The following is a 55,731-nucleotide window of genomic DNA, read 5'->3' as shown; positions in this document are numbered from 1 at the left end:
GTGCCGATGCCGGTGCAGTCCGGGCAGGCGCCGAAGGGCGAGTTGAAGGAGAAGGAGCGGGGCTCAAGCTCCTCGAAGGACAGGTCGTCGTACGGGCAGTAGAGGTGCTCCGAGTACATGCGCTCGCGCTCGGGGTCGTCCTCGGCGAGGTCCACGAAGTCGAGCACGACCATGCCGCCGGAGAGGCCGAGGGCGGTCTCCACGGAGTCGGTGAGCCTGCGCTTGGCGGAGTCCTTCACCGTGAGGCGGTCGACGACCACCTCGATGGTGTGCTTCTCCTGCTTCTTCAGCGTGGGCGGCTCGGAGAGCTGGATGGTCTCGCCGTCGACCCGCGCGCGGCTGTAGCCCTTGGTCTGCAGGTCGGCGAAGAGGTCGACGAACTCGCCCTTGCGCTCGCGCACCAGCGGCGACAGGACCTGGAAGCGGCTGCCCTCGGGCAGCTCCAGGACCTTGTCGACGATGGCCTGCGGCGACTGCCGGGAGATCGGGCGGCCGCACTCGGGACAGTGCGGCTTGCCGATGCGCGCGAAGAGCAGGCGCAGGTAGTCGTAGACCTCGGTGATGGTGCCGACCGTCGAGCGCGGGTTGCGCGAGGTCGACTTCTGGTCGATGGAGACCGCGGGCGAGAGACCCTCGATGAAGTCGACGTCGGGCTTGTCCATCTGACCGAGGAACTGCCGGGCGTACGAGGAGAGGGACTCCACGTACCGCCGCTGGCCCTCGGCGAAGATCGTGTCGAACGCGAGCGAGGACTTGCCCGACCCGGAGAGTCCGGTGAAGACGATGAGGGAGTCACGCGGGAGGTCGAGCGAGACGTTCTTGAGATTGTGCTCGCGCGCGCCACGGACGATGAGACGGTCGGCCACGCCGGTCCGCACCTTTCTTGAGAGAAGTGACAGGGGCAGAACCCCGTCGTTCACAGACTAGGGCGAGCCACTGACAACGCCGGGCTGCTTCCCTGGTTCCACGTACACAACAAACCCGGACCTTCAAGAATGCCCGATGCCGCTCTCGACCATATAGCACGTGTATTCGATTTACGGCCGCGTTCGGAGCCCTTCACCCGTCCGTGTGACGCGGCTATCGTCGACCGCATGATTGATCATGTGCGCGACCTGGCGTCTGTACGTGACGCGACCGACCGACTGCTCACCGCAGCGGCGAAACTGAACAACGATTCGATCGCCGAGCCGTCACGGCTGCCCGGCTGGAGCCGCGGCCACGTCCTGGCCCACCTCGCGCGGAACGCGGACGCGCTGGTGAACGTGCTCGCCGGGCGCCCGATGTACGTCAGCGCCGAGGCGCGGGACGGGGACATCGAGCGGGACGCTCCGCGCGGGCTCGCGGCGCAGCTGGACGACGTGCGGGAGAGCGCGGAGCGCTTCCAGGCGGAGGGCGCGAGGCCCGCCGACTGGTCCCGCACGGTGGAGCTCCGCAACGGCGTCACGGACACGGCGGCGCGGGTGCCCTTCCGGCGCTGGGTCGAGGTCGAGCTGCACCACGTCGACCTCGGCATCGGGTACGAGCTGGAGGACCTGCCGGCGGAGTTCGTGCAGCGGGAGATCTCGTTCCTGACGGCACGCTTCTCGGGGAACCCCGACGTCCCGCCCGTCCGGATCACGGACGGCACGCACGCGTGGAGCACAGGAAGGGAGGGCCGGCCCGAGGTCACCGTTTCCGGCCCCGCACCGGAGGTGGTCGGCTGGTTGGCCGGCCGCCGTGACGGCTCCGCGCTCACGGCCGAAGGCGGCCTCCTTCCCGCGCTGCCCCCGCTATAGGCTGGCGGACATGACGTACAGCGGAGCGGTGAAGGTCGGCGGGCCCGCGGATGTGCACGAGCTGCCGGACCTGATGATTTCGAAGGTCGCGGTCGGACCGATGGACAACAACGCCTACCTGCTGCGCTGCCGGGCCACCGGCGAGCAGCTCCTGATCGACGCGGCCAACGACGCCGAGACGCTGCTGACCCTGATCGGTGACGACGGCATCGCGTCCGTCGTCACCACGCACCAGCACGGCGACCACTGGCAGGCCCTTGAGGCCGTCGTGACGGCGACCGGCGCGCGCACCTACGCGGGCCGCGAGGACGCCTCGGGCATCCCCGTGCCGACGGACGTCCTGGTCGACGACGGCGACACCCTCACGGTCGGCCGCGTCACGCTGACCGCGCGCCACCTGGTGGGGCACACGCCGGGTTCGATCGCGCTCGTGTACGACGACCCGCACGGCCACGCGCACGTGTTCACCGGCGACTGCCTCTTCCCCGGCGGCGTCGGCAACACGTGGAAGGACCCGGAGGCCTTCGCGAGCCTCATCGACGACGTCGAGACGAAGATCTTCGGGACGTTGACGGACGAGACGTGGGTCTACCCCGGCCACGGCGGCGACACGACGCTCGGTGCCGAGCGGCCGCACCTTCCGGAGTGGCGCGCGCGAGGCTGGTAGTGGGCCAGGGGGTACGCGTTACGCCTGACCGGCGGCGACCAGCGCCGCCACCCGCTCCACCGCGAACGCGTACCCCTGCACGCCGCATCCGGCGATGACGCCGTCGGCCCGCTGCGAGACGTAGCTGTGGTGCCGGAACGCCTCGCGCTGGTGGATGTTGGAGATGTGCACCTCCAACACGGGCATTCCGTCACAGGTGTTGAGCGCGTCCAGGATGGCGACGGAGGTGTGCGAGTAGGCCGCGGGGTTGATGACGATGCCCGCGTGGTGCTCGCGCGCCTCGTGGATCCAGTCGACCAACTCGCCCTCGTGGTTGCTCTGTCGCAGATCCACGGTCCCCCCGTGCGCGGCCGCCGCCTCGGCGCACAGGGCCTCGACGTCGGCGAGGGTGTCGGTGCCGTAGATCTCGGGCTGGCGCCGGCCGAGGAGGTTCAGGTTCGGCCCGTTCAGAACCATGATCGGGGCGGTGGCAAGGCTGCGCGTCATAGGGGAGGTCTATCACGCCTCCCGCGCGGGCCGGTACGGGCCACCGACGTCGTCGCGGGCGTCGTGGGCGCCGCTGTCGTGGGCGCCGCTACGGATTGACCGCCAGTTCCAGGTAGGCGGCGAACAGCACCAGGTGGACGCCGCCCTGCAGTGGTGTGGCGCGGCCCGGTACGACCGTGAGGGTGCTGACGATCACCGTGAGGACCAGCAGCACCATGTGGGTCGCGCCGAGGCCGAGCACCAGCGGTCCTGAGAGCCACACGGAGGCGACCGCGACGGCCGGGATGGTCAGTCCGATGCTGGCCATCGCCGAGCCGAGGGCGAGGTTCAGGCTGGTCTGCACGCGGTCGCGGCGGGTCGCGCGCACCGCGGCGATGGTCTCGGGGAGCAGCACGAGGAGCGCAATGATCACGCCGACGACGGCGTGCGGCATGCCGGCGCTCTCCACCCCCGACTCGATCGTCGGGGAGACGCCCTTGGCGAGGCCGACCACCCCGACCAGGGCGAGGGCGAGCAGTCCGAGGCTGACCAGCGCCTGCCGCGCGGAGGGGCCTTCGGCGTGGCCGTCGGCGTCGATGACGTCTCCCTGCCGGGTGACGGGCAGGAAGTAGTCGCGGTGGCGCACGGTCTGGGTGGTCACGAACAGGCCGTACAGGATGAGGGCGGCGACCGCGGCGAAGGTGAGCTGGGCCGTGGAGAACTCCGGGCCGGGCTTGGATGTGGTGAACGTCGGCAGGACCAGGCAGAGCGTGGCCAGGGTGGCGACGGTCGCGAGGGCGGCGCCGGTGCCCTCGGAGTTGAAGACGGCGACGCGGTGGCGCAGCGCGCCCGCCAGGAGACAGAGCCCGACGATGCCGTTGCAGGTGATCATCACGGCGGCGAAGACGGTGTCCCGCGCCAGGGTGGAGCTCTTGTCGCCGCCATCGGCCATGAGGGTGACGATGAGCGCCACCTCGATGATCGTCACCGCGACCGCGAGGACGAGCGAGCCGAAGGGTTCGCCGACGCGGTGCGCGATCACCTCGGCGTGGTGGACGGCGGCGAGCACCGCCCCGGCGAGGATCAGCGTCACGACGGCGACGACCGCGCCCGGCAGGTCCCGCCCCCAGGTGAGCGCGAGGAGAACGATCGCGAGGACCGGCACCACGGCCGTCCACTGCATGCCGAGCGCCCGGAGCCGAGTGACCATGACTCGATGCTGCCCCGGGCGCCTGGGTGCCGCTACTCGGTGTCCCCCGCCCTGCGGCGGGCGGGGGACACCGGGCGTCAGGCCTCGATGCTGTCCTTGCGGCTGTCGTCCGCGGCCTCGGCGGCCGCCCGCTGCTCCTGCTTCTTGGAGGCGATGAGGCTGGTGATCGTGGTGATCACCAGGACACCGCAGATGACGCCGAGCGAGACCGGGATGGAGATCTCGGGGACGTGCACGCCGTTCTCGTGCAGGGCGTGCAGCACCAGCTTCACGCCGATGAAGCCGAGGATCACCGACAGGCCGTAGCTGAGGTGGACCAGCTTCCTGAGCAGTCCGCCGATGAGGAAGTACAGCTGGCGCAGGCCCATCAGGGCGAAGGCGTTGGCGGTGAAGACGATGTACGGGTCCTGGGTGAGGCCGAAGATCGCCGGGATGGAGTCCATGGCGAAGAGGACGTCGGTGGTGCCGATGGCGAGCATGACGACCATGAGGGGCGTCATGATCTTCTTGCCGTTCTTCCGGATGAAGAGCTTCGTGCCCTCGTACCGGTCGGAGACGCCGAACTTCTTCTCGATGGACTTCAGGAGGCGGTTCTCCTCGAACTCCTCTTCCTCCTCGTCGGAGCGCGCCTCCTGGATGAGCTTCCAGGCGGTGTAGATCAAGAACGCGCCGAAGATGTAGAAGACCCACGAGAAGTTGGCGATGACCGCGGCGCCGGCGGCGATGAAGATCGCGCGCAGGACCAGGGCGATCAGCACACCGAACAGCAGCACCCGCTGCTGGAGGTGGGAGGGCACCGAGAACTTCGCCATGATCAGGATGAAGACGAAGAGGTTGTCGACGGAGAGCGACTTCTCGGTGATGAAGCCCGCGAAGAACTCGCCGGACGCCTGGCTCTCACCGGCGACCAGCAGGCCGACGCCGAAGAGCGCCGCGAGGACGATCCAGACGACCGTCCATATTCCGGCTTCCTTGATCGACACGTCATGGGGCTTGCGCCCGATGAAGAAGTCGACCGCGATCAGGGCACACAGACCGAGAACGGTCGTCACCCACAGGGTCATTGAAACGTCCACTGCGCCTCCGGCGTCGTACGGCTACTGATCAGCGTCGTCGCTGCCGGAGGTCTCTTCCACCCGAGACGGTCACCGCCGTGAGTCGGGCCGACGCCCCGGGACCGATGGCGGTCCGTATTGACGGGTACGTCGCAGTCGGGAGTACTCCCCTCCGCTGGTAGAAGCGTACGCGAAACACCAAGGATTGGTAAAGGGCTTGGCAAACAAGAGCCAAAGGCCCTGCTCAGGGGCGTACAAAAGTCGCTTTGGCGTCAACGTCCGCCGGTGCGTCGGGCCGTGGCGACCCGGTCGAGGATCCGGTGCAGGACCTCGCTGCCCGGCGGGACGACCGGCGGGTCGTACGTCCACGCGTGACCGACCCAGGGGTCGGCGAGGTGATCGTCGGGCACCGGCGTCAGCCGCAGCAGCGCGCGCCACAGGGGGTCGAGCAGCGGCCCGTACTCCGCGGCGTCCTCGCGGTCGGCGACCATCATCAGGTGGACACCGACGGCCGGGCCCTCGTCCGCGAGGTAGCGCAGCTGGGTCACCGCGCGGTCGTCGAAACCGTGCGGGAAGTCGTTGACGATCAGGAGCTGCTCCGCGGTGTCCAGATCCGGGGGCAGCGCGTCGGCCGCGCCGCCGCGGACCGCCATCTGGACCAGGTCGACGCGCTGCGTCAGCCTGCCGAGCACGTCGGCGACGCCCGCCGCCCCGGCGGCCGGGGGCGCGGCGAGCACACCGGCCGTCACGAGCGGCGCGAGCGCGGAGGTGGCGCTGCCCGCCGCGTCGATGACGTGCACCTGGAACTCGTTCGCCGGGTAGGCCGCGAGCAGCCGTGCCGCGTGCAGGACCGCGCTGTCCATGGCGAGGCGGCGCAGCGTGGTGGCGTCGGTGGCGTGGTTGGTGAGCTCCCTGCCGCTGTCGATCCACAGGCCGCGTTCGAGCGGCAGCCGGACCAGCATCGGGATGCGCAGGCCGACGCGTTCCGGGAGGTGGAGGTCGCCGAGGCGCAGCGCCATGGGGATCTCCATCGGCGTGCGGTAGGCGTGCCACGCGGGGCTGCTCCACGCCGCGAACGCCGGGGGCAGCGCGGGCTCGACGACCTCGGCCTCGGCGACCAGCTGGTCGAGGTCACGGTCGAGGGCGGCCTTGGCCTGGCCGACCAGGTCGGCGTGTTTGGCGCGGGCGGTCTGACGCGCGGCGTCACCGGCACCGCCGATGCGGCTGCGCGGGTCGGACAGGACCTTGTCGAGCTCCTGTTCCCTGCGGGAGTCCGCGAAGTCGACGGCGCTGCGGTACGCGGCGGTGGTGCGGGCCAGGTCCTCGAACATGCCCCACACCTGGTTGTAGAGCCGCTCCTCCATGGACCAGCCGGTGGCGTCACCGGCGACGGGCCGTTCGGGCTGCCCGGGCGGGGCCGGGGGCGCGGTGGGCGGGGGCGTGGGCGGCGCGGCGGTGCGGCGGCTCGGGTGGGTGTAGTCGACGGGGGTGGCGGCGCTCGGTTGGTCGGCGGGCTGGGGCGGGGGTGGTGTGTCGCCGGCGTCCCCGGCGGGCCGGCCGGCGGGTCCCGGGTGCCCCGGGTGCCCTGGGTGCTGAGGGCGGGCTGCGGGGCGGTCCGGCCGGGATGTGGTCTGGGCCTGGGCTGGGGTCTGGGCCTGCGCCTGGGGCTGGGACCCGGTGCGTACGTGGGTGTCGTCGGCGGCACGCTGCGGCGGCGGGGCCACCGAGCGGGCCATGCCCCGCGCCACGGCGTCGTCGATCGAGGCCGCCAGCTCACGGGCCTCGGGCAGGCCCTGGTCGGTGAGCATCTCGGCGAGGCCGCCCGCGTATCCCTGGCCGACGGCACGGACCTTCCAGGCGCCCTGGCGGCGGTAGAGCTCCAAGGCGACGACGGCGGACTCGGTGTCCAGATCGGTGAGGGTGTAACCGGCGACCTCGGTGCCGTCGAGGGCGGTGACCGCGACGAAGGGGGCGGCGAGGGCACGGAAACTCACCGGGCCCCCGACGCCGACCGGCAGGGCGAGCAGGACGCTGACCCGGTGGACGGTGTCCGGCAGGGCGTCGAGATCCACGGCGAGGCGGTGGTCGGCCGCCGCCTGCCGGGAGACCTCCAGGCCCGGCAGGGTGGGCGAGCCGGGGTGGGCGACCCACTCCACGCCGCGTACCCGGCCCCGGTCGTCGCCGAGCGTGGCGCCCGCGACGATCGGCTTGCCCGCGGACACGCGGATCTCCAGGCGGGTTTCGGGAAGCGGGTGGTTCTGCCCCCGCACCAGCTCAGCCGTCATCGCGTTCGTTCCCCCTCGGAGGGCTCCCGTCGAGCCCCCGTACTTCGCTCGTGCCTCGTACTTCGCTCGCGCCCGGCACCTCACTCGGCCGTCGCCGGCAGGCGCGGTGCGGGCGCGCGCTCACAGGTGCGTGATCACAGGGTGCGCACTCACAGGTGCGGCAGGATCGACGGCATCAGGTCCTGGAAGGTGCGGCCGTTGGCCGGGTTGCCGATGGCCGTCATCTGCCAGCCGGCGCCCGCGCGGTGGACCTTCGCCATGATCTGCGCGGTGTACTGCCCGCCGCCGTCCAGCGTGTAGCGGGCCAGCTCCTGGCCGTTGGTCTCGTCGACGAGGCGGCAGAACGCGTTCTGCACCTCCTGGAAGGTCTGGCCGGTGAAGGAGTTCACCGTGAAGACGATCTGGTCGATGTGGACGGGAACGCGCTGGAGGTCGACGAGGATCGCCTCGTCGTCCCCGCCCTGGCCGACGCCGCCCACGAGGTTGTCGCCGGTGTGCCGCACCGAGCCGTCGTCGCTGACCAGGTGGCGGAAGAACACGACGTCGACCGGCTGCTTGTCGGCGAACAGCACCGCCGACGCGTCCAGGTCGATCTCGCGCGTCCGCGTGCCGAACAGTCCCCGGCGCGGGGCGGCCTGCCACCCCAGTCCCATGCGCACCGCGGTCAGGGCGCCCCCGTCGTCCTTCTGCAGGCTGATGGCCTGACCCTTGGTCATGTTGACCGTCACGCGCTGTCCCCTCTCGAACTGCCTGGGCAACCGCCTCTTGCGGTTGCCCAGCACCCTATGCACTGCCACCTGCGGCGCAGCACTCCGGGCGGCACTTTGTGGCGGTCTTGCAACAGACCGTCCGGTCGGCCGTTTCACCTGTCCCCCGGGCCCCGTCCCACCCCTCCCGGGGGTAACAGGGGGTGCCGCTAGGCCTGGCCCGCCTCCCTCATCTGACGGAGCTCCTTCTTCATCTCGGACACCTCGTCGCGCAGCCGGGCGGCGATCTCGAACTGCAGGTCGGCGGCGGCCGCGCGCATCCGCTCGGTCATCTCCTCGATCTGCTCGGCCAGCTCGGCCGCGGGACGGTCGGTCGGGACCGTCTCCGCGCCCTTCTTGCCCTTCGCCTTGGTCTTGCCCTTGGCGGGCGCGGCCGCGGTGCCGGCCGCCTTGCCCGCGTCGCCGCCGAGCGAGGGCACGGGGGCCTTGGCGCCCTTGCCCGCCTTCGGCTTGCGGAAGTCGGTGCCGAGGAGCTGCTCGGTGTCGACCTCCTCGCGCGCGATCGCCGACACGATGTCGTTGATCTTCTTGCGGAGGGGCTGCGGGTCGATGCCCCTCTCCTTGTTGTAGGCGATCTGCTTCTCGCGGCGACGGTTGGTCTCGTCGATGGCCTTCTCCATCGCCGGGGTGACCTTGTCCGCGTACATGTGGACCTGGCCGGAGACGTTGCGCGCCGCGCGGCCGATGGTCTGGATCAGGGAGGTGCCCGAGCGGAGGAAGCCCTCCTTGTCGGCGTCGAGGATCGCCACCAGGGAGACCTCGGGCAGGTCGAGGCCCTCGCGCAGGAGGTTGATGCCGACCAGTACGTCGTACTCACCGGCGCGCAGCTCGCGCAGGAGCTCGACGCGGCGCAGGGTGTCGACGTCGCTGTGGAGGTAGCGGACCTGGATGCCCAGTTCGAGGAAGTAGTCGGTGAGGTCCTCGGCCATCTTCTTGGTGAGCGTGGTGACCAGGACGCGCTCGTCCTTCTCGGTGCGCGTACGGATCTCGTGCACCAGGTCGTCGATCTGGCCCTCGGTGGGCTTCACGACGACCTCGGGGTCGACGAGGCCGGTGGGGCGGATGATCTGCTCGACGAAGCCGTCGCCGCGCGACAGCTCGTACTTCCCCGGGGTCGCCGAGAGGTAGACCGTCTGTCCGATGCGGCCGAGGAACTCCTCCCACTTCAGCGGGCGGTTGTCCAGGGCGGAGGGCAGCCGGAAGCCGTGGTCGACGAGGGTGCGCTTGCGGGAGGCGTCGCCCTCGTACATCGCGCCGATCTGGGGAACCGTCACGTGCGACTCGTCGAGGACCAGGAGGAAGTCCTCCGGGAAGTAGTCGATGAGGGTGTGCGGGGCGGTGCCGGGCTCGCGGTCGTCGAAGTGCATCGAGTAGTTCTCGACGCCGGAGCAGGAGCCGATCTGGCGGAGCATCTCCAGGTCGTACGTGGTGCGCATGCGCAGCCGCTGGGCCTCCAGCATCTTGCCCTGCTTCTCCAGCTCGGGAAGGCGCTCGGCGAGCTCCTTCTCGATGCCGTTGATCGCCTTCTCCATGCGCTCCGGGCCCGCCACGTAGTGCGAGGCCGGGAAGATGTACAGGTGGTCGTCGTCGCTGATGACCTCGCCGGTGAGCGGGTGGAGGGTGGAGAGCGCCTCGATCTCGTCACCGAACATCTCGATGCGGACGGCCAGCTCCTCGTAGACCGGGAAGATCTCGATGGTGTCGCCGCGGACCCGGAAGGTGCCTCGGCTGAACGCCAGGTCGTTGCGCGTGTACTGGATGTCGACGAAGCGGCGCAGCAGCTGGTCGCGGTCGATCTCCTCGCCGACCTTGAGCGGGACCATCCGGTCCACGTACTCCTGGGGGGTGCCGAGGCCGTAGATGCAGGAGACCGAGGCGACCACGATCACGTCGCGGCGGGTCAGCAGCGAGTTGGTCGCCGAGTGGCGCAGGCGCTCGACCTCCTCGTTGATCGAGGAGTCCTTCTCGATGTAGGTGTCCGACTGCGGGACGTACGCCTCGGGCTGGTAGTAGTCGTAGTACGAGACGAAGTACTCCACCGCGTTGTTCGGCAGCAGCTCGCGGAACTCGTTCGCCAGCTGGGCGGCCAGCGTTTTGTTCGGCGCCATCACCAGGGTGGGGCGCTGGAGCTTCTCGATCATCCACGCGGTGGTGGCCGACTTGCCGGTGCCGGTCGCGCCGAGGAGGACGACGTCCTTCTCGCCTGCGCGGATGCGTCGGTCCAGCTCGGCGATGGCCGCCGGCTGGTCACCGCTGGGCTGGTACGGGCTGACGACCTCGAAGGGTGCCACCGTGCGTTCGATCTTGGATACGGGCCGCATGGAATCAACCGTACGACCCCCCACTGACAACCGGGGTGGATCGGCCGCTCAGCGGCCTCGCGCGGCGGGTCCCGCGGCGCTCACCAGTTCTGCGGGGTGCGGGAGCCGGGCCGGGTGCGGGGGCGGGTCCTGACCCTGCTGCGGCGGGCCGGCGGCACGTGGCGGTCGCCCGAGCGCGGGACGGGGTAGGACTGGCGGGTGCGGGCGCCGCTCGCGGGGTTCCTGACGTCCGCCTGGCCGCCCATGACCATCAGCGGGTCGAACATCACGATCACGCCCGCCAGGAGCAGGAAGGCGAGCGGCCCGATCATCATGGGCGCGAGGATCTCGGCGGGCGAGTCACCGGGCGGCGCGGCGTCCGAGCCGTGCAGGTGGACGCTGAGCCCCGCCATCCCCATGTAGTGCATGCCGCTCACGGCCAGGCCCATGACGAGGCTCGCGCCCAGGCTCCAGGCGAAGCCCCTGACCTGTCCGGCCGCCCAGAGCGCGGCGGTCGCGGCGGCCATGGCGATCACCACGGACGCGGCGACGGTCAGGGTGTTGTACTCCAGCGTCCCGCGCAGACGCATACCGGCCATTCCCAGGTAGTGCATCGAGGCGACTCCGAGGCCCGTGATGGTGCCACCGGTGAAGAGGGCGGTGCCTGTGGCGCCGCGGTAGCCGACGATGAAGATGCCGATGCCGACCATGAGGATGGCGACGGCGAGGCTCGCGAAGGTGAGGGGCTTGTCGTAGTGGATCGGGGCCTCCTCGACGGTGAAGCCCATCATCGCCACGAAGTGCATGGTCCAGATGCCGGATCCGATGGCGCCCGAGCCGAGCGCCAGCCAGCCGGGCCGCCAGGAGTGGGCGACGAGCAGCGATCTGGTCGTGCAGCGCAGGCCGAGCGCTCCTCCCAGGCAGGCCATGACGTAGGCCACCACCGGTGTGACGACTCCGTAGCTGAACCCGTCGACCGTGCCCTGCATGCGCGGTAGCCCTTCCGCCTGTCGTGCCCAAATGCCTGTTGTGCCCGTTGTGCCTGTTGTGCCCAAATGCCATGAAAGCGTTCCATGCGCCCCCTGCCTGCGGCCATCTGAAAGGCCGTCGGCTGAGGCTGAGAGTAAAGCTCACGCCGGAACGCACGAACGATTTTCCGGCAAAGAATCGCGTTCCCCACGCGCGGGGTCCTCGACTTTGACGACTCCGTTCAACCTGTGGCCATCCTGCACCTGTCTCGCGTTGGCCGCCGACTGTCACTCTCGACCGGTCCGCGATCTCACGACGCGAGGAGTACCCGTGTACGCACGCGCTGCCGTCACCGCCGCCGCCCTGCTCGGAGCCGGTGTGCTCACCCTGCCCACCGCCTCCGCCGCCACGCAGGCCCCCTCGGCACCGAGCGCCCCCAAGCACCACCGCCCTGTCGTCGTCGCCCACCGCGGCGCCTCCGCCTACGCGCCCGAGAACACCCTCGCGGCGATAGACAAGGCCCGCGCCATGGGGTTCCGCTGGGTGGAGAACGACGTCCAGCGGACCAAGGACGGCGAGCTGGTGATCGTGCACGACGACACCCTGAAGCGGACGACGAACGTCGAGGAGGTCTTCCCCGACCGGGCGCCGTGGAACGTCAAGGACTTCACCGCGGCGGAGATCGCCCGGCTCGACGCGGGCAGCTGGTTCAGCCCGAAGTACGCGGGGCAGCGGGTGCCGACCCTGAAGCAGTACATGCGGCGGGTGTCGCACAACCACCAGAGCCTGGTGTTCGAGTTCAAGAAGCCCGAGCTGTACCCCGGCATCGAGCAGCAGGGCCTGCGGGTGCTGCGCAAGGAGGGCTGGCTCGACCGCGACCACGTCAAGAACAAGCTGGTCGTCCAGAGCTTCAGCGCGGACAGCGTGCGGAAGGTGCACGCGCTGCGGCCCGATGTGAAGACCGGCTTCCTCGGCACGCCCGCCGTCGCCGAACTGCCGCGGTATGCCAAGTTCGCCGACCAGATCAACGCGTCGCACACGACCGTCTCGGCCGGCTACGTCTCGGCACTGCACGCCGTGAAGGGCCCGCACCACAAGCCGCTGGAGATCTTCACCTGGACCGTCAACGACGCCGCGAGCACGGTGCGCGCGGCGGGCTTCGGCGTGGACGGCATCATCACCAACACCCCGGACGTGGTCCGCAAGGCGCTCCGCGACGGCTGACGGGCCGCGTGGTCGGGCGACGCCTCGTCGGCAGTGCCGGACCGCGTTGTCAGTGGCCGGTCGTACGGTGGTCGGCATGAACGCCACTGCGCAGGACCCGCGGGCGGCCGTGTGGGCCGTCGTCGACAGCGACATCGGTCCCCTGCTGCTCGCCGCGACCGGCGAGGGGCTGGTCACCGTGGTCTTCCACGCCACCGACGCGGTGCGCGACAAGGCTCTGGAGCGGCTCGGTTCCCGCCTGGGCACCGAGCCGGTCCACGCGCCGGACTCGCCGCTGCTCGCCGAGCCGGTGCGCCAGCTCACGGAGTACTTCGCGGGCCGGCGGCGCGACTTCGAGCTGCCGCTCGACTGGTCCCTGATATCCGGCTTCAACCGCCAGGTGCTGCGCGAGCTCGCCTCCGGCGTGCCGTACGGCACCGTGGTGGGCTACGGCGACCTGGCCCGCCGCGTCGGCCAGCCCGGCGCGGCCCAGGCTGTCGGCGTCGCGATGGGCGCCAACCCCCTGCCCGTGGTGGTGGCCTGTCACCGTGTGGTGGAGCGCGACGGCGGCATCGGCGGCTTCGGCGGCGGCCTGGAGACGAAGCGGCAGCTGCTGGCCCTGGAGGGGGTCCTGCCGCAGCCACTGTTCTGAGGCGCGCCGCTGTACTGAGTCACGCCGTTGTACCGAGTCGCGCCGCTGCTCTGAGTCACACGGCTGCTCCGGGCTGTCCTGCCTGCGGTCTCGGGGACCGCTCGCGGCGACCGTGTTCCGCGCGCGGGGGCGCACTGGCACACTGCGTCAGTGACTTCGACCGTCGACGCCCCTGACATACCCACGCCGGAGGCGCTGCCCGCGCTGCGTCGCCGCACGAACGCGGTGTTGATCGCCGGCCAGATACTGGGCGGACTCGGTGTGCCGATCGGCATCGCCCTGGCGCCGATGCTGGCGACCGACGTGAGCGGCACGGAGGCGCTGTCGGGCCTCGCGCCGACCGCGTCCGTGGCGGGCACGGCCCTGCTCTCGCTGCCGCTCGCCGCGCTGATGAACGCGCGCGGGCGGCGCGCCGGGCTCGTCCTCGCGTACGTGATCGGCGCGGTGGGCGCGGGGCTCGTGGTGCTTGCCTCGGTGGTGGGGAGCTTCGCCCTGCTGCTGCTCGGCATGGCGGCCTTCGGGGCGGGGTCGCTGGCCACGCTGCAGGCGCGGTTCGCTGCGGCCGACCTCGTCGAGCCCGACCGGCGCGGCCGGGCGATCTCGCACGTCATCTGGGCCACCACGATCGGCTCCGTCCTCGGCCCGAACATCGCCGCGCCCGCGAGCCGGGTCTTCACCGGCACCTCCATCCCCGAGGAGGCGGGCCCCTTCCTCTTCGCCGCGGGGATCTTCGCGCTCGCCGCGCTGGTGGTGGCGGTGCTGTTGCGGCCCGACCCGCTGCTGACCGCCCGCGCGCTGGCCCCGCAGGACAGCGGGACCGCGCAGAGCCGCTCGCTGAAGGCCGGGATCGCCGCGGTCGCGGCGTCGCCGATGGCCCGGCTCGCCCTGGTGACGGTGGCCGCTTCGCACACGGTGATGGTCTCGATCATGGTGATGACCCCGGTCGACCTGGGGCACCACGGCGCGAGTCTGCAACTGGTCGGCCTGGTCATCAGCGGTCACATCGCGGGCATGTACGCGTTCTCGCCGGTGATGGGGTGGCTCGCCGACCGGTTCGGCCGGCTCTCCGTGATCGGCCTCGCGGTGGGGCTGCTCGGCTGCGCGGCGCTGCTGGCCGGCACGGCGGGGGCCAGCCACGGGCAGACGGCCGCCGGGCTCTTCGTCCTTGGTCTCGGCTGGTCCGCCGGTCTGGTGTCGGGCTCGGCGCTGCTCACCGACTCGGTGCCGGCGCCCGCGCGGGCCGCCGTGCAGGGCCTGTCGGACCTGACCATGAACGCGGCGGCGGGCATCGGCGGCGCCGCCGCGGGCCTGATCGTGGCGCGGGCGAGCTACGGCTGGCTCAACCTCGTCGGCGTCTGCGTCCTGCTGCCGATGGCCGCGCTCGCGGTCCGCAGGGCCCTCAAGACGACCTGACGGCACGGCTGCCGGCGGGTGGTGCCGTACGGCGGGCCGGTCGCCCGGTCAGGGGAGCGTGATGTGGTACGCCTTGCGCAGCGTCTCGTGGACGGTCCAGGTGGTGCGGTCGCCCTCGCGCAGCACCGCGGCGTCGCCCGGGCCGACCTCCAGGGTGTCGCCGCCCTCGACGGCGACGGTGGCGCGCCCGCTGACCACCACGAACAGCTCGTTGGCCTCGGTGTCGGTGACCACGCCCGGGGTGATCTGCCAGATGCCGCGCAGCTGCTTGCCGTCGGCGGACTCCCAGAGCACCTTGCCGGTCACCACCGGGTCACCGGAGACGATCTGCTCCGGATCGAGCGGTTCGACCTCAAGGTCAACGTCCGGAATGTGCACGGCAAAAGACGGCGCGGTCTGATCATTCGTGGTCATGGCCGGTCACCCTAGCCGGGGCTCCGCAGCGGACCGGCCGCGGGGGTTTGGCGGGGCATGCGGCTCGCCAGGGATGAGAGGGAGACCGAGCACGACTGAGTGACGGCCCGTTCGTCAGCCCGACCGACAGCTCGACCGACCGACTGGAGGCAGGCCCATGCTGGTGGTGTCCGACGAGGTGAGGACGGCGGTCGCGGAGCTGCGACCCGTGGTGGCCCTGGAGTCGACGATCATCGCGCACGGCCTTCCCCGCCCGCGCAATCTCCGGGTGGCTCAGGAGCTCGAAGCGGTCGTACGGGAGGAGGACGCCGTCCCCGCCACCGTCGCGGTCCTCGACGGCGTCCCCCATGTCGGCCTCGACAAGGACCAGTTGGACCGGGTCGCGAACGAGGACGGCATCCGCAAGCTGGGCCACCGCGATCTGCCGCTCGCCGTCGCGACGGGCGCGAGTGGGGCGACGACGGTCTCGGCGACGGCGCTGCTCGCGGCCCGTGCGGGTGTCCGGGTGTTCGCCACGGGCGGGCTCGGCGGTGTGCACCGGCAGTGGACGCAGACGCAGGACGAGTCGGCGGACCTGGGGCTGCTCGCCCGTACCAGGATCACGGTCGTGTGCGCGGGCGTGAAGTCGATCCTGGACGTGGCGGCGACGCTGGAGCGGCTCGAGACGCTGGGCGTCGCGGTGGCCGGCTTCGGGACCGACCGCTTTCCGGGCTTCTATCTCGCCGACTCCGGCCACCCGGTGGAGTGGACGCTGCGGACGCCCGCGGAGGCGGCGGAGGTGATGCGGGCACAGGACGCGCTCGGCGGCCCGGACGCGGCGCTGATCGTGGCCAACCCGGTCCCCCAGGAGCAGCAGCTTGATCCCGTCCTGCACGCGCGCGTGCTCGACGAGGCGTTGCGGGAGTGCGAGGAGCGGGGCATCACGGGGCAGGCGATCACGCCGTTCCTGCTGGAGCAGTTGGTGCGGCGCACCGGGGGCGCGTCCCTGGAGGCCAACCTCGCCGCGGTCCGCGGCAACGCGCGCCTCGCGGGGCGGATCGCGGCCGCGTGGGCGGGGCGGTGACGGCGGCGCGGCAACGGGCGGTGACCGCGGCGCGGGACGGGGCGCTGCTCGTCGTCGGGGACGTCGTCACGGACATCGTGGCCCGGCACCGTACGGCGCTCGCGCCCGGTACCGACACGGCCGCCGCCATCCGTACGGTGCCGGGCGGCGCGGGCGCCAACGTGGCGTGCTGGGCGGCGCACGGGGGCGGGGCGGCCTGGCCGGGCGCCGCGGAGGTGCGGCTCCTCGGCCGGGTCGGCGCCGACGACGCGGCGTGGCACGAGGCCGCGCTCACGCGCGCGGGGGTACGTCCCCGCCTCGTCGTGGACGCCGAGGCGCCGACGGGGACGGTGATCTGCCTGGTGGACGGCGGCGCCGGAGCGGAGCGGACGTTCCTCACGGACAGCGGTGCGGCGCTGCGCCTCTCCCCCGCCGACTGGTCGCCCGAGCTGCTCGACGGCGTGGCCCTGCTGCACCTGTCCGGCTACCTGTTCTTCGCGGAGCCGAGCCGGGCGGCGGCCCGCGCGGCGCTGGCGTCGGCCCGCGCGCGTGGGGTGCCGGTCAGCGTGGACCCCGCGTCGACGGGGTTCCTCGCGGAGACGGGTGCGGAGCGGTTCCTCTCCGCGGTGGACGGAGCGGCGACGCTGCTGCCGAGCCGGGGTGAGGCGGAGCTGCTGTCCGGCCTGTCCGACCCGGCCGACGCGGCGTCGAAGCTGAGTCACCGCTTCCCCTCGGTCGTGGTCAAGCTGGGCGCGGAGGGTGCGCTGGTGGCGCGGGGCGGCGAGGTGCTCGGCCGGGCCCCCGCGGAGCCCGCGCGGGTGCGCGACTCGACGGGGGCGGGCGACGCGTTCACCGGGGCGTTCCTCGCGGCACGCCTGACCGGCGCGGGGCTCCGCGAGGCGGCGGTGGCGGGGTGCGGGGCGGGCGCACACGCGGTGACCCGCATCGGCGGCAGGCCACCGGCCCCCTGAAACCCCGACCACCCCACGCCCACCCGCCCCGCCTGACCCGGTGGCCCCTGCCGATCCGGCGGACCCTCCCGGCCCGGCGACCCCAGCCAACCCAGTGGAGCCGCCCGACCCGGTGGACCCTGCCGGCCCGGTGGACCCAGCCAACCCGGCCGCCCCGGCCAACCCGGTAGACCCGATGGCCCTGCCCGACCCAGTGGCCCCAGCCGCCCCGGCCACCCCGCCGCCCCGCCCGACCTGACCGCCCGTGCGGCCCCGGCCCGCACTCGCTACCCCGCTACCCCTTCCTCCCCCACGTCGAGATCAGCGGTGGCGCCGACAGGTCCACCGTGCCGGTCGCGAGGTTCGTCACGTGTTGGTCGATCTCCTCCGGTGTGGCGAGCCCCGCCGCGGTCAGGTCCGGGCGGAGTTCTTGGAGCGTCGCCGCCTCCAGCGCCACGCACGCCGGCGAGGAGAGCGGGAAGTACACGTCGGACTCCACCCGGCGCAGGCCCGCCTCGCGCAGCAGCCTGGGCACGCCGCGCCCGTACGCGATGTCCGCGCCGCGCCGCGCGAGCAGGGTGCGCGTCTGGTGCCGCAGCCGGTTCGCCAACTCCTCGGCGGGGCCCTGCTCGTCGGGGCAGGCCAGTGTCTGGAGCGCCAGGTCGGGCTCCTCGATCAGCAGTCTGCCGCCGGGCCGCAGCGCCCTGAGCATCGACGTCAGGGCGCGCTCGCGGTCGGACACGTCGGCCAGGACGAGCCGCGCGTGCACCAGGTCGAAGCCGCCGCCGGGCGGCTCGTCGGCGGCGACGTCGTGGATCCGTACCTCCAGCGGCGAGCGCGCCGCCCGGGTCTGCCAGGACGTGTCGACGTCGGTCGCCAGGACCCGGCCCGTGGGCCCGACCCGCCGGGCGAGCCAGGTGATGACGGACGTGCCGCCCGCCCCGACCTCCCAGCACCGCCAGCCGGGGCCGATGCCGAGACGCTCGATGTGCCCGAACGTCGTGGGGTCGAAGAGGACGGCGAAGGCGTCGGAGCGCGACCGTGCCGTGGACTGCCGGGAGTCGGAGAGCTGCCGGTGGTCGGAGAGCTGGCGGGGACCGGCGTACTGCCGGGGGTCGAGGAGATGACCGTCGATTTGCGTCATGTCGCGATCATCCCCGTTAGCCCGGCTCGCTCCCGGGAGGCAGAACCGGGCAATCCGGAACGGAATCCTCCGTTCCCCCAGGCCTTGGCGGCGGGCCGGAACGTCCTGGCAGACTGGCACGCCACGTCGTCACCCACGCAACGCCGTACCGCACGCAGTCGTTCACCGCGAGGAGCCCACATGTCGATGGCAGGCAATCTGCGCAAGGTCGGGAGCCTGCGCGCGGTCGGCGGCCTGCGCGCGGTCGGCGGCCTACGCGGGGTCGGCGGCCTACGCGGGGTCGACGGCCTCAAGAAGGTCGCGCGGCTGGCCCGGCGCGGCAGCCGGGTCGACCTGAGCCACCCGGCCCGCTCCCCGCTGGGCTCGTCGGTGGTCAACTGCGTGACGTACCGGGCGGGGGTGCGGCAGGAGCCGGCCCGTGATCTGGTCGAGGCGGTGGAGGGGGTCCGCAGGAGCCGCGACGGCTTCGTCTGGCTGGGGCTGCACGAGCCCACGGAGGAGGAGTTCGCCGACATCGCCGGCCTCTTCGGTCTGCATCCGCTCGCCGTGGAGGACGCGGTCCACGCCCATCAGCGCCCGAAGGTGGAGCGGTACGACCAGTCGCTGTTCGCCGTCTTCAAGACCGTCTGCTACGTGGAACACACCGAACTGACCGCGACCAGCGAGGTGGTGGACACGGGCGAAATCATGGTCTTCGTCGGCCGGGAGTTCGTCATCACCGTCCGGCACGGCCGGCACGGCTCGCTCGGGCCGCTGCGCGAGGAGCTGGAGGCCACCCCGGAGCAGCTCGCCCAGGGTCCCGCCGCGGTGCTGCACGCCATCGCGGACCAGGTCGTCGACGACTACCTCGCGGCGACCGACGCCGTGCAGTCGGACATCGACCAGGTCGAGACGGACGTGTTCGCCCCGGACGGCGCGCGGGCCGACCCGGGCCGCATCTACCAGCTCAAGCGCGAACTGCTCGAACTGAAGCGGGCGGTGGTGCCGCTCGGCCGCCCGCTCCACGCCCTCGCCACCCAGCCGATGCGGCCCATCGCCCCGCAGATACAGGCGTACTTCCGGGACGTCGACGACCACCTGAAGCGGGCCACCGAACAGATCGCCGCCTTCGACGAGTTGCTGAACTCGATCCTCCAGGCGCATCTCGCGCAGGTCACCGTCGCGCAGAACGAGGACATGCGGAAGATCACCGCCTGGGCGGCGGTCGTCGCGGTGCCGACGATGGTCTGCGGCATGTACGGCATGAACTTCGACCACATGCCCGAACTGCACTGGCAGTACGGCTACGAGATCGTCATGACCCTGATCGGGGCGGCCTGTTTCGCGCTCTACCGCGGGTTCCGGCGCAACGGCTGGTTGTGAGCCCCCGGGGAGGGCCCCCAGCCACCGGTCGCGGCCAGGCCTCAGCCCTTCGCGTACACGCTCTCGACCCAGCTCGCGAGCTGGTCGTCGGTGAGGTGCGTGGCCAGGTCGGCCTCGCTGATCATGCCGACGAGCCGCTTGTTCTCGATCACCGGGAGCCGGCGGATCTGGTGGCCCTGCATCTCGCGCAGGACCTCGTCGACGTCGGCGTCCGCGGCGATCCAGCGCGGCGTGCCCCGGGCCATCTCGCCCGCGGTGATCCGGGCCGGGTCGTGCCCCATGGCCACACAGCCGACGACGATGTCGCGGTCGGTGAGGATGCCGCAGAGCCGTTCGTTCTCGTCGCTGATGGGCAGCGCGCCCACGTCGAGTTCGCGCATCAGCTGGGCGGCGCGGTCCAAGGTCTCGTGCTTCGGGATCCACTGGGCACCCCGGTGCATGATGTCTCCGGCGGTGGTCATCACTGCCTCCCGTGGCCGGGCGGTGTCCGGAGCGGCACGGAGGCGCCGCTGATGGTCCCGGCGCCCTTCATTCTCGCGGCGCCCGGGGCGGCACGCATCCGCAGTGATCGGTACGCGCCCGGTGTGCTCGGCACGTATGCGCACTCGGCACGTATCCGCCCTCGGGACGTATCCGGTGCCGGTGGCCGCCCGGATGCCGGTGGCCGCCCGGATCAGCCGCTCCACGCCGGGTGACGCGGGTCGTCCGCCCGTACCACCACATCGGCCACGGCCGACGGATCCACCTCGTCCTCGTACCGTTCGAAGGCCGGCAGGGTCCACCGCTCGGCCTCCGGGGTGCGCCGTCGCAGGGCTCCCGGCGAAAGCCGCACGTGGACGGTCAGATCGAACGGGAACCAGTGGCCGAGCAGCAGCGGACCGTGCAGCAGCAGCGCCCCGCCGGACGGCAGCCGCGCGTACGGACTGCGGGTCGCGCGGTCGGCCACCGGGTCCCACAGGTCGGGCAGGATCCGCCCGGTGCCGCCGGGGTCGAGCGGGCCGATGACCTCGCGCCACAGCGCGCCCGTGTCGAACCACCCGCTGTAGTACGCCTCCACGTCCTGGTGCCCGTACTCAAACCGCAGCGACGCGGGCCGCAGGAACCCCTCCGTGGAGACCACGAGCGAGTCGCGCCCGCGCAGCCGCAGCGCGTCCGCCACAGCGCGCGCCAGGTCGCCGGTGCCGGCGGCCGGCGCGCCGTCGAACGCCACCCTCGGCCAGGCGCCGCCGTCGGCCGGCTTCAGGTCGAGCAGGCGGTCGGCGAGGGCGTCGGACAGTCGTTCCCACGTGATCGGTTCGAGTCGCACGGGCCCATGATGCCGGGTGGCGGGCGCGGCCGGAGACGGCGGCGTATGGGGGCGCGAGCGTCGCGTATGGCCGTGGCGGGACGGCGGGAATTGACTTGTGGTGACCCGGGGCCGCGCCGCATGATCGCTCCCCGGCCCGCCGCGCCGTAACCGTCTCCGCCCCACGACGGCCCAATCCGCCCCAGCCTCACGGGAGTTGCCATGATCGACGGTCCGTACTTCGTGCTCACCGTGCTCGGGGCGCTCGCCTGCGGTCTCGCCGCCGGGGTGTTCGTCGCTTTCTCGACGTTCGTGATGAAGGGGCTGGCCGCGCTGCCGCCGGCTCAGGGCATCGCCGCGATGAACCGGATCAACGTCGCGGCGTTCATGGCCGTCTTCCTGGGGGCGACGGGTCTCTGTGCGGTGCTCGCCGTGGTGACGTTCGTGCTCTGGCCCGACGAGGGCACGGTCGAGCTGCTGCTCGGCAGCGCGTTGTATCTCCTCGGCGCGTTCGGGGTGACCGTGGTGGCGAACATCCCGCGCAACGACGCCCTCGCGAAGGTGGACGCACAGAGCGCGGAGGGCGCGGCGTACTGGCGTTCGTACGTCCGTGAGTGGACCGCGTGGAACCACGTCCGCGGGGCCGCCGCGCTCGCCGCGACGGCGTGCTTCATCCTCGGCCTGACCTGAGGGCCTGCGTCTGATCCCTCTGCGCCCCGGCGCCCGGTACGCACCCTCGCCGCCCGCACCGCGCAGCACGTGCCGAGTGCCGTGACCCGTCGTACGGTGGCAGAAAGCCCGCGCGGACGGTACGACGGCACCGCCCGCGCACGGCCGCAAGGGAGACGGCGCATGGCCGACCCCAAGGGCTTCCTCACCACCCCCCGCGAGGAACGGCCGCGCCGCCCCGTCGAGGAGCGGGTCCGGGACTGGGACGAGGTGTACGTCCCCGGCGCGCTGCTGCCGATCGTCGAGCGGCAGGCGGACCGCTGCATGGACTGCGGCGTCCCCTTCTGTCACCAGGCGTGCCCGCTCGGCAATCTGATCCCGGAGTGGAACGACCTGGTCTCGCGCGCCGACTGGCACGCGGCGGCGGACCGGCTGCACGCCACGAACAACTTCCCCGAGTTCACCGGTCGGCTCTGCCCCGCGCCGTGCGAGGCGGGCTGCGTCCTCGCGATCAACCAGCCCGCGGTGACCATCAAGAACGTCGAAGTGGCGATCGCCGACCGCATCTGGGCCGACGGTCTCGCCCCGCCCCGGGCCCCGGAACGCCACTCCGGCAGGACCGTCGCCGTCGTGGGGTCGGGGCCCGCGGGGCTCGCCGCCGCGCAGCAGTTGACGCGGGCCGGACACACCGTCGCCGTGTACGAGCGGGACGACCTGCCCGGCGGGCTGCTGCGGTACGGGATCCCCGCTTTCAAGATGGAGAAGCACCATCTGGAGCGCAGAATCGGGCAGTTGACCGCGGAGGGAGTGCGCTTTCGGACGTCGACGGAGGTGGGCCGGGACGTGGCCGCCGCCGAGCTGCGGAGCCGGCACGACGCGGTGGTGCTCGCCGTGGGCGCGACGGCGTGGCGGGAGTTGGACGCGCCGGGTCGCGAACTGGACGGCATAGAGCAGGCCATGGCGTATCTGCCGCTCGCCAACCGCGTGTGCCAGGGGGACCTGGGTGCCTCGCCGCTGAGCGCCGCGGGCCGGCACGTCGCCATCGTGGGCGGGGGTGACACCGGGGCCGACTGTCTGGGCACGGCGGTACGGGAAGGGGCCGCGTCCGTCACGCAGTTGGACATCTACGCACGCCCCGGCGAGGCGCGCGACGAGCGTGCGGAGCCCTGGCCGACGTACCCGAAGATCTACCGGCTCTCCGCGGCACACGAGGAGGCCGGCCGGCTGCGGACGGCGCCCGTCGCGGACGCCGACGCGCGGTTGTTCGCCGCGTCCACGCTCCGGTTCAGCGGTGACGCGGCGGGGCGGGTGCGGGCCCTGCACCTGACGGAGGTCGACGCGGACCGGCGCCCGGTGCCGGGCACGGAACGGGTGCTTCCGGTCGACCTGGTCCTGCTCGCGCTCGGCTTCTCCGGGCCCGACCGCACGGCGGGCGGGCTGCTCGAACAGCTGGGCGCGGAGCTGGACGGGCGCGGGGTGCTCGCCCGCGACGCGCACTTCGCGACCAACGTCCCCGGCGTCTTCGCGGCGGGCGACGCGGCACGCGGCGCCTCGCTCGTCGTCTGGGCCATCGCGGAGGGCCGCGCGGTCGCGGCGGCGGTGGACCGCTGGCTGACGGGCAGCACGGAGCTGCCGAGTCCGATCACGCCGTACGACCGGCCGATGACGGTGTGATCCGCGCGCCGCCCGGCGACCGATGACGGTGCGAGCCGCGCGCCCCCGGCGGCCGACGGCGGTGAGAAGACCCGACGCCCCGCCCGCCTCAGCCGGTGCCGTCCGTACCGTCCGTGCCGTCCCGCACCGGATAGTCGATGACGTCCACACCGCCGGTGGCGTAGTTGGCGACATCGGCCGCCAGCCGTCGGCCTTGCGGCGAGGTCCGCGCCGCGGTCATGGCGGCGGCGTCGGCGAAGTCGCCCTCGAATACCGCGAAATACGGCGGCTCTCCCTCAGCAGCCGCCACATCGAAGCTGTAGCGCCACGCAAGCAGGCCGGGCCATTTCCTGACCAGGGGCAGGTGATGGGTCACGTAGTAATCGCGGAAGTGGTCGGGGTCATCGGGCTTGCGATACAGGACCAGCACCTTATGCATGACGCCCTCCTTCCAGAACAGGGGCGGCGGGGCGGGTGAGTGCGCGTGCGATGTCCGGGATCGCGATCGGTCGAATCGTCATATGCGCAGGCTAGGGCCCGACTTGGGGCCGGGGGAAAGACCAATTCGGGATAGCCTGAGAACGGATCGTTATCAATCGGCGGATCGGCGGATCGGCGGATCGGCAGGGAGGGCACATGGCACCGGATACGGTCAGCCTGCGGTACTTCCTGGTGTTGGCGCAGGAGTTGAACTTCACCCGCGCGGCCGCCCGCATCGGTATCGCGCAGCCCGCACTCAGTGCCCGGATTCGCCGACTGGAAAAGGAACTCGGCAACGCGCTCCTGGTGCGAGACACGCGGAGCGTCGTATTGACCTCGGCCGGCGCGGCTCTGGCGGAGTCCGCGCCGCCCGCGCTGGCGGCCCTTGACCGGGCATGGGACACCGCCCGGCGGGCGGGCGCCGGTGAGCTGGGCACGCTCCGCATCGGCTACAGCCTCAGCGCCGGGTCCGGGACGGTTCCGGCCCTGGTGGACGAGTTGCTGCGCGGCAGCCCCGGACTCGAGGTCGGCGCGGTGCCGATGGCGACGCCCGAGATCTCCCCCGCGGTCGCCGACGGCCGCATCGATGCCGGGATCACCCGCGGTGAACAGCCGGGCCGTGGCGTGCGGCGGTACCTGCTGCGGCGGGCGCGGATCGGCGTCCAGCTGGCGGAGCACCATCCGCTGGCCGCGCAGCCGGAGGTCGAGGTCGCCGCCGCGGCCGCGTATCCGTTGCGACTCCCCGACCGGGCGGCCAACCCCGTGATCCACGACCAGCTGGCCGCGTTGTTCCGCGAGGCCGGGCCAGATCTCCGCTTCCGCACGCCCACGGTCTCCTTCGACATGTCGCAGCGCGACCTGCGCGACGGGCTCACCCTCGCCCCGGCCGGCGAGGCCGCCGCCACCGCGCCGCCGCCCGGCATCACCTGGCGCCCGCTGCACGGCGCACCCGGCCTGACGATCCACCTGGTCCTTCCGCGCGAACAGTCGCCGCTGCACCACCGCGTCCGCGCCGTCGCCAAAACCCTGGCGCACGAGCTGAACTGGCTGACGAACTGACGGCCGTCTGACTGACGGGCCGGGCTGACGGGCAGACGGGCAGACGGGCAGACGGGCAGACGAGCTGACGGCCAGCAGGTCACCCCGGCCCGGCCGGCTCACCGCTTGCGCGCCACGCCCCCGTACCCCGGCGTCGGCCCCTCGTCCGACTCCGGGGTCCACTCGCCCAGCTCCGGCTTCCAGCGGTCGAGCACGGCGACGCCGGGCATCACCAGTTCGTACCCCGCGAAGAACCGTTCCACCTCCGCGTGCGAGCGCAGCGCCAGCGTCATGCCCCGCGCCTCGTACAGCTCCGCGGCCTGCCGGGCCGTCTGCGGGGTGAAGTCGGCCGTGCCGTGCGACAGCATCAGGTGGCTGCCGGGCGGCAGGGCCCGCATCAACCGGTCCACCAGGTCGTACGCGCCGTCCTCGTCCGCGATGAAGTGCAGCAGCGCGACGAGCGAGAGGGCGACGGGCCGCTCCATGTCCAGGACCCGCGCAGCCTCTTCGAGGATCTTCTCCGGCTCGCGGAAGTCCGCCTGGATGTACTCGGTGACGCCCTGCGGGGTCGAGCGCAGCAGCGCCTCGGCGTGCGCGAGGACGATGGGATCGTTGTCGCAGTAGACGACCCGCGTCGTCGGCGCGATCCCCTGGGCGATCTGGTGGAGGTTCGGCTCGGTCGGTATGCCGGTGCCGATGTCGAGGAACTGCCGTACGCCCTGGGAGGCCAGCCAGCGCGTGGCACGCTGCATGAACGCCCGGTTGGCGCGCGCCGTCGTCAGGACCCGCCCGTCCAGGGCCACGAGCCGGCGGCCCATCTCCTCGTCCACCGGGTAGTTGTCCTTGCCGCCGAGGAACCAGTCGTACATCCGGGCGGGGTGCGGCTTGCCGGTGTCGATGTACGACGAGGACGAGTCGGTCATACGAGCTCCAGACGTGCGCGGCGGACGGGCTCCGGACGTGGGCGGACGGCGGGGGTCACGACAGCAGGAAGTCCGCCTCACCCGACTTCGCGCCCTGGATGAACGCGGTGATCTCGCCGTGCGTGTAGATCAGCGCGGGGCCGTCGGGGTCGGCCGACTGCCGCACGGCGACCCGGCCGTCGGCCAGCTTCATGGCCTCCAGGCAGTTGCCGCCGTTGCCGCCGCTCCACGGCTTGTGCCAGCCCTCGGTGCCGAGGTCGCGGGCGGGCATGCCGTTGTAGATCCGGGATTCCGCGCGGGCCTCGCTGCGCGAGTCGTCGCGGGCCCCGGGAGAACGCGGACCGGCAGGGCGCGTTCCGGCTCGATGTCGGTCCATGTCTGTCACAGCTCCTTGCGGAGGTCCCGGAGGATCTCCTTCGTGCGTTGTGCGGTGGCGGCCTGCGCCGCCATGCGGTCCATGACCTCCAGGTGGGTGGCCACCTCTCGGCGCGCGTCCAGGTAGACGGCGCCGGTCAGGTACTCGCTGTAGACCATGTCGGGCAGCTCCGCCATGGCGAAGCGGAAGAGCACGAACGGTCCGTACGTGCCGGGGTGCGGGCCCGCCGCGAACGGCGCGACCTGCAGGGTGACATGGGGCAGTTCGGCGGCTTCGAGGAGCCGGTCGATCTGGTCCCGCATCACGTCGCCGTCGCCCACGGGCCTGCGCAGCGCGGTCTCGTCCATCACCACCCACAGCCGGGGCGCGTCCTCGCGGGTGAGCAGCGACTGGCGTTCCATGCGCAGCGCCACGTACCGCTCGATGTCCGCGGGCCGGGTCTGGCCGATGGCGCCGGAGCGCATCACGCCGCGCGCGTACTCCTCGGTCTGCAGGAGTCCGGGCACGAAGTGGGGTTCGTACGACCTGATCAGGCTGGCGGCGCCCTCCAGGCTGACGTACATGCTGAACCAGCCGGGCAGGATGTCGTGGAACCGCTGCCACCAGCCAGGTCTGTTCGCCTCCTCGGCGAGCGTCACGAAGGCCTCGGCCTCGTCGTCCGCGACGCCGTAGGACTTCAGGAGCAGCTGGAGATACGGGATCTTCAGCGCGACCTCGGCCGTCTCCATGCGGCGGACGGTGGCGGGGGCGACGCGCAGGATCTTCGCGGCCTCCTCGCGTTTCAGGCCCGCGCTCTCGCGCAGGTCCTGCAGGCGACGACCGAGAACGACCTGGCCGACGGTCGGCGCGGACCGCGGTTCGCTCACGTCTGCTACCTCCACCTGACTGGCGCGTTGCCTCAACTCGCACCGCACCGCGAGCCGTAGCGAGCAGTGTGCCATGCGCCGTCCCGGAGGAACACGCCACTGTGCACATTTCAGAGTGGCCCTTGCCAAGGTGTTCGGGGCGGGGCGATAGTGGAAAGCGTGACTCCGCCCGCGCCGTTACGAACCGAAGCCACCGAAGGCCGCCCCGGCGATCTCGCCCTGGCATGGCCCGAGGACGCCGAGGTCTGCGTCAGTTTCGCCCTCGCACCACGTCCCGGCTCCGTCGCCCAGGCCAGACGCCTGATGCGCACGCAGCTCGACGGGTGGGCGGTGCGCGACGACGACGCCTGCGACGCGGCGGCACTCGTTCTCTCCGAACTGGTCACCAACGCCGTGGTGCACACCGCGAGCAGGCGGATCATCTGCGAGCTCTGCGCAGATCCGGAGAAGCTGCGCATCGCCGTACGTGATGAAGGGTGCGGTTCAGGAACGCCGCGCCCGGTACACAGGGGGGCCGACGAGGAGCACGGGAGGGGATTGCTTCTCGTCGACGCGGTGAGCAGCGCGTGGGGCGTCCACGACGCGGGGCCCGGTATCGGGCTCACGGTGTGGGCGGAGTTGCCGAGAACGGCGCCGGTGTCGACGTCGGCGTGTGCGTAGAACAGATCGATCGAACGTGGCAGTGATGCGGGCGGGGGGCATGTGAGCGCGGGTACGGTGCGGCCGTTGGATCTGACCACCTTGGTCCGGCTGTCGCGGCAACGACAGCGCGCCGGGACACCGTCGGCGGCGTCGCCGCTCCCGCGGCTCGATCTGCCCGAGGGCATGACCGAGCCGCTCGGCTGCGACGCGGTGGCGGTCCCCGCCTCGTTCGGGCCCCGGGTGATGTCCCGGCTGCCCCGGGTGGGGTGTGTGTACGAGGACGGGGCGCGCTGGTGGTGGATCGTGCCCGCGGACTCCGATGTCGCCATGGAGTGGCCCGCGCCCGTCGACTATTCGGCCGGGGCGGTGGTGCGGGACGCCGAGTGCCGTCCGGTGCTCATCAATCGCCCGCCGGACGACGTCCCCTACACTCCGCCGATCCCGCTCTATCTGGCGCTGTGCCAGGAGACGGGGACGACGCCGGGGTGGTCCCGGGCGCTCAGCGCGTGAGCGCTCCGCCGGGTTGGGCGGTTCTTCTTGTGCGGGTGGGTGGGGGCTGGGCGCGCCGTTCCCCGCGCCCCTGAGGGGCCCTGACGGGCCCTCAGGAGCAGCTCTTCATGCCGCGGCCTGCCATGGTTCGGGGACCGTCACCAAGAAGGTGTCCGAGGCCAGGTCCATGACCACTTCCGCGTCCTGACCCTCCTGGCGGCGGGCCCGCGCGAACTCCTCCGCGGGCCACGACCCGCGCGGTCCGCCCGCGGGGAAACGCTCCAGCACCGTACGTCCGTTCGTCATCATCATCCCTGTCCCCCGTGTCGTTCTTCCTGTACGGATGAGAACGCACGGGGCGGCGCCAAGGACGCGCAACGTGACCGAACTGCAACGGAGTTGGGGCCGGTGACCGGTCGTCAGTCCTCGTACTCGTCGTGGTAGCGCACCCGCGCGCTGCCCGCCGGGACGCCGAGCGCCGAGGACCGACCCGCGGGCCTCTCCCACGCCTCCTGCCGGCCGAGCGCGGTGAGGTCGAGGAGGCTGGAGGTGGAGCCGAGGCCGTCGAGACCGCGGGCGAACGTCGCGTACGTGTGGAAGACGCGGTCGCCGTAGCGCAGGAAGCAGTTGACGGCGGGCACGTCGCGGGGCTCCTCGGCGAAGGAGGCGCCGAAGTCGTGATTGAAGTCGCCGCCGTTCGTCGAGTACCAGGGGACGGTCCAGCCCATGCGGGCCTTGAAGGTCAGCAGCTTGGTGAACGGGGCGCGCGAGACGGCGACGAAGTTGGTGGAGCGGGCCCGCAGATGCCCGAGGTGGCCGATCTGGTCGAGGAATCCGGAGCAGCTGCGGCATCCCGCGTCCCACTCTGGGGCGAACATGAAGTGGTAGACGATCAGTTGGTCCCGGTCGTCGAAGAGGTCGAGCAGGGTCGCCTTCCCGTCCGAGCCGTCGAAGTAGTACTCCTTGTCGACCTCGACCATCGGGAGCCCGCGCCGCTCGGCGTTGAGCGCGTCACGGGCGCGGGTGGCGGCCTTCTCCTTGGCGAGGAGCTCCTCACGCGCCGCGAGCCACTCCTCGCGCGTGACGATGTCCGGAAGTCCCATGGCGTGTCTCCTCCACCCTTCGGGCGCGTACGTCTGCGAAGGGGTGGACCTGCGGGGTTCGCGGAACTCATCGCTCGCGGGCGAAGAACTTTCGGAAATCTCGGTGGCGCCGCCCCTCACCCCTCGTACTCCTGGATCCGCTTGCCGTGGCCGCGGTCGACCAGGTCGGGGAGCAGGGCGTTCAACTCGGCCACGATTTCCGGCACATCGAGGGTCAGCAGTGCGCGGTCGCGCATCAGGACGCGGCCGGCCACGATCGTGGTGCGCACGTCGGCGGAGCGTGCGCTGTGCACGAGGGTGGCGGCGAGGTCGTGCACGGGCTGGGTGTGCGGTCCCGTCACGTCGACGAGGACGAGGTCGGCGCGCCGGCCCGGGGCGAGGGAGCCGATCTCGTCGCCGAGGCCGACGGCCCGCGCGCTCTGCAGGGTGGCGTGGTCCAGGGCCTGGCGGGCGGTGAGCCAGGTGGGGTCGCGCTCCACGTACTTCTGGACGAGTGCGGTGAGCGCCATCGACTCCCACACGTCGAGGGTGTTGTTGGAGGCCGCCCCGTCGGTGGCCAGGCCGACCGGGACGCCCGCCTCGCGCAGCGCCCGTACGGGAGTGGTGTCCCAGCCGAACTTCAGGTAGCCGCGGGGCGCCGAGGCGACGGCGGCGCGGCCGGCCGCGCGGCGCAGCACGGGCAGGTCGCGGGCGGTGTCGAGGCCGGTGGTGTGGGCGAGGAGGACGTCGACGTCGAAAAGCCCGGCGCGCTCCAGGAGCTCGATGGGGGTGCGGCCGTGCCGGGCCAGGCTGTTGGCGGTCTGCTCGCGGTTCTCGGCGGCGTGGATGTGGACGAGCAGGCCGTGGTCCCGGGCGAGTTCGGCGGTGGCGGCGAGGTCGCTCTCGTCGACGGTGTACGGGGCGTGCGGGGCGAGGCAGGTGGTGATGCGGCCGTCGGCGGCGCCGCGCTGCCGGAGCGCGAAGTCGAGGGAGGCGGCGCGGCCTTCGGGGCCCTGGGAGCTGAAGTAGGCCTGGCCGAGGACGGCGCGCAGACCGCTCTCCGCTGTGGCGGCGGCCACCTCGTCCATCGCGAAGTAGTGGTCGGCGAAGGTGGTGACGCCGCCGCGGATCATCTCCGCGCAGGCGAGCCGGGCGCCGAGTCCGACGATCCGTTCGGTGAGGTTGGACTCGACGGGCCAGATCCAGTCGTTGAACCAGGAGTGCGCCGGCAGGTCCTCGGCGAGGCCGCGCAGGGCCACCATCGGGGTGTGGGTGTGGCAGTTGACGAGGCCGGGGAGGGCGACGGTGCCACGCCCGTCGAGGTGTTCGGCGGCGTTCGCGGGCGGGTCGTCGGGGGCGCCCGCCGTGACCGAGGCGATGCGTCCCTCGCGTACGACGATCGTGGCGTCGTCGACGAAGACGATCTCCCCTCGCGCGTCGTGGGTCAGCGCCGTGCAGCCGGTGACGACCAGGTCGGCGGGGCCCGGGGTGCGGAGTCCGGCGGGGCCGGGTGCGGGAGGCGTCGTCATCTCTTCACGGTAGTGCGAGTGCGCATACCGGGGGGCTGTCGCGGAGCCGGTTTCGCGAGCAGGCTGCGCAGGGACGGCGCGCCCGTGGGCCGGGCACACGGAACGGGCTCGTGGACGGACGAAGGAGTCGGTCGTGATCATCGGCACGTGGAACCTGGAGAACCTCTACCGCCCCGGCGGGGCGTACGGCCCCAAGGACAAGACCGCCTACGAGGCGAAGCTGGCGTCGCTCGCGGCGACCGTCACCGCGCTCGGGCCGAGCGTCCTCGCCGTGCAGGAGGTCGGCGACCCGGCGGCCCTGGAGGACCTGGCGGGGCTGCTCGACGGCACCTGGCACGTCACGCTCTCCGGGCACCCGGACGACCGGGGCATCCGGGTCGGCTTCCTCACCAGCCTGCCCGTCTCCGTCATCGCCGACGAGGACGCCTTCCCGGAGCCGCTCCGTGCGGTGCAGGGCGACGACGCGGGGCGGACGTCGGGGCGGGCCGGGCGCGGCTTCCTCGCGGTGTCGGTGTCGACGCGGGCGTTCTTCTTCGACGCGGTCGCCTGCCACCTCAAGTCGAAGCTGCTGTCCTATCCGGGCGGCCGTTTCCAGCCGCGCGACGAGGGCGAGCGGGCCCGGTACGGCGCCTACGCCCTCTTCCGGCGCGCGGCCGAGGCCACCGCGCTGCGCGCGCTCGCCGACCGGCTGCTGCAAGGGGACGGCCGCGAACACCGGGTGGCGGTGCTCGGCGACCTGAACGACGAGGTCGGGGCGGCGACGACACAGATCCTGCTCGGCCCGCCGGGATCCGAGATCGGCACGCCCGGCTTCGACCGCCCCGACAAGGGTGACGCGGCCCGGCTGTGGGACGTGGCCCCGCTGATCCCGGCCGACCGGCGCTTCTCCCGCATCCACGCGGGGCGCCGCGAACTCATCGACCATGTGCTGGTCAGCCGCGGCCTCCTGGACCAGGTGCGGTCGGCGGGCACGGGGGCGCCGGGCGCCGCGGCGGCCGCGCTGCCGTCGGTGGCGGACGGCGATCCGGCGGTACGCAGGGACGCGGCGGGGTCGGACCACGCGCCGGTGTGGGTCCGGCTTCAGCCCTGACGTCCACTCCTGTTGAGGCTCCGGCCCTGACGTCCCCTCCCCGTGATGCGACGCGGCGGGGGCGCCTCAGCCGCGCGGAAGGACGGTCGCGAGGACGCCGGGCAGCGGGTACCAGTCGGCGGAGACGATGCTGGCCTGCTTCCCCGCGAGCAGCGCCACACGCTCCTTGGCCTGCGCCTCGGTCGGCCGCGTGCCGTCGATGGCGGGGGCGACGTTGTGGGCGTCGGTCATGACGACGAGGTAGCGGCGGTCCGCGTACCAGCGGGTGTCGATGGAGCCGCCCGCGTACGCGGAGGCGTCCCCGTCGAACACCACGAACCACGGCCGGATCGACGCGTCCGCGTACCGCCCGCGCGGATCGCCCGCCTCCGCGCCGAGCACGGCGGGGAACGCCGCGGCCTCACCGAGGCGGCCCGCGGCGGCGAGGTCGCGCAGATGGGTGGCGTACTCGCGGTCCGTCCAGAGGGTGTCGGCGGGGTTGCCCTGCTCGACGGTGCCGGGTATCAGCTCGACCAGGAACTTCCCGGCGAGTGCGGAGCGGGTGGGCCAGCCCTTGTCCTGTACGGCGTCGTCGAGTCCCGCGTGTCCGGCGGCGAGTTGTCCGGGGCGATAGACGGCGTCGCCGAGCACGCCGGTCAGGAGCGCGTCGAGGTCGGCGGGCCCGCGCTTGTTCCGGCCCTGGAACCCGTCCTTCATCTCCACCTTCAGGAGGATCGGGCGATGCCCGGGGTGGGCGTCGTGCCAGCTGCGCATGTCCTTCAGGCATCCCGCGAGGCTCTGGTTGCGCGCCTTGGTGCGCAGTTCGGCGGGGTTCTGGGCGTTCTCGCAGTTGTTGTCGTTGCCGAGGGGGTTGCTGTGCGAGACGCGCCATCCGCTGCCGAACACGTTGGTCCACACGTCGAGTTCGAGCATCGAGGCGCCCGAGTCGAGGGCGTCGGCGAAGTAGGGGTACTTGGCCTTCTCGTAGGCGTTGTGGACGCCGACGCCGGTCGTGGCGGAGTACGGGGAGTCCGGTGACGCGGCTGCCCCTGCTGCCCCGGCTGCCTCTGCCGCCCCGGCTGCCCCTGCCGCTCCGGTCGCGAATCCGCCGAGCACCCCCCAGCCCACGAGAGCCCCCACCAGCAGACCGCCCACGCCTCTGCGCACCATCACGCCCACCGCCCTCTCACACCGTGCCGTCGCCAAGTCCCGGGCAACGTACGGGAATCGGGTGACGCGGCGGAAGACGGCGTCTTACGAGAGCGGGGTGGAGCCCGTCGCCCTCCGGGGCCCGGGGGCGGTTCGTGCGCGCGCCGGGCCACACCCGGGCCGTGCGTCGGAGCGGAGGCCGCGCCCTAAGCTTCCCTGCGGCACCGGCCTGCACCGGCCCGCACCAACCCGAACCGACCCCCAGGAGTCCGCCCGTGTTCGACCTCGCTCCGGAACATCCGTACCCCGACAGCCTCGACCCCGACGCGACGCCCGCACCGCACGCCCTCCTGACCCCGGTGCTCTGGCTCCTCGGCACGTGGCACGGCCGGGGCCACGGCGAATACCCCTCACTTCCCGCGGACTTCGACTACGCCCAGGAAGTCACCTTCAGCCACGACGGCCGCCCCTTCCTCCGGTACGAGGCGCGGGCGTGGATCCTCGACGCCGAGGGCGCCCCGCTGCGTCCCGCCGCCCGGGAGAGCGGCTGGTGGCGGCTGCAGCCGGAGGGACGCGTGGAGGCGCTGATCACCCAGCCCACCGGCATCGCGGAGCTCGCGGTCGGCCGGGCGTCCGACGGCACGGTCGACCTCGCCGCCGGTGACGTGGCGCTCACGCCCACCGCGAAGGAGGTCACCGCCACCCGTCGCCGCTACGTGCCGGGCGACGACGGCACCCTCACGTTCACACACGACATGGCGGCGGTCGGCCGGCCGTTGCAGCACCATCTCTCGGCACGGCTGCACCGCGTGGGGCGGACGGCGTCCGGCGCGTAAGACGATGAGCACGACGGTCAGTACGGCACTTGGCACGGCCCCCGGCACGACAACAGCCAGCACGAAGATCGGCACGAAGACAGACACGGAGATCAGAACCGAGGCGGAGGGCGCCGGCCAGGAGGCGGACGGTGGTGGCTGGCCCGACCTCCCCGGCGACACGGCCCTGACCATCCGCGTCCCCGAGGCGAACCCGCTGGTGACGGCGGGCTTCCCGGCCCATGTGACGGTGCTCTACCCGTTCCTGAACGAGTCCCGCCTCACCGCGTCGACCGACGCCGAGCTGCGGGCGCTCTTCGCCGCCCACGCCCCCTTCACCCTCACCTTCGGCGCCTTCCGCCGCTACCCGGGTGTCCTCTACCTCCCGCCGGCCCCGGACACCCCGGTACGCGCCCTCACCCGGTCCGTCACCGCCCGCTGGCCCGAAGCGGTCCCCTACCGAGGCATCTTCGACCCGCCCCTCGCGCCCCACCTCACCCTCGCGAACCACGAGGGCCCGGACACGTACGAGGCGGCCTACGACGCGCTGGAGGCGAGGTTCGCCTCCGCCCTCCCGCTGACCGCCGAGGTGATGACGGTCGACCTGATCGCGACGGACGGCCCGGGCCGGGGTTGGCGGGACGTGGCGTCGTACCGCCTGGGCGGATGAGGGGCTGAGAACTGAGGGAGATGAGGGCCTGAGAGCCGAGAGGCCGGACGTACGCGTGTCCGCCGCCGTCTGCCGGCGTTAGGGATCTACGGCCGCCCGGACCAGCGCGCCGACGACCCGACGGCTGGGCGCGGCCGGCCTCTCCGCTCCATCTCCCCTCCGACTCTCCTCCGAAAGGGAACGCCCCATGGCCCTCACCCTCCCCCGGATCTCCCGCACCCGGCTGACCGTGGCCGTCGCCGTCACCGCCGTACTGGCCGTCGGCGCGCCCGCCGCGTACGCCACGCTGGACGGCGAGGGCGCCGCGACGACGGCCGCCCGCGGCAAGCCCTTCACCGAGACGCGGCTGTTCTTCGGCACCGAACGGCCCGACGGCGGACCCGCGGTGACCGACAAGCAGTTCCTGCGCTTCATCGACCAGCAGGTCACGCCCGACTTCCCCGACGGTCTCACCGTGCAGGACGGTCGGGGGCAGTGGCGCGACTCGAACGGGAAGATCGAGCGCGAGCGTTCGTACGAGTTGATCCTGCTCTATCCGACGGCCCAGGACCGCAGGCGGGACGCGCAGATCGAGGAGATCCGCGGCGACTACGAGAAGGCGTTCAAGCAGGACTCGGTGGCGCGGCTCGACGAGCGGACGCGCGTCGACTTCTGAGCGACGGACGGCCGGCGGACGGCCGACGGGCGGCGGACGGCCCAGGCGCGGCGCCGGGGCGCGGCACATCCGCGGACGTCAACGGTTCTCGATGACGCTCATGCTCCCGGTCTGGATCACGGTGCCGTGGTGCACCCCGCCGTAGATCTTGTTGTGCACGGAGCCGCGCCCCTCGTCCGGGTCACCGTCGACGTCCAACCCGGCGAGCAGCGAACGGAGTTCGTCGGCGGCCGCCGGATCCGCCGCGAGCCTGCGCCGCAGCCGCGACCGCCACTCCGTCCGCACGTCGCCCGCCGTCTCCTCGTCGCCGGCCCGGCGCGCGGCAACGACCTCGGCGCGGGCCTCATCCAGCTCGCCGACCAGATGACTCGCGTCGGGGCCCGCGCCGCTCCCGCTCCCGTCGGCGCCGTCGCGCGCGAAGAACCGGGCGACCCGGTCGCGCGCCTGCGTCCACCCGTCGGTCACCATCTGCTGCACGAGCGCCGTCGCACCCGCCGCCGCGAGCGCCGCCAACTCAGCATCCACGAGAGCCCCTTACCGCACGTCGCCGCGCACACCCACGCCACGTCCCTGGCCCTCACGGTAACGCGGCCGCCGGCAAATTCGCTGGCGCTCCACGGACGGCGGCTGCACGCTGATGCCTTATGAACTCCCGGCACGCCACCCCCGACACGACCGTCACCGCCTCGGCGCCCACGACTCCCGCCCCCGTCCCCCGCCACCAGATCCGCGCCCTGCACACAGACACGACGGTCACCGTCTACCAGGCGTACGCCCCCGAGCTCGGCGTCCCCGCGGCCCGCACCGGCCGCTTCCCCGCCGCCTGGAAGCGGGAGCGCATGACATGGATCAAGCCGTCCTTCCTCTGGATGATGTACCGCTGCGGCTGGGCCACGAAGGACGGTCAGCAGACGGTCCTGGCCGTGGAGATCTCCCGTGACGGCTTCGACTGGGCGCTGCGCAACGCCTGCCTCTCCCACTACGTCCCCGGCCTCCACGAGGACCAGGCCGCCTGGAAGCGCGCCCTGCGCCACTCCCCCGCCCGCGTCCAGTGGGACCCCGAACGCGACCTCCACCTGAACGCCCTCCCCCACCGCTCCCTCCAACTGGGCCTGTCCGGCGAGGCGTCACGCCGCTACGCGGACGAGTGGACGGTCTCGATCACCGACGTCACCGACCGGGCCCGGGAGATCCACGCCCTGGTCAGGGACGGAAACGACCTGGAGGCGGCCGCCCGACTGCTCCCCGCGGAACGCCCCTACCCGACCGACACCGACCGGCTGAGCCACCTGTACGCGTGACGCGTCGACCCGGCAGGTGGGCCGCTACGCCTCCGTCATCCCCGTCAGCGCCCCCACCGGGTCCGCGTCCGCCTCGCCCTCGGGCCACCAGTCGGTGCCGCCCGGCTCGCTCTCGTACGGGTACCAGCGGCCGTCCTTGCCGTAGCGGAGCTGCAGCGTGCCGTCCTCGTCCGTGAGGCGGTTGCGGTGGATCGTCATGCGCGGGAGGTCCGCCGCAACCAGGGCGCCGCGGGCCCGGTCGAAGGGGCCCGCCGGAGGGTCCCAGGGGGATTTGAGGACCGTCAGACCGTCCTCGCCGCCCTGGCGCCAGGCCGCCGCCGCCCGGGCGAGCTCCGCGGCGGTGCTCCCCACCGACCTGGCCAGCTCGGCGAACTGGCGGCTGAAGGTGCGGCGGCCGGTGAGTCCCGGGTGCGAGGCGGCGAGGCGGACCGCGTCGTGCCAGGGGGACGTGACGGTGAAAGGGTCCGCACCCGCGGTGAGGAAGGCGTGAGCGCGCGCCGCCGCGTCCGTCACCAGGAACTCCAGCGCCGTCGGGTCCGGGGCGCCGGGGACGGAGGGGAGGACCGGAGGCTCGCCAGGGTGGGGTGGCGGCGGGAGCGGGGCCGGCAGCGGCGAGCGGTACTCCGTCGCCAGGGCCTCGCGGGCCGGGACGCCGGGCAGGGTGGGCGGGGCCGGAGCCGGGTCCGGGACGTCGGGCGGTGCGTCGGACCGCGTGTCGGGCGGTGTGTCGGGCGGGGCTGCCGCGTCTAGCGGGGCCGTGGCGTTTTGCGGGGCCGCCGCGTCTTTCCGGGCGGCCCCGACGGTCTGCGCCGGTCCGGCGGTCCGCGCCGGTCCGGCGGGCGTCTGCGGGGGTGCCGCGGGCCCGCCGGGCGGGAGGCCGCGGCTCGCTCTGCGGTCCTGGGCCGCCTCCGCCGCCGACTTCTGGGCGTTCCTCCGGGACAGCTCCTCCAGCAGGTCCTGTTCCTCGCCGCCGCGCAGCAGCAACAGGACGAACGGGTCCGCGTCCAGGAGGCGGGCGGTCTGGTAGGCCAGGGCCGCCGCGTGCTTGCAGGGGTGGCCCCGGTCGGGGCAGGTGCAGGACGGCGACAGCTCGCGGGCGCCGGGGAGCAGCGGGACGTCCGCCCGGGTCGCCGCGTCGGCCAGGGCGTGGGGCATCTCCTTGTCGAGCAGGGCGGCGATGCGCGCGGGGTCGGTGGCGACCGCGTCCAGGAACCGGTCCCAGTGCTCGGGCAGCATCGTCCGCATACGGATCTCCGCGCGGTACGGGCGGGGGCGGTTGCCGTGGACGTACGCGACGATGCGGCCCGGCGCGACGGTGATCGTGTCGACCTTGCCCTCGCGCGCGTAGGTGCGGCCGCGCGCCAGGCGGGCCTGGTCCAGGGCGCTCTCCTCCAGCGCGTCGATCCAGGCGTTGCCCCACCATGAGGCGGCGAACGGGGTCTTGGGGTCGGGGTACGCCGGGAGCGCGGGGAAGACGCGGCCGCTGCCCATGCGGCTCGTCTCGCTCATCCCGCTGGCCCAGCCGAGGCCGCCGCCGCGCCGCGCGCCGCCCCCGCCCCCGCCCCCGCCCACCGTGCCACCCCGCCCGTTCACGACGCCCTCCGCAGTGCCACGAGGTCCGACAGTTCCGCGTCCGAGAGTTCCGTGAGCGCCGACTCCCCGCCGTCGCCGAGCACCGCGTCGGCCAACGCCTGCTTCGCGGCGAGGAGTTCGGCGATGCGGTCCTCGACCGTGCCCTCGGTGACCAGCCGGTGGACCTGGACCGGCTGGGTCTGCCCGATGCGGTACGCGCGGTCGGTGGCCTGCTCCTCGACCGCCGGGTTCCACCAGCGGTCGTAGTGGACGACGTGGCCGGCCCTCGTCAGGTTCAGGCCCGTGCCCGCCGCCTTGAGCGACAGCAGGAAGACCGGGACCTCGCCCGACTGGAAGCGGTCCACCATCTCCTCGCGCCGCGCGACGGGGGTGCCGCCGTGCAGGAGTTGGGCGGGGATGCCGCGGGCCGCCAGGTGCGCCTCCAGGAGGCGGGCCATCTCCACGTACTGCGTGAAGATCAGCACCGCGCCCGCGCTCTCCGACTCCGTGAGGATCGTGTCGAGGAGTTCGTCGAGGAGCTCAAGTTTGCCGGAGCGGGGGCGGCCCGCCCGCGTCGTGAGCAGGCCGTCCTTCAGGTACTGCGCGGGGTGGTTGCAGATCTGCTTCAGCGCCATCAGGAGCTTCATGACCAGGCCGCGCCGTGCCATGCCGTCCGACGCCTCGATACGGGCCATCGTCTCGCGCACCACCGCCTCGTAGAGGGAGGTCTGTTCCCGGGTGAGGGTGACCGGATGGTCCGTCTCGGTCTTCGGCGGGAGTTCCGGGGCGATCCCCGGGTCGGACTTCTTGCGGCGCAGCAGGAAGGGGCGGACGAGGCGGGCAAGCCGGTCGAGCGCCTCGTCGTTCTCGGCCGTCTCGCCGCCCTCCACGAGGCGGGCGTGCCGGGCGCGGAACGCCTTGAGGGGGCCGAGCAGACCCGGTGTCGTCCAGTCGAGCAGGGCCCAGAGCTCGGAGAGGTTGTTCTCCACGGGGGTGCCGGTGAGCGCGACGCGGGCCGGCGAGGGGATGGTGCGCAGCGCCTTCGCCGTCGCCGCGTGCGGGTTCTTGACGTGCTGCGCCTCGTCGGCGACGACCAGTCCCCAGCTCTGGGCGGCCAGTTCGGGCGCGCTGGTGCGCATCGTGGCGTACGTGGTGAGGACGAAGCCGCCGGTCAGGCCGGCCAGGGTGCGGCCAGGTCCGTGGAAGCGGCGCACCGGCACGCCCGGCGCGAACCGCTCGATCTCCCGCTGCCAGTTGCCGAGCAGCGACGCCGGGCAGACCACGAGCGTCGGCGCGGGGTGCGCCCGGTGGAGGTGCAGGGCGATCAGCGTGATCGTCTTGCCGAGTCCCATGTCGTCGGCGAGACAGCCGCCGAGGCCGAGCGAGGTCATGCGGTCCAGCCAGGCCAGGCCCCTGAGCTGGTAGTCCCGCAGGGTGGCGTGCAGGCCGGGGGGCTGGGCGACCGTGTCGAGGTCGTCCGTCACGCGCTCGCGCAGCCGGGCGAGCGCGCCGACGGGGACGGCGGGCACCCGCTCGCCGTCGACCTCCGCGGTGCCGGTCAGCGCGACCGACAGGGCGTCGACCGGGTCGAGCAGGCCGAGGTCCCGCTTGCGTGCCTTGCGGACCAGCTCGGGGTCGACCAGGACCCACTGGTCCCGGAGGCGGACGACCGGGCGGTGCGCCTCCGCCAGCACGTCGAGCTCCGCGTCGGTCAGCGCCTCCTCCTGCTCGCCGAACGCCACCTGCCAGCGGAACTCCAGGAGTTCGTCGGCCTTGAAGAAGTCGAAGTTGTCGGCCGCGGTGCCGGGGGCGGGGCGGACGACCGCGGTGGCGGTGAGGCCGCGGGTCAGCTCCTTGGGCCAGTGCACGGCCACGCCCGCGGCGGCGAGCCGGCCCGCCGCCGCGCCGAGCAGGTCGGACAACTCCTCCTCGCTCAGCGACAGCACGTCGGGGCGCGGGCGTTCCAGGAGCCTGCCGAGCGGCGGCCAGACGCGGGCGGCGCGGCGCAGCGCGAGCAGCGTGTCGACGCGCGCGCGTGGCCCGAAGTGGTCGGTGCCGACCCACAGCCCCGGCACGTCCGTCACGAGCGCCGGGTCGGCGAGGCTGTGCACCTGGACGACGGCGGCGGCCGGGCTGGACACGGCGGCGCGGGGCACCGCGGCGGGGGCGGTGCCGCCTTCGGGGGCGGGAGCCCCGGAAGCCTCCGCGGCGGAGGCCTCGCCCCCGTCGAAGACCTCGTGCGCCCGCAGGTCGAGCCGGAGCGACACCCGTACCCCCGCGTCCATGCCGGCCGCGACCTCCGCCGCCCACTCCCGCGCCCCCGGCAGCCGCTGCGGCTCGCGCGCGGCGAACGGCGCGCCGACCGCGTGGACCGCCGCCGGAGTACGCGGCAGGGCGTCGGCCACCGCGTCGACGAAGGCCCTGACCAGCGCGAACGGCTGCGGCAACCGCAGCGGCCCGGGGCCGGGCAGCGGTACCGCGTGCGCCTGTGCGGGCAGCGCGGCGGCGATGGCCCGCAGCTGGGCGACGTCGGCCTCGTCCAGCGGCCCCGCGCGCCACGCGTCCTGGTCCTCCGCGGTCAGACCGGGCAACAGCCTGCCCCGCGCCGCCAGGTGCAGCGCGTGCCGGGCGGCCAGCGCCCAGCAGGCCACGGCGGGATGGACGCCGGTGTGGGCATCAGCATGGCCACGTGGATACGAGGGTGAGTGGCCGGTGCCGAGCAGGAGCGGCATCGCTTCGGTGACCGGCACGAAGAGCGCGGGCACGGTGCGGCCACGCGCGCCCTTGCCGTGCTTGCGGGCGACCACGAGGTCCCCTCGTACCACCGGGCCCGGTCCCGACCCCGACCCCGACTCCGATGCCGACCCCGGCGGATCCGGCAGCGCGCCCCCATCCGGCCGCCAGAAGGCGATCCGCCCCTCCCGGGGGACCTCCGCGGGCAGGAAGACGGCCGCGCAGGAGCGTACGAGGACGGCGGCGCCGTCGGCCCACGCCGACCCGGCCACCCGCGCCCCCGTCTCCACCGTCATCGCCACTGCCGCCTCACTCAGCCCCTGCTCACGCCACCTGTCCCCACGCTCGCCACCCTAGGCGAGACCACTGACAACGCCCGGACGACCACATCCGGCCACCCCGCTCTCCCTCCCGCAATCCCTGGATGAACACTGGAAGGAAACTTTCCTAACAATAATTCAGCCCGAGTTATTGACGCGCACATGTCGCATCGCCAGGATTCCCCGGGACAACACGGCAACCGAGGAGACCGACATGTCGCCCACCCCCCGCGCCATGAACTCCCGTACACCCAGAGCCCGTTGGGGCATCCCCGTCGCCGCTGGCGCCTCGCTCGCCCTCGTCGGCGGCGTGCTGCTCTGGTCCCCGGCCGGACAGGCCGACGCCTCCCCCACCGCCTCGTCCAGGGCGGGGTTCACGGCGGTCGCCGCGGGAGACATCGCCGAGCAGTGCACCGCGAGCAGCAGCAGCTGCAAGCACCCCAGGACGGCCGCCCTGGTCAAGGAGATCAATCCGTCGTTCGTGCTGACCATGGGCGACAACCAGTACGACGACGCCCGCCTGAAGGACTTCCAGAAGTACTACGACAAGACGTGGGGCGCCTTCAAAAGCAAGACGCATCCCGTCGCGGGCAACCACGAGACCTACGACCCGGCCGGCGCGCTCGCCGGCTACAAGTCCTACTTCGGCTCCGTCGCCTACCCCGACGGCGAGAGCTACTACAGCTTCGACCAGGGCAACTGGCACTTCATCGCGCTCGATTCGAACAGTTTCGACGACGACGACCAGATCGACTGGCTCAAGGACGACCTCGCCGCCAACGCCAAGAAGTGCGTGGCCGCGTACTGGCACCACCCGCTCTTCTCCTCCGGCGAGCACGGCAACGACCCGGTGAGCCGGCCGGTCTGGAAGCTGCTCCAGGACAACAAGGCCGAGCTGGTCCTCAACGGCCACGACCACCACTACGAGCGGTTCGCGCCGCAGACCCCCGACGGCAAGGCCGACGCGAACGGCATCGTCGAGCTGCTCGGCGGCATGGGCGGCGCCAACCCGTACGACATCGAGGAGGTCCAGCCCAACAGCCAGAAGCGGCTCACCAAGACCTTCGGCGTGGTGAAGCTCAACTTCACGGACACGGGCTTCTCCTGGAACCTCGTCGCCACGGACGGCTCGACGAAGGACACCAGCCCGTCCTACTCCTGCCACTGATCCGGCGGGAGCGCTGCGATGTACCTCGCTTCCACCGGCGCGGCCACCAAGGGCGACGCGGCCGCCACGACCCCGGAGCGTTCCGGGGCCGGGCGCGGCCGCGTCGCGGGGCCCGTCCTCGCGCTGGGCGCGGTCAGCCTGGTCACGGACATCTCCTCCGAGATGGTCACCGCCGTCCTTCCGCTCTACTTCGTCCTCCAACTCGGCCTGTCGCCGCTGCAGTTCGGCTTCCTCGACGGGCTCTACAACGGGGTCACCGCCCTGGTGCGGCTGGCCGGCGGGTACGCCGCCGACCGCCGCGGGCGGCACAAGTTGGTCGCCGGCGGCGGCTACGCACTCTCCGCCCTCTCCCGGCTCGGGCTGCCGCTCGCCGGCGGCGCCACCGCGGGGATCGGCGCGGCGCTCGCCGCCGACCGCATCGGCAAGGGCGTGCGCACCGCGCCGCGCGACGCGCTCATCTCGCTGAGCAGTCCGCCCGACGCGCTGGGCCGCGCGTTCGGTGTGCACCGCGCGATGGACACGACGGGCGCGCTGCTCGGGCCGCTCGCCGCGTTCTCGCTGCTCTGGGCCACCGCGGACGCGTACGACGCGGTGTTCGTGGTCAGCTTCTGCTTCGGCCTGCTCGGGGTGCTGATGCTGGTCGCGTTCGTGCCGGGGGAGGCGGGGGTGCGGGGGCGTGCGGGGACGCCGGGGAGGTCGGAGCGATCTGAGGGTCTTGAGGGTCCCGGGGGCCCTGGGGGTCCCGGAGGTCCCGGGGGCCCTGGGGGTCCTGGAGGTCCCGGGGGCCCTGGGGGTCCCGGAGGTCCCGGGGGCCCTGGGGGTCCCGGAGGTCCCGGGGGCCCTGGGGGTCCCGGAGGTCCCGGAGGTCCCGTCGGCCGGGCTCCCGGCGTTTTCGGGCTCCTGCGCGTCCCCGCCTTCCGGCGCGTCCTGATCGCCGCCGCCCTGCTCGGCGCGGCCACCATCGGCGACTCGTTCGTCTATCTCCTGCTCCAGCGGCGGCTCGACTTCGCGGTCGCGTGGTTCCCGCTGCTGCCGCTGGGTTCCGCCGCCGTCTATCTGCTGCTCGCGGTCCCGGCGGGGCGGCTCGCCGACCGCACGGGGCGGCGCGTGCCGTTCCTCGCGGGGCACGTGGCGCTGCTCGGCGGCTACCTCCTGCTGCTCTCGCCCGCGGGCGACCGACCGCTGCTCGCCGGCGTCCTGCTGCTGGTCGGCGTCTTCTACGCCGCCACCGACGGTGTCCTGATGGCCCTCGTCGCCCCCGTGGTCGCCCAGGAGCGGCGGGCGAGCGGCATGGCCGTCCTGCAGACCGGTCAGGCCCTTGCCCGGCTGGTCGCGGCCGCCGGGTTCGGCGCCGCCTGGACGCTGTGGGGCGTACGTCCGGCGCTGACCTGCGCGGCCCTCGCGCTCACCGCGGCGCTCGCCGGGGCGGCCCTCCTCCTTCGCCCGCCTTCCGAAGGACGCCCATGACCTCGCCCTCCGACGCCGACGCCACGGCCCCCATGTCCTCCGACGCCGGCACCGACACCGGCTCGGCTCCGGGCCCCCTCCGCCCCCACCACCCCCTCCGCTCCCGCGTCGTCGCCGTCACCGTGGCCGCCGTCGTCCTCGCGGGCGTCGCCGTCTCGTACACCTTGCACGCGGCGCAGCGCGCCCAACCGGCCGACGCGGCATCGGAGTTCGGCCTCGACCGGGGCCACCTCTACTTCCGCAGCACGGAGGCCGGCGCGGGCCGGGTCGCCCGACTCCCGGTGGCCGCCATGACCTACCGGAGCAAAGGCGACAGCCCCGCCGGACAGCCCGGCAAGGCAGCCGCCCGCACCACCGGCGGCCCCTCCTGCCAACGCTTCTACGCCGCCGTCGGCACCGGCCTGTGCCTGCAGCGGCGCCCCGGCATCCCGCCCAAGGCGTACGCCGTCGTCCTCGACCGCGACCTCCGCGAGAAGCGCCGCATCGCGCTCACCGGGATCCCCGACCGGGCGCGCGTCTCGGCGTCGGGGCGGATGCTGTCCTGGACGATGTTCGCCACCGGCGACTCCTACGCGGGCTCGTCCTTCTCGACCCGCACGTCCCTCCTCGACACCCGCACCGGTTACCTGATCAAGAACATGGAGGAGATCCCCCTCACCCTCGACGGCCACCGCTACCACGCCCCCGACGTCAACTACTGGGGCGTGACGTTCGCAGCGGACGACAACCGCTTCTACGCGACCGTGTCGACCAAGGGCAGGACGTATCTCGTCCGCGGCGACATGCGGAAGTGGGCGGCGACGGCCCTGCGCACGAACGTCGAATGCCCCTCGCTCTCCCCCGACAACACCCGCATCGCCTTCAAGAAGCGGGTACGGGAGGGGACGCGGGACCCCTGGCGGCTGTACGTCCTCGACCTGCGGACGATGCGCGAACGCCCCCTCGCCGAGCGGCGCGGCGTCGACGACCAGGCGGCCTGGCTGGACGACGCCACCCTCGCGTACGCCCTGCCGGGCGAGGACGGCCGTAAACAGGACATCTGGACGGCCCCAGCCGACGGCTCGGGAAGTCCCATGTTGCGTGTACGGGGCGGGAGTTCACCGGCGGCGGTGCGCTGATCCACCGGCGCGCCGGACCACCCCGGACCGTCATCGCGGGCGGGCCGCGGGCGGGCCGATGGAAATGCGCGTGCGTACGCGGAGGCGGTCCCGCACGATCACGGTATGACCTCACCCGACCACCGCACGCCCACGCCCACGCCCGCACCCGCACCCGCACCCACACCCACGCCCCAACGCACCACCGTCAGCGGCCTTTTCCCGCCCCCCCGGCTACGCCCACGCCGCCGTCGTCGAGGCCGGTACGCGGCTCGCCTTCATGGCCGGGTCCGTGCCGCTCGACCCCGACGGGCAGCTCGTCGGTGAGGGGGACGTCGTCCGGCAGACCGAGCAGGTCATCGCCAACCTCGACGAGGCGCTGCGCGCGGTGGGCAGCACGCTCTCGCAGGTGGTGGCCAGCACCGTGTACGTCGTCGCCGACGAGCCCGCCACGCTCGGCGCCGCGTGGCAGGTCGTGCGCGCCTCCGAACTGTCCGCGGGCCCGCACACCTCGACACTGCTCGGCACGGCCTGTCTCGGCTACCCCGGTCAGCTCGTCGAGATCACCGCCACCGCGGTCGTGCAGCCCTGATCCGCCGGCCAGGCCCCTGACCTCTAGGCGCGGGTCCGGCGCGCCAGGTCCAGGGCGTACTCCGGCCACCACTGGCCGGCCTTCGGTCCGCCCCGGCACGTGCCGTCGGACTCGCCGGGACGCTTGACCCACAGGTAGGCGTCGAGCGAGGGGTCGCCGGTCCGGGAGGTCGGCGGCGTGCCGAGGGCGCGGCCGGGCGGGTTGCACCAGGCCTCGTCGCCGCCCTTGTAGGGCCCGTTGCCGTTGCGGCTGCTGTCGATGACGAAGTGCTTGCCGCCGCCGAGGGCCTTGACGAGCCGGTGGCCGTAGTCCGAACTCACCTTGTTCGTCTCGTAGTTGGAGACGTTGAGCGCGAAGCCGTCGGCCCGGGCGATCCCAGCGCGGCGCAGCGGCTCGACCAGGCGCCGCTCGTCGGGGACCCAGCCGGCGTTCCCCGCGTCGAGGTACACCTTCGCGTGCGGCTGGCGCTTGAGGCGGTCGACGGCGTAGGCGAGCAGCGCGTGCCGTTCGGTGGCGGCAGCGCCCGGGCAGCCCGCCACGAGATGTGGGACGGCGTCCGGTTCGACGATCACGTACGCGCTGCGCGTACCGATCGCCGCGGCGACCCCGTCGACCCACCTGCGGTAGTCGGCGGCGTCGCGGGCGCCGCCCGACGAGTACGAGCCGCAGTCCCGGTGCGGGACGAAGTAGGCGACGAAGACCGGGGTGCGTCCCGCCTTCGCGGCCGCCTCGACGTGGGTGCGCACGTCGACGGCGGATCCACTCCCGGCCAGCCAGACCGCCTGCGGCCGCCCGGCGATGCGCTCGATGAGACGGGCGTCGCCGGAGCGTCCCTCCCGCTTCCACGACGCGACCTGCTTGGCCGCGGCGCTGAACGGGTCGACCCAGAAGGTTGGGCCCGCGGTGGTCGAGGGGTCCGGGGGCACGTCCGAGTCGGTGCGGGTGGCGGCGCCCGCGGGCCCGCCGGCCACCGCCGCGGTCAGCGCGCCCAGCGCGAGGGAGGCGGCGAGCACGGCGCGGGTGAGCGCGCGGCGTCGGGGCGTGCGGGGCGAGGGGTGCGGGCGGAGGCGGCGGAAGGGCTGCGGAGACACCGGGCGGCTCCAGTGGTTCGGTGTGACGGCGCCGGTGGTGTCCGGCGCTTCCCCGGAGTGTGCGGTCGCCGCACCCCGACGGGGGCCCGTGCCCGGCCGGGACGCGGAGGTTCCCCCACGAGAATCACTCCGACGGCGGCGTGACCCTGGCGGGGGCCGACACGGAAGATCAGCCCGGGCGAGGCGATCCAGCCCGGGGTCAACCATCCAGCCCGGGCGCAACCATCCAGCCCGTCCGGCGCTTGAGGACGAACTCGGCGAAGCCGGTGACCGACCGAGCCCCGGACGACCGAGCGGACGGTCGACCCTCATCCGCCCAAGGAGCCCCCGCGGAACCCGTCCGTCGCCCGCACCAGCTCCTGCGCGATCCCGCCCGCCCCCGCGTCGTGCCCCGCCTCGTCGACGAGGACCAGTTCGCTGTCGGGCCACGCCCCGTGGAGCCGCCACACGATGCCCAGCAGGTTGCCGAAGTCCAGGCTCCCCTGCACCATCACCCCCGGAATCCCGCGCAGGGGAGCCGCGTCCCGCAGGACCACCTCGTCGCCGCCCAGCCAGTGGTCGTGGGCGAAGTAGTGCGTGACCGTACGGGCGAAGCCGGCCCGGAAGTCCGCGTCCTCGTACCGTTCGACGGACCGCGGCGGAGCCGGCACGCATGCCGTCTCCCAGTCCGTCCAGGCCCGTGCCGCCCGCGCCCTGACCTCCGCGTCCGGCGCCTCCAGGAGCCGGTGGTAGGCCGCGGCGAGGTCCCCGTCCCGCTCGCCGTCCGGCACGTGGTCGCGGAAGGCGCGCCACGCCTCGGGGAAGATCCTCCCCAGGCCGCGCGTCAGGAGGTTCACCTCGGCGCGGCTGCCCGTGGCGACGCCCGTGAGGACCAGTTCCGAGACCCGGTCCGGGTGCGTCTGCGCGTACCGCAGGCCCAGGACGGAGCCGAACGAGACGCCCCACACCAGCCACCGCTCGATGCCCAGATGGCGCCGGAGCAGCTCCAGGTCGGCGATCAGGTGCGCGGGCGTGTTGACGCCCATGTCGGTCGCCGGGTCGCTCGCGGGCGGCGTGGACCGGCCGGCGCCGCGCTGGTCGAGCAGGACGATCCGGTACGCGTCGGGGTCGAAGTACCGGCGGAAGAAGGGCGTGCAGCCCGATCCCGGCCCGCCGTGCAGGACGACGGCGGGCCTGCCGTGCGGGTTGCCGCAGACCTCCCAGTACACGCGGTTGCCGTCGCCGACGTCGAGCATGCCGTGGTCGTACGGTTCGATGTCCGGATAGAGGCCCATCGCGGCACCCTAACCGGGCCGCGGACTACTCCGCCTTCGCGTTGCGCATCCGCCCGTACGCGTACACGCACCCCGCGAGCGCCAGGTCCGAGAGCAGCATGAAGCCGATCGAGTACGAGTCCTTCGCGCTGTAGATCGCGCCCATGACCAGCGGCGGCACGAAGCCGCCGAGACCGCCCACCGCGCCGACGATGCCGGTGACGGAGCCGACCTGCGGCTGCGGGGTGACCTGGGAGACGAGGGCGAAGACGCTGCCGCTCGCGGTGCCGAGGCCCGCCGCCATGGCCAGGAAGCAGATCGTGCCGGTCGGGTTCAGCGTCGGGTCGAAGGCCTGCACGACGGCGAAGAGCGCGACCACCGCGAGGGCGATGGTGGTGACCGTGGCCGGGTGGATCCGGTCCGAGAGCCAGCCGCCGACGGGCCGGAAGACGACCGTGACCAGCGCGAAGCCGGCCGCCTTGGTCCCGGCGTCGGTCGGCGAGAGGTCGTACCAGGTCTTCAGGTAGGTGGGCAGGTACACGCCGAAGGCGACGATCCCGCCGAAGCCGATCGCGTACAGGGCGGACAGCTCCCAGGTGACGCGGAGCCGCCCGGCCTGCCCGAGCCGGTTGCCCAGGGAGCTGGTGGGCACCGGCCGGTCGGGGCGGTCGGTGATGAGGAACATCGCGAGCAGCGCGAACGCGGCGAGCGCGCAGGCGACGACGATGAACGGCAGGTCCACGCCGTGCTTGGCGATACGGGGCGTGAAGTAGCCGGAGAGCGCCACGCCGCCCATGCCCATGCCGAAGACGCCGAGCGCGAAGCCCCTGCGGGCGGGCGGGAACCAGGAGTTGACCAGCGGGATGCCGATGGCGAACGTCGTCCCGCCGAGGCCCAGCAGGAAGCCGACGCCGAGCATCGCGAGGTAGCTGTTCCTGGCCGGGATGATCAGCAGCACCGGGACGATGGTGAGCGCCGAGATCAGCGGGAACATCAGCCGCGCGCCGTAGCGGTCGGTGAGCGCGCCGACCGGGACCCGGCCGAGCGAGCCGACGATCACCGGCACGGCGACGAGCAGCGACTGCTCGAAGGAGCTGAGCCCGAGCCGGTCCTTGAAGTCGCTGCCGAGCGGCGCGACCAGGTCCCAGGCCCAGAAGGTGAGCGTGAAGCCGATCGTCGCCACGGCCAGATTGCGGTAGGCGGCGGCGGAGGGCTTGGCTGCGAGAGTCTGGTCCACGACCTCACGCTAGGAAGCGCCGCCCGGCGCGGCTCACTGTGCTGGGCCGTTCGGGTGCAGCCCCGCCTCCAGGGCCGCCGTGCGCAGGACGTCGCGCAGCATGGCGGGCGTGAGCCGTCCGGTGAACGTGTTGCGCTGGCTGACGTGGAAGCAGCCGAAGAGGTCCAGGCCCGCACCGGCGGGTCCGCCCGGCAGCACCACGTGCGCCCCGTGCCCGAACGCGGGCCGGGGCCTCGGCACCTGCCAGCCGGCCGCAGCGAACGCGGGAAGCGCGGCCTGCCAGCCGAAGCCGCCGAGGACGACGACCGCCTTGAGCGTCGGGGCGAGCAGCTCCAGCTCGCTCACCAGCCAGGGGCGGCAGGTGTCGCGCTCCTCGACGGTCGGCTTGTTGGCGGGCGGCGCGCAGTGCACGGGCGAGGTGATGCGGGTGCCGTACAGGGTGAGGCCGTCGTCGGCGCTCTCGGTGGTGGGGCGGGAGGCGAGGCCGACGTCGTACAGCGCCGGGTAGAGGAAGTCGCCCGACTTGTCGCCGGTGAACATCCGGCCGGTGCGGTTGGCGCCGTGCGCGGCGGGCGCGAGGCCGACGAGCAGCAGGGAGGCGTCGGCAGGACCGAAGCCGGGCACCGGGCGGCCCCAGTAGTCCCAGTCCTCGAAGGCCGCGCGCTTGGTGCGCGCGACCTCCTCCCGCCAGCTGACGAGGCGGGGGCAGGCGCGGCAGCCGGTGATCCGCTCGTCCAGTTCGCTCAGGCCGTCCATGCCCTCCACCGTACGTACGGTCAGGTACGTGGAGTCGGGCGCCCCGCACCCCACGCTCGCCAGGGCGCCCCGCCGCTCAGGTCAGCGCCGCGCCCACCGCCACGAACCCACAGATGAGCAGGAACAGGAGCGCGAGCAGGGGCCACACGAACCGCAGGTACTTGTCGTAGCCGACCTTGGCGAGCGCGACACCGCCGATGGTCACCGCCGTCGTCGGCACCCACAGGTTCATCCAGCCGCTGGCCGACTGCCAGGCCGTGACGACGACCGCGCGCGAGACGCCGGCGAAGTCGGCGAGCGGGGCGAGGATCGGCATGGCGAGCGTGGCGTGGCCGGAGGTGGAGGGGATCAGGAAGGCGAGCGGCAGGTTCACGATGAAGACGATGACCGCGAAGAGCCCGGACGAGGTTCCCTTCACGATCCCCTCGATGGAGTGCAGCACGGTGTCCGTGATCTTCGAGTTGTTCATGATCGTGGTGACGCCGCGGGCGAGCAGGATGACCAGCGCGGGCGAGACGAAGTCGGCGGCGCCCTGGATGATCGTCGAGCTCAGCCGCTGCTCCCCCATGCGCGCGACGAGCCCGACGAGGACGGCCGCGCACAGGAAGAGCGCGGCCAACTGCGGGAAGGACCAGCCGAGTTCGAACCCGTACGGCTTCGCGTCCGCCTTGCCGGTGAGCGCGCTCGACCAGGGCACCACCGAGAAGATCATGAAGGCGAAGACCAGCGCCGTGGCGATCAGGACCGCCTGGTGCAGCCGGGTCAGCTCGGGCGCCTCCTCGGCGTCCTCGGCGGCCCGCTCCCGGTCGCGGTCGCCCGGCAGGAAGCCGGACAGGGAACGCTCGGGGTCGCGCCGCACCCGGCGGGCGTAGCGGATGACGTACGCGACGGTGACGCCGGTCAGGACGATCCACATGGCGAAGCGGAGCACGATGCCGTCGCCGAGCGAGATGTCCGCGGCGGACGAGGCGACGCCCGTCGCGAAGGGGTTGACGGTCGAGCAGAGCACGCCGACGCCCGCGCCGAGGATGATCGCGCCGACCGCGGTCATGCGGTCGTAGCCGAGGGCGAGCATCAGCGGCACGATCAGCCCGTAGAAGCCGAGGGTCTCCTCGGCGAACCCCTCGACCGTGCCGAGCACGGAGAAGACGACCATCACGCCGGCGATGAGCAGCGCGCCGCGCTCGCGCAGCCGGTGGGCGAGGCGCCCGATGCCGCGGTCGAGCGCGCCGGTCGCGAAGACGACGGTGATGAAGGCGCCGATGGCGAGGACGAAGAGGAAGACGCCCGCGCTGCCGTACAGCGAGCCGACGTTGTCGGGGGCGACCATCGAGGTCTTCTCGTCCTGGATGCCGTAGAGGCCGTTGACGGGCGAGAGGAAGAGGTCGTTCAGGCGGTCCACGAAGGACTGCCCGGAGTCGACGCGGTGATAGGTGCCCTGGACGGGGGCGCCGGAGCCGTTGCGGTCGTACTGCCCCGAGGGGATGAGGAAGGCGAGCAACCAGACGGCGACGGTGACCACCGCGAGGACGGTCAGGGCGCTCGGGAAGGTGAACTTGCGCTTGCCGGACGGACCTTCGGCCTGATCGCCGCCGACCGGTGTCTCCGTGGTGCTCATGCGGCCCCGCCCTGCGTCCGTCCGCCGGTGGACGGGTCGAACGCGTCGGCGTACTCCCGTACGAAGGCGCACAGAGCGACGACCGTGTTGCGCAGCTCGGAGAAGAGGACGCGTTCGTTCGGGGCGTGCAGATTGCACATGCTGTCCTGCGCCCCGAAGAGCAGCACCTCGGCGCCGGGCGCCGCCTTCGCCAGGCCGTTGACCAGCGGAATGGACCCGCCGGTCGCCACGAACGAGGCGTCCCGCCCCCAGCCCTCGCGCAGCGCGGCGAGCGCGGCGCGGTAGGCGGGGCCGCCGGTCGTCGCCTCGAAGCCGGGCCCGGTGTCGCCGGGCGTGACGGTCAGCGGAACCCCGAAGGGCCGGAGCGCACGCAGATGGTCGACGAGCAGGCCGCGCGCCTCCTGCGGGTCCTGGCGCGGATGGAACCGCAGGTTCAACTTCGCCCGCGCGTACGGCACCACGGCGGACGCCGCGTGCTCCACGCTCGGCGCGTCCAGGCCGATGACGGTGATCGCGGGGCCGCTCCACAGCCGCTCGCCGAGGCTGCCGCTGCCCATGAGCGGCATCCCCTCGCGTACGCCCGCCAGCGAGCGGAACTCCTCCTCGGTGTACGCCGTCCCGTCCCATTCCTCGCGCCGCAGCCCCTCCACCGCGACGTCCCCGTGCACGTCGTGCAGGGTGGCCAGCGCCTTCAGGAGGACGAGCAGCGCGTCGGGCGCCGCGCCGCCGAACTCCCCGCTGTGGCGCGGCTCGTCGAGCGTGCGGACCTCGACCGTCACCTCTGCGGCGCCGCGCAGACCGGTGGTGAGGGTGGGGGTGCCGGGGCGGAGGTTGCCGAGGTCGGCGATGACCATGGCGTCGCAGGCGAACCGTTCGGGGTCGGTGGGCGGGTAGTCGTCGAAGGCGCTGCCGTACTCCTCCTGCCCCTCGATGACGATCTTGACGCCGACCGGCGGCCGCCCTTCGTAGGCCCGCACCATCCCCAGGTGCGCGATGACGTTGGACTTGTCGTCCGCGATGCCGCGGGCGCGCAGGCCGCTCTCCGCCGCGTCGACGGGTGTCGGCTCGAAGGGCGGGGACCGCCACAGGGCGGTGTCGCCCGGCGGCTGTACGTCGTAGTGGCCGTAGAGCAGGACGGTCGGCGCGTCCGGGGACGGTGGCAGGATCTCCCCGTAGACCACCGGGGCGGTGTCCGCCAGGTCGAGCCGCTCGACGTGCGGCACCCCGGCCTCCCGCAGCAGCCCGGCCACCAGGTCGTGGGCCTCCTCCACCGGCCCGGCGGGGAAGCCGGGGAAGGCGATCGAGGGGATCGCGGCGAGCCGTTCCAGGTCGGCGCGGAGTCCGCCCATCAGACCGTCGACGGTGGCTTCGAAAGACGTCATGGGCAGGCACTCCTGGGAGTCGCGGGTCATGCCGGTTTGTCGTGATCGGTCCGCATTATCGGCGCCCAGGGTTGGCGGATTCCGGACGGCTCGCCGGGAGACGGGGGTGCCGCTCCGAACCCGGACCAGGGCCTGTCCGGCGGATCAGGTCGCATCCGGGGGGCCCGCGCGTCTTCGTGCCGGTGAGCGGGGTCTGGCGCGTCGAGATGCAAGGCGGAGGAGGGCGACAACGCGGAGCGTTGGCAACCGACGACAACGCCGCAGGTCGGCGTGGCAGGCCCCGCGCCCGCGACAGGATCCGCCGGACAGGCCCTAAGGTCGACGTATGGCTTCGGAGACTTCAGGGAGCGGCGGAACGGGCCGCGCGGGCGGCGGTACGGGGGGCGAAGTGGCAGGCGGTACGGGGGGCGAAGTGGCAGGCGGTACGGGGGGCGAAGTGGCAGGCGGTACGGGCGTCGATGTGACGGGCGGTACGACGGCGGACGCGGCCGGCGCGGTCGACGCGGGCGGCGCGGGCGGCGGTACGGCGGTCGCCGCGGCGGGCGGGGGCGCGGCGGGGGGCGGCGCGGCCGGCGGCGGGGGTTCGGTGCGGGTCGACAGCTGGATCTGGTCGGTCCGGCTGACCAAGACCCGCTCGGCGGGTGCCGCCGCGTGCAAGGGCGGCCACGTCCGGGTCAACGGCGAGCGCGTCAAGCCCGCCCACGGCGTGCACGTGGGCGACGAGGTGCGGCTGCGGCAGGCGGGCGGCCGGGAGCGGGTCCTCGTGGTCAAGCGCCTCATCCGCAAGCGCGTCGGCGCGCCCGTCGCGGTCGAGTGCTACGTCGACAACTCACCGCCTCCGCCGCCGCGTGAGGCGGTCGCCCCCGCGGGCATCCGCGACCGGGGCACCGGGCGTCCGACGAAGCGCGACCGCCGCGAGATGGAACGCCTGCGAGGAGCGGAGGGCGAGCCGCCGCTCGGGCGGGCGCGCTGACCTGACGGCTACCGCACCGGCACGGCCCGCACCCATGTCCCGTCGTCCGTCAGGTACGTGTCGACCTTCAGGCCGGCCTCCGCCAGGGCGTCCTCGAACTCCTCCCGGGTGAGCGGGCGGGCGCGGAACGTCTGGGTCCATACGGCGTCCGGGAACACGTACTCCGCGCGCACCTCGTTGACCCCGTCGCCGACCGGCGTCGCCGAGACGATCCGGACCGTGTAGCCGCCCGGGTCGACGCGCTCCCTCGGCAGGTTCGTGTGGTAGTCCGCGCCCTCGCGCTGGATCAGCACGCAACCGCCGTCCGTGACGTGCTTGCGGCAGGCCCGCAGCATGCCGCGCCGCACCGCCGTGTCTCCGGTGTGCACGAGGAACGACGCGAGCATCACCACGGAGAACTTCTCGTCCAGGTCGAGCCGCTCGATGGGGCTCCGCACCGTCCGCACCCCGCCGTCAAGGGCGGCGACCTTCTCCAGCATCTCCGGGGACTCGTCCACCGCGGTGACCCGGAAGCCGCGCTCCAGGAGCGGGCGGGTCACCCGGCCCGCGCCGCAGCCGAGTTCGAGGAGATGTGCCCCGGCCGGCACCGCCCCCTCGATGACGTCGGGCTCGTCCCCGACCGACAGGCGCGCGTACAGCTCGACCGCGCAGCCGTCCGGCGTGATCGCACCGGGCCCCGTCCCCTCGTATCCCGCACGCATCTTCAGACTCATGCCCGGCCAACGAAGCGCGCCACGGCCCCGTTCCCGGCTCCCGCACGCCTCCGCCCGCTACAGCGGGAACCAGCCATGCCCGCCGTACCAGTGGCCGCCCGCCCGCAGATGGTCGCCCACGGCCCTCTCCAGCCGGGTCCGCCGGGGCAGTTCGGATACGGGCAGGTCCCGGTCGCCGAAGACGAAGGTGACGGGGTCGCCGTCCTCCGGCTCCCGGGGATAGCCGTCGGCGAGGCGGAATCGCTCCTGGAAGCGGACGATGTTCGACTCCGCGGGCAGGTGGTCCCGCACCTGCGGGTCGAGCAGCCAGGAATGGCAGACGGCTGTCTCATATCGTTCGTCGGGGAAGTGGCGCGCGAAGAACGCGCGGGCCAGGGAGAGCGACCGATCACAGGCCTCCGGCGTCAACGGCCCCCGGAAATCGGTGATGTGGAGGTTCAGGCACGGGTCGCCCGGCCCAGCCCGATGCCCGGCGGCAGCCGTCGCGCCGCCCATGCGCCGCCCCAGGACGGCCCGCTGGAACTGCAGCCGCCCCAGCTGGTAGAGCTCGCCCCGGAAGTGCAGGCCGGGCCACCCGGGCACGAGCAGACCACGGCTGCCGCGCGCCCTGCGGTGCACCGCCATGTGCCGCCCGAGGTCGGCGAGGGTGCGGCGCGAGACGTCCGCCGGGATGCCGCGGTCGCGGTGGTACGCGCGGGCGTACGGCAGGGCCGCGACGTACACGAACACGAAGAAGCAGCGCCCGAGCTCGCCCCACGCCTCGGGCAGCACGGGGGCGCGGCCGCCGCCGCCGACCGTCCCCATGTCGCGCACGACGGCGTCGACGCAGCGGTCGAGCAGCCACCGCGCCTCCGGGTCCGCCCGGAGCCGGCCGCGCAGCGCCACGAGGGCGTTGATGTCCTCGTGCGGCACGGCGAGGTCGAGGAGCACCTCGGGCAGCTCGTCGGCGTCCGGCAGCACCGCGGCGGCCCGGGGCTCCCCCGCGCCCTCCAGCTCCGCCAGCCAGGCGGCGAGCTTCTCGTCGTCCAGCAGCTCTTCCAGCACGTTTCCACCCTCTTCGAAGACAGGCTCTTAGAGGTCGTTTTCCTCTGTGCTGCGGTGTTATCTGTAGGTATGCGCCCGATGATGATCTGATGCTGGTGAGTCTGTAGTGCGGCTCGTGGTTGACGAGGCGGATGGTGTGACCTCTGGGGTGAGAGCCGACTTACGCCTGTCTCATTCCAGGACGCCCGGATCTGTGCCGTGCTCCCGCGGGGCGATACGCACGCCTGGGCGCACACCCCCGAGCGGCGGTATGCCCAGGTCATGACCGACCGTCGCGCGTATCCGAGTGATCTGTCCGATGCCCGCTGGGCGTTGATCGAGCCGGTGTTGTCCGCCTGGCGTTTCGAG

General features: G+C 72.9%; 54 protein-coding genes and 1 pseudogene (1 of these 55 only partly in view). 24 read left to right on the top strand and 31 right to left on the bottom strand.

The window, feature by feature from the left end; genetic code table 11:
- On the bottom strand, window positions 1-866 hold the 5' end (the start) of the coding sequence (gene uvrA, locus ACFYO9_RS30835; protein ID WP_355817907.1) for an excinuclease ABC subunit UvrA. The gene continues 2,257 nt to the left of window position 1, outside the view; only the first 866 of its 3,123 coding nucleotides appear in the window; its start codon is at window positions 864-866; its stop codon lies beyond the left edge, outside the window.
- A 228-nt stretch (window positions 867-1,094) separates the two neighbouring features.
- Between uvrA and ACFYO9_RS30830 the strand changes: the two genes are divergently transcribed.
- The gene (locus ACFYO9_RS30830; RefSeq protein ID WP_358777630.1) at window positions 1,095-1,778 is read left to right on the top strand and encodes a maleylpyruvate isomerase family mycothiol-dependent enzyme; all 684 of its coding nucleotides are present in this window, start codon (window positions 1,095-1,097) and stop codon (window positions 1,776-1,778) included.
- A gap of 10 nt (window positions 1,779-1,788) precedes the next feature.
- Window positions 1,789-2,445, top strand: a complete 657-nt coding sequence (locus ACFYO9_RS30825) for an MBL fold metallo-hydrolase (RefSeq protein WP_358777629.1) — start codon at window positions 1,789-1,791, stop codon at window positions 2,443-2,445.
- An 18-nt stretch (window positions 2,446-2,463) separates the two neighbouring features.
- Here the strand turns inward: ACFYO9_RS30825 and aroQ are convergent, their stop codons facing one another.
- The 7 genes from aroQ to ACFYO9_RS30790 form a co-directional block, all read right to left on the bottom strand.
- Window positions 2,464-2,931, bottom strand: a complete 468-nt coding sequence (aroQ, locus tag ACFYO9_RS30820; RefSeq protein WP_355817898.1) for a type II 3-dehydroquinate dehydratase — start codon at window positions 2,929-2,931, stop codon at window positions 2,464-2,466.
- Window positions 2,932-3,019: 88 nt separating this feature from the next.
- Window positions 3,020-4,120 (bottom strand): ionic transporter y4hA, encoded by a 1,101-nt coding sequence (locus tag ACFYO9_RS30815; RefSeq protein ID WP_355817896.1) that lies wholly within the window; start codon window positions 4,118-4,120, stop codon window positions 3,020-3,022.
- A 77-nt stretch (window positions 4,121-4,197) separates the two neighbouring features.
- Window positions 4,198-5,196 carry a TerC family protein gene (locus tag ACFYO9_RS30810; RefSeq protein WP_355817893.1) on the bottom strand — a complete coding sequence of 333 codons (999 nt, stop codon included), beginning with the start codon at window positions 5,194-5,196 and terminating at the stop codon, window positions 4,198-4,200.
- Between the two features lie 251 nt (window positions 5,197-5,447).
- Window positions 5,448-7,460 (bottom strand): TerD family protein, encoded by a 2,013-nt coding sequence (locus ACFYO9_RS30805; protein WP_358777628.1) that lies wholly within the window; start codon window positions 7,458-7,460, stop codon window positions 5,448-5,450.
- Between the two features lie 149 nt (window positions 7,461-7,609).
- Complete coding sequence (locus ACFYO9_RS30800; protein ID WP_355817887.1) at window positions 7,610-8,188, bottom strand: TerD family protein; 579 nt, start codon at window positions 8,186-8,188, stop codon at window positions 7,610-7,612.
- Between the two features lie 188 nt (window positions 8,189-8,376).
- Window positions 8,377-10,548 carry an excinuclease ABC subunit UvrB gene (gene uvrB, locus ACFYO9_RS30795; protein WP_358777627.1) on the bottom strand — a complete coding sequence of 724 codons (2,172 nt, stop codon included), beginning with the start codon at window positions 10,546-10,548 and terminating at the stop codon, window positions 8,377-8,379.
- A gap of 80 nt (window positions 10,549-10,628) precedes the next feature.
- Window positions 10,629-11,516 carry an MHYT domain-containing protein gene (locus ACFYO9_RS30790; protein WP_355817881.1) on the bottom strand — a complete coding sequence of 296 codons (888 nt, stop codon included), beginning with the start codon at window positions 11,514-11,516 and terminating at the stop codon, window positions 10,629-10,631.
- A gap of 310 nt (window positions 11,517-11,826) precedes the next feature.
- On the opposite strand from ACFYO9_RS30790, the gene ACFYO9_RS30785 reads away from it, so the two are divergent.
- From ACFYO9_RS30785 to ACFYO9_RS30775, 3 genes are all read left to right on the top strand, one after another.
- Window positions 11,827-12,720: a glycerophosphodiester phosphodiesterase family protein gene (locus ACFYO9_RS30785; RefSeq protein ID WP_358777626.1), complete on the top strand. Its 894-nt coding sequence runs from the start codon at window positions 11,827-11,829 to the stop codon at window positions 12,718-12,720.
- A 76-nt stretch (window positions 12,721-12,796) separates the two neighbouring features.
- Window positions 12,797-13,351 (top strand): methylated-DNA--[protein]-cysteine S-methyltransferase, encoded by a 555-nt coding sequence (locus ACFYO9_RS30780; RefSeq protein ID WP_355817876.1) that lies wholly within the window; start codon window positions 12,797-12,799, stop codon window positions 13,349-13,351.
- Window positions 13,352-13,501: 150 nt separating this feature from the next.
- Window positions 13,502-14,764: an MFS transporter gene (locus ACFYO9_RS30775; RefSeq protein WP_358777625.1), complete on the top strand. Its 1,263-nt coding sequence runs from the start codon at window positions 13,502-13,504 to the stop codon at window positions 14,762-14,764.
- A 48-nt stretch (window positions 14,765-14,812) separates the two neighbouring features.
- Here ACFYO9_RS30775 and ACFYO9_RS30770 read toward each other — a convergent pair whose 3' ends face one another.
- Window positions 14,813-15,178: a cupin domain-containing protein gene (locus ACFYO9_RS30770; RefSeq protein ID WP_358710886.1), complete on the bottom strand. Its 366-nt coding sequence runs from the start codon at window positions 15,176-15,178 to the stop codon at window positions 14,813-14,815.
- A gap of 157 nt (window positions 15,179-15,335) precedes the next feature.
- On the opposite strand from ACFYO9_RS30770, the gene ACFYO9_RS30765 reads away from it, so the two are divergent.
- Complete coding sequence (locus ACFYO9_RS30765) at window positions 15,336-16,241, top strand: pseudouridine-5'-phosphate glycosidase (protein ID WP_358777624.1); 906 nt, start codon at window positions 15,336-15,338, stop codon at window positions 16,239-16,241.
- Complete coding sequence (locus ACFYO9_RS30760) at window positions 16,226-17,191, top strand: PfkB family carbohydrate kinase (RefSeq protein ID WP_358777623.1); 966 nt, start codon at window positions 16,226-16,228, stop codon at window positions 17,189-17,191. The genes ACFYO9_RS30765 and ACFYO9_RS30760 overlap by 16 nt, the downstream gene beginning before the upstream one ends.
- A gap of 274 nt (window positions 17,192-17,465) precedes the next feature.
- Here ACFYO9_RS30760 and ACFYO9_RS30755 read toward each other — a convergent pair whose 3' ends face one another.
- The gene (locus ACFYO9_RS30755) at window positions 17,466-18,314 is read right to left on the bottom strand and encodes a methyltransferase domain-containing protein (protein WP_358777622.1); all 849 of its coding nucleotides are present in this window, start codon (window positions 18,312-18,314) and stop codon (window positions 17,466-17,468) included.
- Window positions 18,315-18,494: 180 nt separating this feature from the next.
- On the opposite strand from ACFYO9_RS30755, the gene ACFYO9_RS30750 reads away from it, so the two are divergent.
- Entirely contained in the window at window positions 18,495-19,676 is a 1,182-nt protein-coding gene (locus ACFYO9_RS30750) for a magnesium and cobalt transport protein CorA (protein ID WP_358777621.1), read from the top strand.
- Between the two features lie 41 nt (window positions 19,677-19,717).
- On the opposite strand, the gene ACFYO9_RS30745 is transcribed toward ACFYO9_RS30750, so the two are convergent.
- Together ACFYO9_RS30745 and ACFYO9_RS30740 are read right to left on the bottom strand one after the other, a co-directional pair.
- A complete protein-coding gene (locus ACFYO9_RS30745) occupies window positions 19,718-20,137 on the bottom strand; it encodes a CBS domain-containing protein (protein WP_355817857.1) in 420 nt (139 codons plus the stop codon).
- 212 nt (window positions 20,138-20,349) lie between these two features.
- Entirely contained in the window at window positions 20,350-20,982 is a 633-nt protein-coding gene (locus ACFYO9_RS30740) for a uridine kinase (protein ID WP_358777620.1), read from the bottom strand.
- 201 nt (window positions 20,983-21,183) lie between these two features.
- Here ACFYO9_RS30740 and ACFYO9_RS30735 point away from each other — a divergent pair, with 201 nt between their 5' ends.
- Window positions 21,184-21,651, top strand: coding sequence for an anthrone oxygenase family protein (locus ACFYO9_RS30735; protein ID WP_358777619.1), 468 nt, complete (start codon window positions 21,184-21,186; stop codon window positions 21,649-21,651).
- A gap of 162 nt (window positions 21,652-21,813) precedes the next feature.
- Window positions 21,814-23,304, top strand: coding sequence for a glutamate synthase subunit beta (locus ACFYO9_RS30730; protein ID WP_358777618.1), 1,491 nt, complete (start codon window positions 21,814-21,816; stop codon window positions 23,302-23,304).
- An 88-nt stretch (window positions 23,305-23,392) separates the two neighbouring features.
- Here ACFYO9_RS30730 and ACFYO9_RS30725 read toward each other — a convergent pair whose 3' ends face one another.
- Window positions 23,393-23,722: an EthD family reductase gene (locus ACFYO9_RS30725; RefSeq protein ID WP_355817848.1), complete on the bottom strand. Its 330-nt coding sequence runs from the start codon at window positions 23,720-23,722 to the stop codon at window positions 23,393-23,395.
- Window positions 23,723-23,919: 197 nt separating this feature from the next.
- On the opposite strand from ACFYO9_RS30725, the gene ACFYO9_RS30720 reads away from it, so the two are divergent.
- Window positions 23,920-24,822: a LysR family transcriptional regulator gene (locus ACFYO9_RS30720; RefSeq protein ID WP_358777617.1), complete on the top strand. Its 903-nt coding sequence runs from the start codon at window positions 23,920-23,922 to the stop codon at window positions 24,820-24,822.
- Between the two features lie 98 nt (window positions 24,823-24,920).
- Here the strand turns inward: ACFYO9_RS30720 and ACFYO9_RS30715 are convergent, their stop codons facing one another.
- The 3 genes from ACFYO9_RS30715 to ACFYO9_RS30705 all read right to left on the bottom strand — a co-directional run bounded on the left by ACFYO9_RS30715 (window position 24,921) and on the right by ACFYO9_RS30705 (window position 26,966).
- Window positions 24,921-25,724, bottom strand: a complete 804-nt coding sequence (locus tag ACFYO9_RS30715; protein WP_358777616.1) for an SAM-dependent methyltransferase — start codon at window positions 25,722-25,724, stop codon at window positions 24,921-24,923.
- Between the two features lie 55 nt (window positions 25,725-25,779).
- Entirely contained in the window at window positions 25,780-25,995 is a 216-nt protein-coding gene (locus tag ACFYO9_RS30710; protein ID WP_355818066.1) for a DUF397 domain-containing protein, read from the bottom strand.
- 110 nt (window positions 25,996-26,105) lie between these two features.
- Window positions 26,106-26,966, bottom strand: coding sequence for a helix-turn-helix transcriptional regulator (locus ACFYO9_RS30705; RefSeq protein WP_355817840.1), 861 nt, complete (start codon window positions 26,964-26,966; stop codon window positions 26,106-26,108).
- Between the two features lie 159 nt (window positions 26,967-27,125).
- Here ACFYO9_RS30705 and ACFYO9_RS30700 point away from each other — a divergent pair, with 159 nt between their 5' ends.
- Window positions 27,126-27,626, top strand: coding sequence for an ATP-binding protein (locus tag ACFYO9_RS30700; protein WP_355817837.1), 501 nt, complete (start codon window positions 27,126-27,128; stop codon window positions 27,624-27,626).
- 66 nt (window positions 27,627-27,692) lie between these two features.
- Window positions 27,693-28,118, top strand: coding sequence for a hypothetical protein (locus tag ACFYO9_RS30695; RefSeq protein ID WP_358777615.1), 426 nt, complete (start codon window positions 27,693-27,695; stop codon window positions 28,116-28,118).
- Between the two features lie 105 nt (window positions 28,119-28,223).
- On the opposite strand, the gene ACFYO9_RS30690 is transcribed toward ACFYO9_RS30695, so the two are convergent.
- The 3 genes from ACFYO9_RS30690 to ACFYO9_RS30680 form a co-directional block, all read right to left on the bottom strand.
- On the bottom strand, window positions 28,224-28,403 hold the full coding sequence (locus tag ACFYO9_RS30690; RefSeq protein ID WP_355818064.1) for a hypothetical protein: 180 nt from the start codon (window positions 28,401-28,403) through the stop codon (window positions 28,224-28,226).
- A gap of 113 nt (window positions 28,404-28,516) precedes the next feature.
- Window positions 28,517-29,200, bottom strand: coding sequence for a DUF899 domain-containing protein (locus tag ACFYO9_RS30685; protein WP_355817831.1), 684 nt, complete (start codon window positions 29,198-29,200; stop codon window positions 28,517-28,519).
- 116 nt (window positions 29,201-29,316) lie between these two features.
- Window positions 29,317-30,708 carry an amidohydrolase gene (locus ACFYO9_RS30680; protein WP_358777614.1) on the bottom strand — a complete coding sequence of 464 codons (1,392 nt, stop codon included), beginning with the start codon at window positions 30,706-30,708 and terminating at the stop codon, window positions 29,317-29,319.
- A gap of 133 nt (window positions 30,709-30,841) precedes the next feature.
- Between ACFYO9_RS30680 and ACFYO9_RS30675 the strand changes: the two genes are divergently transcribed.
- Window positions 30,842-31,798, top strand: a complete 957-nt coding sequence (locus ACFYO9_RS30675) for an endonuclease/exonuclease/phosphatase family protein (protein ID WP_358777613.1) — start codon at window positions 30,842-30,844, stop codon at window positions 31,796-31,798.
- Between the two features lie 66 nt (window positions 31,799-31,864).
- Here ACFYO9_RS30675 and ACFYO9_RS30670 read toward each other — a convergent pair whose 3' ends face one another.
- Complete coding sequence (locus ACFYO9_RS30670; protein ID WP_388666771.1) at window positions 31,865-32,947, bottom strand: phosphatidylinositol-specific phospholipase C domain-containing protein; 1,083 nt, start codon at window positions 32,945-32,947, stop codon at window positions 31,865-31,867.
- 254 nt (window positions 32,948-33,201) lie between these two features.
- Here ACFYO9_RS30670 and ACFYO9_RS30665 point away from each other — a divergent pair, with 254 nt between their 5' ends.
- The 3 genes from ACFYO9_RS30665 (at window position 33,202) to ACFYO9_RS30655 (ending at window position 35,066) form a co-directional block, all read left to right on the top strand.
- Window positions 33,202-33,762: an FABP family protein gene (locus ACFYO9_RS30665; protein ID WP_358777611.1), complete on the top strand. Its 561-nt coding sequence runs from the start codon at window positions 33,202-33,204 to the stop codon at window positions 33,760-33,762.
- A 4-nt stretch (window positions 33,763-33,766) separates the two neighbouring features.
- Window positions 33,767-34,411, top strand: coding sequence for a 2'-5' RNA ligase family protein (locus ACFYO9_RS30660; RefSeq protein WP_358777610.1), 645 nt, complete (start codon window positions 33,767-33,769; stop codon window positions 34,409-34,411).
- A 187-nt stretch (window positions 34,412-34,598) separates the two neighbouring features.
- Complete coding sequence (locus ACFYO9_RS30655) at window positions 34,599-35,066, top strand: DUF3574 domain-containing protein (RefSeq protein WP_358777609.1); 468 nt, start codon at window positions 34,599-34,601, stop codon at window positions 35,064-35,066.
- 78 nt (window positions 35,067-35,144) lie between these two features.
- Here ACFYO9_RS30655 and ACFYO9_RS30650 read toward each other — a convergent pair whose 3' ends face one another.
- Window positions 35,145-35,591, bottom strand: coding sequence for a hypothetical protein (locus ACFYO9_RS30650; RefSeq protein WP_358777608.1), 447 nt, complete (start codon window positions 35,589-35,591; stop codon window positions 35,145-35,147).
- A gap of 119 nt (window positions 35,592-35,710) precedes the next feature.
- Here ACFYO9_RS30650 and ACFYO9_RS30645 point away from each other — a divergent pair, with 119 nt between their 5' ends.
- Window positions 35,711-36,367, top strand: coding sequence for a DUF4291 domain-containing protein (locus ACFYO9_RS30645; protein WP_358777607.1), 657 nt, complete (start codon window positions 35,711-35,713; stop codon window positions 36,365-36,367).
- A 24-nt stretch (window positions 36,368-36,391) separates the two neighbouring features.
- On the opposite strand, the gene ACFYO9_RS30640 is transcribed toward ACFYO9_RS30645, so the two are convergent.
- Entirely contained in the window at window positions 36,392-37,960 is a 1,569-nt protein-coding gene (locus ACFYO9_RS30640) for an SWIM zinc finger family protein (RefSeq protein ID WP_388666738.1), read from the bottom strand.
- Window positions 37,957-40,968 (bottom strand): DEAD/DEAH box helicase, encoded by a 3,012-nt coding sequence (locus ACFYO9_RS30635; RefSeq protein WP_358777606.1) that lies wholly within the window; start codon window positions 40,966-40,968, stop codon window positions 37,957-37,959. The genes ACFYO9_RS30640 and ACFYO9_RS30635 overlap by 4 nt, the downstream gene beginning before the upstream one ends.
- Before the next feature lie 238 nt (window positions 40,969-41,206).
- Here ACFYO9_RS30635 and ACFYO9_RS30630 point away from each other — a divergent pair, with 238 nt between their 5' ends.
- The 4 genes from ACFYO9_RS30630 to ACFYO9_RS30615 all read left to right on the top strand — a co-directional run bounded on the left by ACFYO9_RS30630 (window position 41,207) and on the right by ACFYO9_RS30615 (window position 45,316).
- Window positions 41,207-42,160 (top strand): metallophosphoesterase, encoded by a 954-nt coding sequence (locus tag ACFYO9_RS30630; protein WP_358777605.1) that lies wholly within the window; start codon window positions 41,207-41,209, stop codon window positions 42,158-42,160.
- Between the two features lie 18 nt (window positions 42,161-42,178).
- Window positions 42,179-43,627: an MFS transporter gene (locus ACFYO9_RS30625; RefSeq protein ID WP_358777604.1), complete on the top strand. Its 1,449-nt coding sequence runs from the start codon at window positions 42,179-42,181 to the stop codon at window positions 43,625-43,627.
- Window positions 43,624-44,745, top strand: coding sequence for a hypothetical protein (locus tag ACFYO9_RS30620; RefSeq protein WP_358777603.1), 1,122 nt, complete (start codon window positions 43,624-43,626; stop codon window positions 44,743-44,745). Before ACFYO9_RS30625 ends, ACFYO9_RS30620 begins: the two co-directional genes overlap by 4 nt.
- 259 nt (window positions 44,746-45,004) lie before the next feature.
- Window positions 45,005-45,316, top strand: a complete 312-nt coding sequence (locus tag ACFYO9_RS30615; protein ID WP_358777602.1) for a RidA family protein — start codon at window positions 45,005-45,007, stop codon at window positions 45,314-45,316.
- Window positions 45,317-45,339: 23 nt separating this feature from the next.
- Here ACFYO9_RS30615 and ACFYO9_RS30610 read toward each other — a convergent pair whose 3' ends face one another.
- The 6 genes from ACFYO9_RS30610 to ACFYO9_RS30585 form a co-directional block, all read right to left on the bottom strand.
- Window positions 45,340-46,407, bottom strand: a complete 1,068-nt coding sequence (locus ACFYO9_RS30610) for a glycoside hydrolase family 6 protein (protein WP_388666735.1) — start codon at window positions 46,405-46,407, stop codon at window positions 45,340-45,342.
- Between the two features lie 308 nt (window positions 46,408-46,715).
- Window positions 46,716-47,681, bottom strand: coding sequence for a prolyl aminopeptidase (pip, locus tag ACFYO9_RS30605; protein ID WP_358777601.1), 966 nt, complete (start codon window positions 47,679-47,681; stop codon window positions 46,716-46,718).
- A 25-nt stretch (window positions 47,682-47,706) separates the two neighbouring features.
- Window positions 47,707-48,897: an MFS transporter gene (locus tag ACFYO9_RS30600; RefSeq protein WP_358710832.1), complete on the bottom strand. Its 1,191-nt coding sequence runs from the start codon at window positions 48,895-48,897 to the stop codon at window positions 47,707-47,709.
- Between the two features lie 33 nt (window positions 48,898-48,930).
- Complete coding sequence (locus ACFYO9_RS30595; protein WP_355817784.1) at window positions 48,931-49,653, bottom strand: uracil-DNA glycosylase; 723 nt, start codon at window positions 49,651-49,653, stop codon at window positions 48,931-48,933.
- 76 nt (window positions 49,654-49,729) lie between these two features.
- Complete coding sequence (locus ACFYO9_RS30590) at window positions 49,730-51,271, bottom strand: Na+/H+ antiporter NhaC family protein (protein ID WP_355817781.1); 1,542 nt, start codon at window positions 51,269-51,271, stop codon at window positions 49,730-49,732.
- Window positions 51,268-52,653, bottom strand: coding sequence for a M20/M25/M40 family metallo-hydrolase (locus ACFYO9_RS30585; RefSeq protein ID WP_358777600.1), 1,386 nt, complete (start codon window positions 52,651-52,653; stop codon window positions 51,268-51,270). Before ACFYO9_RS30585 ends, ACFYO9_RS30590 begins: the two co-directional genes overlap by 4 nt.
- Before the next feature lie 436 nt (window positions 52,654-53,089).
- On the opposite strand from ACFYO9_RS30585, the gene ACFYO9_RS30580 reads away from it, so the two are divergent.
- Entirely contained in the window at window positions 53,090-53,626 is a 537-nt protein-coding gene (locus ACFYO9_RS30580; protein WP_388666732.1) for an RNA-binding S4 domain-containing protein, read from the top strand.
- A gap of 8 nt (window positions 53,627-53,634) precedes the next feature.
- Here ACFYO9_RS30580 and ACFYO9_RS30575 read toward each other — a convergent pair whose 3' ends face one another.
- On the bottom strand, window positions 53,635-54,339 hold the full coding sequence (locus ACFYO9_RS30575) for a class I SAM-dependent methyltransferase (RefSeq protein WP_358779415.1): 705 nt from the start codon (window positions 54,337-54,339) through the stop codon (window positions 53,635-53,637).
- 57 nt (window positions 54,340-54,396) lie between these two features.
- Complete coding sequence (locus ACFYO9_RS30570) at window positions 54,397-55,299, bottom strand: acyltransferase domain-containing protein (RefSeq protein ID WP_358779416.1); 903 nt, start codon at window positions 55,297-55,299, stop codon at window positions 54,397-54,399.
- 345 nt (window positions 55,300-55,644) lie between these two features.
- On the opposite strand from ACFYO9_RS30570, the pseudogene ACFYO9_RS30565 reads away from it, so the two are divergent.
- Window positions 55,645-55,731, top strand: a pseudogene (locus tag ACFYO9_RS30565) (IS5/IS1182 family transposase); the annotation flags it as partial.

The sequence above is a fragment of the Streptomyces sp. NPDC005863 genome (assembly GCF_042871345.1).
Taxonomy (GTDB): domain Bacteria; phylum Actinomycetota; class Actinomycetes; order Streptomycetales; family Streptomycetaceae; genus Streptomyces.
This window is presented reverse-complemented; position numbering and strand designations above follow the sequence as displayed.

Coding starts and splice junctions, on each gene's coding strand:
- ACFYO9_RS30830 (WP_358777630.1), top strand. CDS start 1,095: ATGATTGATCATGTGCGCGACCTGGCGTCTGTACGTGACGCGACCGAC.
- ACFYO9_RS30825 (WP_358777629.1), top strand. CDS start 1,789: ATGACGTACAGCGGAGCGGTGAAGGTCGGCGGGCCCGCGGATGTGCAC.
- aroQ (WP_355817898.1), bottom strand. CDS start 2,931: ATGACGCGCAGCCTTGCCACCGCCCCGATCATGGTTCTGAACGGGCCG.
- ACFYO9_RS30815 (WP_355817896.1), bottom strand. CDS start 4,120: ATGGTCACTCGGCTCCGGGCGCTCGGCATGCAGTGGACGGCCGTGGTG.
- ACFYO9_RS30805 (WP_358777628.1), bottom strand. CDS start 7,460: ATGACGGCTGAGCTGGTGCGGGGGCAGAACCACCCGCTTCCCGAAACC.
- uvrB (WP_358777627.1), bottom strand. CDS start 10,548: ATGCGGCCCGTATCCAAGATCGAACGCACGGTGGCACCCTTCGAGGTC.
- ACFYO9_RS30790 (WP_355817881.1), bottom strand. CDS start 11,516: ATGCAGGGCACGGTCGACGGGTTCAGCTACGGAGTCGTCACACCGGTG.
- ACFYO9_RS30780 (WP_355817876.1), top strand. CDS start 12,797: ATGAACGCCACTGCGCAGGACCCGCGGGCGGCCGTGTGGGCCGTCGTC.
- ACFYO9_RS30770 (WP_358710886.1), bottom strand. CDS start 15,178: ATGACCACGAATGATCAGACCGCGCCGTCTTTTGCCGTGCACATTCCG.
- ACFYO9_RS30765 (WP_358777624.1), top strand. CDS start 15,336: ATGCTGGTGGTGTCCGACGAGGTGAGGACGGCGGTCGCGGAGCTGCGA.
- ACFYO9_RS30755 (WP_358777622.1), bottom strand. CDS start 18,314: ATGACGCAAATCGACGGTCATCTCCTCGACCCCCGGCAGTACGCCGGT.
- ACFYO9_RS30750 (WP_358777621.1), top strand. CDS start 18,495: ATGTCGATGGCAGGCAATCTGCGCAAGGTCGGGAGCCTGCGCGCGGTC.
- ACFYO9_RS30745 (WP_355817857.1), bottom strand. CDS start 20,137: ATGACCACCGCCGGAGACATCATGCACCGGGGTGCCCAGTGGATCCCG.
- ACFYO9_RS30735 (WP_358777619.1), top strand. CDS start 21,184: ATGATCGACGGTCCGTACTTCGTGCTCACCGTGCTCGGGGCGCTCGCC.
- ACFYO9_RS30730 (WP_358777618.1), top strand. CDS start 21,814: ATGGCCGACCCCAAGGGCTTCCTCACCACCCCCCGCGAGGAACGGCCG.
- ACFYO9_RS30725 (WP_355817848.1), bottom strand. CDS start 23,722: ATGCATAAGGTGCTGGTCCTGTATCGCAAGCCCGATGACCCCGACCAC.
- ACFYO9_RS30720 (WP_358777617.1), top strand. CDS start 23,920: ATGGCACCGGATACGGTCAGCCTGCGGTACTTCCTGGTGTTGGCGCAG.
- ACFYO9_RS30715 (WP_358777616.1), bottom strand. CDS start 25,724: ATGACCGACTCGTCCTCGTCGTACATCGACACCGGCAAGCCGCACCCC.
- ACFYO9_RS30710 (WP_355818066.1), bottom strand. CDS start 25,995: ATGCCCGCCCGCGACCTCGGCACCGAGGGCTGGCACAAGCCGTGGAGC.
- ACFYO9_RS30690 (WP_355818064.1), bottom strand. CDS start 28,403: ATGACGAACGGACGTACGGTGCTGGAGCGTTTCCCCGCGGGCGGACCG.
- ACFYO9_RS30685 (WP_355817831.1), bottom strand. CDS start 29,200: ATGGGACTTCCGGACATCGTCACGCGCGAGGAGTGGCTCGCGGCGCGT.
- ACFYO9_RS30680 (WP_358777614.1), bottom strand. CDS start 30,708: ATGACGACGCCTCCCGCACCCGGCCCCGCCGGACTCCGCACCCCGGGC.
- ACFYO9_RS30670 (WP_388666771.1), bottom strand. CDS start 32,947: ATGGTGCGCAGAGGCGTGGGCGGTCTGCTGGTGGGGGCTCTCGTGGGC.
- ACFYO9_RS30660 (WP_358777610.1), top strand. CDS start 33,767: ATGAGCACGACGGTCAGTACGGCACTTGGCACGGCCCCCGGCACGACA.
- ACFYO9_RS30655 (WP_358777609.1), top strand. CDS start 34,599: ATGGCCCTCACCCTCCCCCGGATCTCCCGCACCCGGCTGACCGTGGCC.
- ACFYO9_RS30645 (WP_358777607.1), top strand. CDS start 35,711: ATGAACTCCCGGCACGCCACCCCCGACACGACCGTCACCGCCTCGGCG.
- ACFYO9_RS30635 (WP_358777606.1), bottom strand. CDS start 40,968: ATGACGGTGGAGACGGGGGCGCGGGTGGCCGGGTCGGCGTGGGCCGAC.
- ACFYO9_RS30630 (WP_358777605.1), top strand. CDS start 41,207: ATGTCGCCCACCCCCCGCGCCATGAACTCCCGTACACCCAGAGCCCGT.
- ACFYO9_RS30625 (WP_358777604.1), top strand. CDS start 42,179: ATGTACCTCGCTTCCACCGGCGCGGCCACCAAGGGCGACGCGGCCGCC.
- ACFYO9_RS30620 (WP_358777603.1), top strand. CDS start 43,624: ATGACCTCGCCCTCCGACGCCGACGCCACGGCCCCCATGTCCTCCGAC.
- ACFYO9_RS30615 (WP_358777602.1), top strand. CDS start 45,005: ATGGCCGGGTCCGTGCCGCTCGACCCCGACGGGCAGCTCGTCGGTGAG.
- pip (WP_358777601.1), bottom strand. CDS start 47,681: ATGGGCCTCTATCCGGACATCGAACCGTACGACCACGGCATGCTCGAC.
- ACFYO9_RS30595 (WP_355817784.1), bottom strand. CDS start 49,653: ATGGACGGCCTGAGCGAACTGGACGAGCGGATCACCGGCTGCCGCGCC.
- ACFYO9_RS30590 (WP_355817781.1), bottom strand. CDS start 51,271: ATGAGCACCACGGAGACACCGGTCGGCGGCGATCAGGCCGAAGGTCCG.
- ACFYO9_RS30585 (WP_358777600.1), bottom strand. CDS start 52,653: ATGACGTCTTTCGAAGCCACCGTCGACGGTCTGATGGGCGGACTCCGC.
- ACFYO9_RS30575 (WP_358779415.1), bottom strand. CDS start 54,339: ATGAGTCTGAAGATGCGTGCGGGATACGAGGGGACGGGGCCCGGTGCG.